Raw genomic sequence first — 49,892 nt, forward strand, 5'->3', positions numbered from 1 at the left:
TTCGTGGCGCTTGTCCGGATTGCAAGGACCGAAGCATTCTCGCCCCGGGTCGGATTGGCCTAGCATTCATGGCCTTGCACGGCAAGTTACTTGCCTGACAGAGATCTGACACAGTCATGGTTACGGATTTCTTTCCGAATTCCGTGGGAAGTGCGCAGGCAAAGGATTGTCGAGGCGCGGCCCGGCACTTAGTCACTCGGCCATGTCGCGGGTCGTTCGCCTGATTGTTTTCCTGTCCGTGCCGCTCTCGCTGGCGCTGGCGGCTTATGTGATCCACCGCGAACTGGAGCGCCCCGTCGGCGCCCGGCACCATGTAATCCGCTTCGACATGCCCGCCATCGATACCCCGGTCGACCTGCCCAGGGTCGAAGGGCCGCCCGATGCCAGCCGTCCGCTGGTGGTGATCGATGCCGGACATGGCGGCTTCGATCCGGGCGCGGGGCAGGGGGCGCTGAAGGAAAAGAGCGTTGCCCTGCAGATCGCGCTGGCCGTGCGGGACCGTCTTCTGGAAGGCGGCGGCGTGCGCGTGGCGCTTACGCGAGACAACGACCGTTTCATCGCCCTCGCCGACCGCCCCGATATCGCCCGGCGCCTGGGTGCTGACCTGTTCGTTTCGATTCATGCCGACAGCGCCGAGAACGACACCGCGCGCGGGGCGAGCGTCTACGTCCTGTCTGAAAAGGGCTCCGACGAGGCAGCCCGCCGCTTTGCCGCGACCGACAGTACCTCGATCAAGGTGAACGGCGTGCCGTTATCCGGGATCGATTCCGATGTCGGCAAGATCCTCCTCGACCTGTCGCAGCGCGATACCCAGGCCAGTTCGAGCGAAATTGCCGGGCTCCTTCTGCGCGAATTGCAGGAGGCTCATATCGGCCTGCATCGCGACCATGTCGAAACCGCTGCGCTGGCCGTGCTCAAGGCGCCCGACATTCCCTCGATCCTGCTCGAAACCGGATACATCAACAATGTGGACGATGCGCAGTTCCTCGGCTCGAAACAGGGGCAGCGCACGATCGCCGGCGCCACGTCACGGGCGATCCGTGCCTTTTTCGCCAGGAAAGCGGCGCTCTAGGCGCGTGATATCTGGCATATCGCCGAAGGCTCATGCTAGAGGGCTGGCGCAATGACCGACGAGACGAACGAGCAGGGCAGCCAGCAGCCGCCTGAAGACTTCACTTTCCGGATCCGCAGGGAAGCGTCGGGAGGGCTCTCCGTAGTCCGCCAGCTCTGGCGCACCAGCAACTGGGTGCGCCGCTTCGCCTATTTGTGCGTCGTCGGCCTGATCGGTCTGATCGGTTTCTGGATTTTCCTGACGCGCGACCTGCCGGACGCGAACAAGCTGCTCGAGTACCAGCCGCCGCTGCCGACCATGGTGCGCGGCCTCGATGGCGAGATCGTCTACAGTTACGCGCGCGAACGGCGCGTGCAGCTGCGCTTCGTCGATTTTCCGCGTCCGTTGGTGAACGCCTTCCTCTCGGCGGAGGACCGCACGTTCTGGACCCATGGCGGCGTCGATTTCGGCGGCTTTGCGGGCGCGGTGGTCGACTACATCGCCAAGTACGGCAGCGGTGAGCGCGCCAAGGGTGGCTCGACTATCACCCAGCAGGTCGCCAAGAACATTCTGATTGGCGACGAGTACTCGGTCACCCGCAAGCTGAAGGAAATGGTGCTGGCCCGCCGCATCGAAGGCGTGCTGACCAAGCAGCAGATCCTCGAGCTCTATCTCAACGAGATCCCGCTGGGCCGTCGTTCGTTCGGCGTGCAGGCCGCCTCTCGCGCTTATTTCGACAAGGACGTCGATGAGCTGACGCTCAGCCAGTCGGCTTTCCTTGCGATCCTGCCGCGCGCGCCGGAAGTCTACGGCCGCAAGAAGCATGCCGAGCGCGCGCTTGAGCGGCGCAACTGGGTGCTGGACCAGATGGTCCGCAATGGCTGGGCAAGCAAGGAAGACGCAGAGAAGGCCAAGGCCGAGCCGCTTGGCCTGGTTACTCAGCGCGGAACCAATTACGACCCGGGCAATGGCTACTTCATCGAGGAAGTTCGCCGCCGCCTGATCGACCGCTATGGCGAGAAGGCCGAGGACGGCCCCAACAGCGTCTACGCCGGCGGCCTGTGGGTGCGCACCTCGCTCGACACCCAGCTGCAGGATTCGGTGCGCGCCGCGCTGCGCAAGGGTCTGCTGAGCTATCACGGCAACCGCGGCTGGACCGGCCCGATCGCCCACATCAAGGACATGGACAGCTGGCAGACCCAGCTCATCGTGTCGAACAAGACGATCGACTACAAGAACTGGAAAGTCGGCGTCATTCTCGGCCTGGACGACGGCAATGGCCAGATCGGTTTTTCCGATGGCAACACCTTCGCCCTGACCAATATTCCTGACAAGGCCAAAGTCGGCGATTTCGTCGCGGCTGAACCCGTATCTTCAGGCACTTACGCCGTACGTACCATCCCCGAGGTTTCGGGCGGCATGGTCATGGAGCAGCCCTGGTCCGGGCGCGTTCTTGCCATGCAGGGCGGCTTCGATTCCGGGCTGGGTTCGTTCAACCGCGCCACCCAGGCCGAGCGCCAGCCGGGCTCGACGATCAAGCCCTTCGTCTATGCGACCGCGCTGCAATACGGGATGACCCCGGCAACCCAGGTGCTCGACGGTACGTTCTGCGTCTTCCAGGGCGCGGGGCTGGGCGACAAGTGCTTCCGCAACTTCGGCAACGAGGGCGGTTCGGGCAGCCACACGATGCGTTGGGGCCTTGAGCAGTCGCGCAACCTCATGACCGTGCGCATCGCCAACGATACCGGCATGCCGCGCGTCATCCGCACTTTCCACAATGTCGGGATCGGCGACTACAAGCCGTATCTTTCCTTCGCGCTTGGCGCGGGCGAGACGACGGTGGCGCGCATGGCCAATGCCTATTCGGCGCTTGCCAACAATGGCGTGCAGTTCCCCTCGACAGTCATCGACTACGTGCAGGACCGCAATGGCAAGGTGATCTGGAATGCAGACAAGCGCCGCTGCGATACGTGCAACATGGCTGAATGGGACGGCAAGCCGATGCCGCGCATCAAGCGCAAGGGCAAGCAGGTGCTCGACGCGGACACTGCATACCAGGTGATCCACATGCTCGAGGGCGTCGTCATCCGTGGCACCGCCGTGCGCCTGCGCGACCTCAACCTGCCGCTCTTCGGCAAGACCGGCACCACCAACGGCCCGACCGACGTGTGGTTCATGGGCGGCAATCAGGACTACGTGGGCGGCGTCTATGTCGGTTACGACAATCCCCGTTCGCTGGGCGGTTATGCGCAGGGTGGCCGGATTGCCGCGCCGATCTTCAAGGACGTTGTGCTCGACACGCGCTCGCGCTGGAGCGACCAGCCCTTTGTCGCGCCCGCTGGCATCCGCATGGTTCGCATCGACCGTGTGACCGGCAAGAAGGTCATGGGCGTAGAGCCGACCAACGAGCCCAAGGCCTCGGTGATCTGGGAAGCCTTCAAGCCCGACACCGAACCGCGGCAGTACACTGCCGAGGACGAATTCACCCGCCGCCGCGATGCGCTGGTATCGGAAATCCGCGAGGCCCGTCAGGCCCGTTCCGATGCTGCCGCAGCCACCAGCGAGGCTCGCGACTTCGCCGAAGAGCAGGGCGGGGTGTACTAGGCTGCGGGAATGGCGGCGCGCCCGTTCGGCGCGCTGCCGCCCGGGCGTGGATCAGCCAGGTTTCGCAACGAGTTTGCTGCGCAGGGCCTTGAGCTGTTCGTTGAGCTGTTGAAGCTGTTCGGGCGGGGTGCCTGTGGCTTCCATCACTTCCAAAGGGACGCAGCGCGCCTCTTGGAGGATCGTCATGCCCTGATCGGTCAGCGACACGCGCACGACGCGCTCGTCGCGCGTGTCGCGGCGCCGGGTGACTGTTCCCGCCGCTTCCAGGCGCTTGATCAGCGGTGTGACCGTGCTTGATTCCAGGAACAGGCTCTCGCCCAATTCGCTGACAGTCTGCTCGCCGCGCAGGGCGAGGGCGATCAGTGCAAGATACTGCAGATACGTCAGACCGTAGCGATCGAGCAGGGGCTTGTAGAGGCGGTTGAACGCCAGGCCTGTCGAGTACACCGAAAAGCAGAGAAAATCCGCAAAGGGATCGGCGGCGGTCGGCTGTGGCAGGCGCGGTTCCTTGGACATGGAGCCAATATAATTTGCGCGCGATTTAATCGCAATCCTTGACGAATCGCGTCGTCCATCTCATTTAAATCGCATACGAGTTAATCGTGCGATATATAATCAGAGAAAGGAACCCAGCAATGTCCATCAATGCTCTTTACAAGACCAGTGCAACGGCCACCGGCGGGCGCGACGCCAAGGCCGAAACCGACGACGGCAGCTTCTCGGTGAAGTTGGGAACGCCCAGGGAATTGGGCGGCAACGGCGACGGCAACAATCCCGAACAGCTCTTCGCATCCGGCTTTGCCGCGTGCTTTCTCAGCGCGATGAAGTTTGTCGCCTCGCAGGACAAGGACCTTCCGGCCGTTCCCGCCGACGCCAGCGTCAATGCCACGGTCGGCATCGGACCGCGCAGCGACAAGGGCTTTGGCCTGACCGTCGCGCTTGAAGTAAGCATGCCGGGCGTGGATCGCAGCGCCGTCGAAGCGCTCGTTGCGGAAGCGGACGCGGTATGCCCCTACAGCCATGCTACGCGCGGCAATATCGAGGTGACCCTCGCCGTCGCCTGATGGCACCAGCGCAAGTGAAAGGGCCGGGCGGCGAAGGTCGCTCGGCCTTTTTCAATCATGGCGGATTGCGCCGGGAAGGGGCGACCGGTCCCTTTGGAGGTCGGCCAATATTCCTGCCCTTCGGTTGACTATTCCCTTTGCGGCCACGACCTTGTGCCCGACTTGATCCACCGGCAGGGGAATTCGATGCCGTCACCAGCCTTTCATGCGCCCGATACCGTCGAGGGCGCTGTTGCACTCCTGTCCGGCGATCCCACCGCGCGGCCGCTCAGCGGCGGAACCGATCTGATCGTGCAGATGCGCTCGGGCCGGATCGCTCCAAGCGCGGTCGTCGACCTCAAGCGGATTGCGAGCCTCTCCGGCGTGCGGCGCGAAGGCGATGCTTTCGTGATCGGCGCGGCAACGCCGTGCACTGCGCTCAAGAATGATGCCGATCTGTGCGCCGCCTGGCCGGGCGTCGTCGAGGCGGCGAACCTGATCGGCTCGGTGCAGGTCCGCAACCGCGCGACCATGGCCGGCAACTTGTGCAATGCATCACCCGCTGCAGACAGCGTCCCGGCTCTCGTCGCAGCCGGAGCTAGCTGCGTGGTCGCCGGGCCTGCGGGCATGCGCGAGGTTGCTGTGCAGGACATTCCCGTCTCTCCGGGCAGGACTTCACTGGCATCCGGCGAGTTCGTCGTCGAGTTCCGCCTCCCGGTTCGCGGTACGCGCGCGGCCGATGCCTACCTGCGCTCCATCCCGCGCACGGAGATGGACATTGCCGTCGTCGGTGTCGGCGCGAACATAGAACTCGATGCCGATGGGACCTGCACGGCGGCCAGCATAGCGCTCGGCGCGGTCGCGCCGACCGTCGTCCTGGTCGAGGCTGCCGGCGCGGCGCTGGTGGGAACCAGGCTCGAAGATGACGCGCTCGCATCCATGGTGGAGGCCGTGACGGCGGCCTGCGCCCCGATCGACGACAAGCGCGGGACCGTGGCCTATCGCAAGGCGATGGCCGGTGTTCTCGCCAAACGCACCGTGCAGATTGCTGCCCAGCGCGCAGGAGCGAAGGCATGAACAGAATTCACGTCAATTCCACGGTCAACGGCGATGCCACGCAATTCCTCTGCGATCCCGGCGCTTCGCTGCTCGATGTCCTTCGCGATACGCTCCACCTGACGGGTTCCAAGGAAGGCTGCGGCTCGGGCGACTGCGGGGCCTGCACGGTTGAGCTCGACGGCGAAATGGTCTGCTCCTGCCTTGTCCTCGCAGCCGAGGCGGAAGGACGCACCGTCGCCACGATCGAGGGCGTGGCCGAAGGTTCGGTGCTGCATCCCGTCCAGCAGAAATTCCTCGAGCATGCCGCGCTCCAGTGTGGTTTCTGCACGCCCGGGTTCATCGTTGCCGCCAAGTCGCTGCTCGATCGTAATCCGAATCCGACCGAGACCGAAGTGCGCTACTGGCTTGCGGGCAACCTGTGCCGCTGCACCGGCTACGACAAGATCGTCCGTGCGGTCATGGATGCTGCGGCAGAACTGCGCCAGGAAAGGACGCCTGCATGAACGCGCCCGACAAGATCCAGACATTCCGCCATGTCGGCACGCGCCCGGTTCGCCCGGACGGGGTCGACAAGGTTACCGGCAAGGCCCTTTACGGAACAGACTTCAAGGCGCCGGGCATGCTCTGGGGCGCGATCCTGCGCAGCCCGCATCCCCATGCCCGCATCGTGTCGATCGATACGCGCGCCGCCGAGAAGTTGAGCGGCGTCAAGGCCGTGGCAACGGGCAAGGACCTGCCGACGCTGGAATCGCTTGTCATGCACGTGGGCGAGGGTGCGTCCGACATCGTCGATATCTCGCACAACTGCCTCGCCTTCGACAAAGTCCTCTACGAAGGCCATGCGGTCGCGGCGGTGGCGGCGATCACACCGGAAATCGCGCGTGAGGCAGCGGCGCTGATCGCGGTTGACTACGAGGTCCTGCCGCATGTCCTCGGGCTGGATGAAGCGCTGGCCGACGATGCGCCGCTCATCCGGGAACCTGCCGAGGGGCGCTCGGAGGAGAAGCCCTCGAACGTTGCCATGGAGGTGACAATGGGCAAGGGCGACGTGGAGGCCGCGCTTGCCGGTGCTGCGGCCGTCGTCAAGGGGCACTACACAATGGAGCCGGTGCACCAGGGCTATATCGAGCCCCATGCCTGCGTCGCTTCGTGGAACGCAGATGGCCAGGCCCAGATCTGGTGTTCGAGCCAGGGGCACTTCATGATCCGCTCGCTCACGGCATCGGTGCTGGCAATGGCGCAGTCGGACATTCGCGTGATGCCGCTGGAAATCGGCGGCGGGTTCGGGGGCAAGACTACTGTTTACCTGGAGCCGGTGGCGATGATTCTCTCGCGCAAGTCGGGCCGGCCGGTGCGCCTGGGGATGAGCCGCGAAGATGTCTTCCGGGCCACGGGGCCCGCGCCAGGTGCCGTCATCGATGTGCGCCTCGGGGCGGAAGCGGACGGGACGCTTGTCGCTGCCGAGGTGATCTTCAAGTATCATTCGGGTGCCTTTGCCGCGAACGATGCCGGGGCTGGCGTCGCCAGCGCCGTTGGCCACTACCGTATCGCCAATACACGGCTTTCCGGCATCCAGGTGCTGTGCAACCGGCCTGCTGCAAAGGCCTACCGCTCGCCGGGGGCGCCGCAGGTCAATTTCGCAGTCGAAAGCGCGATCGACGAACTCGCGATCAAGCTCGGCATGGACCCTCTCGAACTGCGTCTCAGGAATGCGGCCCGGCCGGGCGACCTGCAGACTTCGGGCCTGCCCTGGGGCGAGATCGGCTGGGTGCAGTGCCTGGAGGCCGCCAAGGCCCATCCACACTGGTCCGCGCCGCTCGGCCCCAACCAGGGGCGCGGCATCGCCGGCGGTTACTGGGGCAATTTCGGTGGTCCTTCCACCGTCAATCTCAGTGTCGCCGAGGACGGCACGTTCACTGTTGCAACCGGCAGCCCGGACATCGGCGGCAGCCGCGCCTCGATGGCGATCATGGCAGCAGAAGTACTGGAGGTTCCGTACGAGCAGGTCCGCTGCATCGTGGCCGACACGGCGTCGATCGGGGTGTCTTTCGTCACGGTAGGCAGCCGTACCACTTTTGCGACAGGCATGGCCACGGTCGAAGCAGCCAGGGACGTGAAGCGCCTCATGTGCGAGCGCGCCGCGCGAACCTGGCAGGTTGCCGACGAGAATGTCGAATGGCGCGAGGGCCATGCTGTGTGCATCGCCGGCGAAAAGCAGGGCGAGAAGATGAGCGCGGCGCAGATCGCCGGCAGTTCACTGCACTCGGGCGGACCGATTGCCGTAACTTCGGCGTTGAGCGCCAAGGGCTGGCTGCCGGGCTTCGGATTCCATATCTGTGACGTTGAGGTCGATCCGGAAACCGGCCATGTCGCAGTCGTGCGCTACACCGCCGTGCAGGATGTCGGACGCGCGATCCATGCCGACTATGTCGAAGGCCAGATCCAGGGCGGCGTTGCCCAGGGCATCGGCTGGGCACTGAACGAGACTTACATCTACAACAAGGATGGCAAGCTCGAAAATCCGGGCTTCCTCGATTATCGCATGCCGGTCGCATCGGACATGCCGATGATCGACACGGTCATGGTCGAAGTGCCCAATCCCGAGCACCCCTACGGGGTAAAAGGTGTGGGCGAAGTGCCGATCGTGCCGCCGCTCGCCGCCGTTGCCAACGCGGTGCACGCCGCCACCGGCAAGCGGATGCGTTCGCTGCCGATGTCGCCGGACAAGGTCCATGCCGCGCTTCATGGCGACAGGTGAGCGCAGGTGAGTGCCTCGCCCTTGCGCATCGTGATCATGCCGCCCTTCGACAAGGAGTTCTTCGGTGCCGAGCGGCTGTCGATCGATGCGGGAAATCTCTTCGAGCTTGTCGAGAAGCTCGACGCGCAAGCGGCCGGCTTCGCGAGGATCGCCGGGGCGCGCGTGCATCTCGCGGTCGATGGCGTGCTCGAAACCGACTGGACCCGTCCACTCGCCGATGCCAGCGAAGTGATCGTGTTGCCGCGCGTCGGGGGAGGGTAGGATCATGGGCGTGACCTTGCAGTTCACCCGGATGGAGCCCTTCGGCGTCGAGATCCTGAGCGACTTGTCCCGGCCTTTCGGTCCGTCCGAGGCGTTTCACTTCCGGGACCTTTTCGGCAATCACGGCGTGGTCCTGGCACGCGGGGCTGCACTTTCGCAGGAGCGCCGTGACGAACTGCTTTCCCTGCTTGGCGACAAGGCTCGCCTGTCTCCCGCCGGGCCCGCGCAGTTCACGAACGCAGACGGAGTCGTCCTTGAACTGGTATCGCAGGCGGTCGATTTCCTCGTCTGGGACGAGGCGACGCTGACGGGTTCGTGACTTCCGCTCGCTGCCGGTTCAGAATGCGCGCGAGGTCAGGACGCAGCGCATTTCCATCTCCTTGCCGGCATCGTCGACCTGGCGCAGGAATCCGGTCGAGACGCGGCGGAACTTCAGTCCCTTGAGCTTGCCGCCGGTCATCACCACCCGGTCTCCGGTATAAAGATAGCTGCCGCGCACACCGCTCGCCTTGTAATTGGAAGCATTGACCACCCGGAAGGCATAGTCGGGCAGTTCCTTGCCCCTGGGGCCGCTGGCATCGCCGGGCAGTTCGCAGGTGTAGTTGCCAAGCGTGAGCGTGCCCACCGGGCCGCCTGGCACCGGGGGCGGAGGGGTCTCGGCGCTCGCACATGCAGCAAGGGTGCAGGCGGCCACCAGGCCGGCGACGATTCCGGGTGCGTGTTTCATGGCAACCGGCTAGCATCGGCGCGAAGCAATTGCCACAAGGACCGAGCTTCGCTAAGGGCGCATCCTTTCCCGGCCACGCGTGGGCCGGAACCAGGCTCTTTCCCATCGAAGGCATCAACCCATGAAGATCAGCGGCGTCGACATTCGTCCCGGCAACATTCTCGAATACGAAAACGGCATCTGGAAAGTTGCGAAGACGCAGCACACCCAGCCGGGCAAGGGCGGTGCCTTCATGCAGGTCGAGATGAAGAACCTCATCGATGGCCGCAAGACCAACGTGCGCTTCCGCAGCGCCGACACGGTCGAGAAGGTTCGCCTCGACACCAAGGACTTCCAGTTCCTCTACGCCGAAGGCGACCAGTTGGTGTTCATGGACATCGAGAGCTACGAGCAGATCCAGCTCCCCGCCGACCTGCTCGGCGATGCCGCCGCGTTCCTGCAGGACGGCATGCAGGTTCTTCTCGAGCTTTGGGAAGAGCGCCCGATCTCCGTGCAGCTTCCCGAGCAGGTCGAGGCCATCATCGTCGAGGCCGACGCCGTGGTGAAGGGCCAGACCGCTTCGTCGAGCTACAAGCCGGCGGTTCTCGACAATGGCGTGCGCGTCATGGTTCCGCCGCACATCGAAAGCGGCACCCGCATCGTCGTCGACGTCTACGAGAAGGCCTACGTCCGCAAGGCGGACTGATTCCTTCCCGGCAAGTACAAGGTAGTTAGAAACATGGCCGCAATTTCCGGTCTCATCCGCGTCATGGAAAAGGCGGCCCGCAAGGCGGGCGCCCGCCTGCGCCGTGACTTCGGCGAAATCGAGCACCTGCAGGTGAGCCGCAAGGGGCCTTCGGACTTCGTGTCCAAGGCCGACCAGGCTGCCGAGCGCACCATCTGGGACGAGCTCAAGGCCGCGCGCCCGGACTGGGGTTTCCTGTTCGAGGAAGCCGGCGAGATCGAGGGCGACCCGACCAAGCCGCGCTTCATCGTCGACCCGCTCGACGGTACCACGAACTTCCTGCACGGCATGCCGCACTTCGCGGTTTCGATCGCGGTGCAGGAACCGCGCCTCGACGGCCGGGGCTGGGGCGAAGTGACCGCCGGTATCGTCTACCAGCCGATCACCGATGAGAGCTTCTGGGCGGAAAAGTCGCGCGGCGCCTGGCTGCACGACCGCCGCTTGCGGGTATCCTCGCGTCGTCACCTCGACGAGAGCCTGATCGCCACGGGCATTCCCTTCGCCAACAAGGGCGATGCCGGAGAGTGGACCAAGATCTACCACGGCCTTGCCCCGCAGGTTGCGGGCATCCGCCGCTTCGGTTCGGCCGCGCTCGACCTCGCGTGGGTAGCCGCGGGCCGCTACGAGGGGTTCTGGGAATCCGATCTCAGCCCGTGGGATACGGCGGCCGGCTGCCTGCTCGTACGCGAGGCGGGCGGCTTCGTTTCCGACTACAAGGGCCGTTCGCTGCCGATCTGCGACAGTGAGGTCCTGGCCGGCAACGATGCGCTGCATACGCGCCTGCACAAGATCCTGGTGACCTCGCTCAAGGCCTGATCCGTCCCGGACATCGATCAAGGGGCAAGCAGCGGGCAGGCCGTGCAAGTAACGGCCGCCATGCTGCTTGCCCTTTTTCGCAATTAGTTAAGGCGCAAGGCACCTGCGTACTTGAATGCTGCAAGACCTGCGGCTAAGCGTCGCCGGCTCATCCCGTGCCCCTGTGGCGGAATGGTAGACGCGAACGACTCAAAATCGTTTGTCGCAAGACGTGCCCGTTCGAGTCGGGCCAGGGGCACCACCGCGGAATTCCGCGCGGCGACCACGCAACTGCGGCCGGATGGCTTTTCCAACCAAGACCCTTGCGACTTTGGTAGGCAAGCCATAGCCTTGTCTTCATGAGGAAATCGCTGCTTACGGCCGCAACGCTCGGCCCCCTCGTTTCCGTCGCCCTGGCTACTTGCGTCACGCCGGCCGCCGCGGAGCCTGTTTCCGATTCGATCGCGCGGGACATGCCGGGCCTCATGGCGATCTACCGCGATCTCCATGCCCATCCCGAACTCAGCTACCAGGAAGTGCGCAGCGCCAAGGTCATGGCCGATGCGGCGCGCAAGGCCGGTTTCGAGGTGACGGAGAAAGTCGGCAAGACGGGTATCGTCGCCGTCCTGAAGAACGGCGAGGGGCCGACGGTCCTGATTCGCGCCGACATGGACGGCCTTCCGGTGACCGAGCAGACCGGATTGCCTTTCGCCTCGAAGGAGCGCGGTGTCTCAACCGCAGGGGTGGAGAGCGGCATCATGCATGCCTGTGGCCACGATACGCACATGACCGCCTGGATAGAGACCGCGCGGCTCATGGCAGCGCGCAAGGGCGAGTGGTCGGGCACGCTGGTCATGATCGGGCAACCGGCCGAGGAAGTCGGCACCGGCGCCACGTCCATGCTGGAAGACGGTCTCTACACGCGCTTTGCGAAGCCCGACTACACACTGGCGTTCCACGATACGCCCGAACTGCCTTCGGGCGTGGTCGGCGCAGCCAAGGGCTGGGCTCTCGCCAATGTCGATTCGGTCGACATCCTGGTAAAGGGCGTGGGCGGTCACGGTGCCTATCCGCATACCACCAGGGATCCCATCGTGCTGGCCAGTGCCATCGTGATGAAGCTTCAGACATTGGCGAGCCGGGAAAGCGACCCGCTCGACCCGGTGGTTGTCACGGTCGGTTCGTTCCATGCCGGCACCAAGCACAACATCATTTCCGACCAGGCCAAGCTGGAACTCACCGTGCGCAGTTTCTCGGACGAGACCCGCCAGAAGCTGCTTTCCGGCATCAAGCGCATCGTCCAGGGCGAAGCGATTGCTTCCGGCATCCCCGAAGACCTGATGCCGGTGGTTTCGGTAAAGCAGAACTACACCCGATCCACCTACAATTCGCCCGAGTTCACCGAGCAGGCGATCTCCTACCTGCAGGACAAGATGGGCAAGGACCGGGCGCTGCTCACCCCGCCTGTGATGGGCGGGGAAGACTTCGGTGAGTTCCGCCGGGCCGATGAAGACCATATCAAGTCGGTCATCTTCTGGGTCGGCGGTTCATCGCCGGAAAAGATCGCTGCCGCTAAGTCCGGCGGAGCGCCGCTTCCCTCGCTGCACAGCCCGTTCTGGGCGCCGGAGGCGGACAAGGTGGTGGGTGCAGGTTCGCAGGCCCTGACACTCACGGCCTTGCGGTTGATGGCCAGGTAGGGCGCGCCGGGCACGGGGACCGCGCCGGTTAACCAAGGTTTCGCGGCCGCGGCCCGATGTTTCCGGGCACAGGAGCAGGCGCTGGCAAGTCAGGGCGAGGGGCCTCGAGGAAGGGCCACTGTAATCTTCGCCGACACTGCGCGGCGTTAAATCGAGAAATTGCAAGAAACTCGGCGCCGCCGACGTGCATTCGATTGTCGGCCACTGTCAGTTTTACCGACATTTTACGCCTTTGCCTTAGTCAAGGCTCTCGAAGCCCCCCGTTCGGCCTTTGAGAGTGGTTCGATGCGACGATGATTCGTCTTTTTAAACATTACATCCCGCATTCCGTCGTGCTGCTCTGGCTCGTCGATGTCGCGCTGCTTGTCAGCGCGAATGAAATTTCGTGGCGTGTGCGCGCAGGACAGATCGGTATGGACGCCGGAGACTTCGGCGATCGCCTGCTGCCGCACGGCGCATTCGCTGCAGTCCTCGTGCTTTCGATGATCTCGGTGGGAGTCTACGGCACCGATGCCCTGCGCTCGATGCGCTTTGCTGCCGCGCGCCTGCTGGTGGCGATCTCGCTGGGCGTGATCGCGCTATCCTTCGTCGATTTCCTGGCGGCCGGACAGCATTTCTGGCGTTCGACATTGGCCTATTCGATGGGCATTGCGATCCTGCTGCTGATTCTCAACCGCCTGCTTCTGAGCGGTATCCTCGGTACTTCGGCCTTTCGACGCCGCGTTCTCGTCCTAGGGGCAGGGGCCCGCGCCCAGCGCCTGCGCCAACTGGGCGAGCGCCCGGAGAGCGGCTTTGTCATCGTCGGCTACATTGCCATGAGCGAGGCGCATCCCGTCGTCGAGGAAGCCATCGCCCGCGGCGCCATCCACAATCTCACCCGCTACGTCGAGAACCTGGGGGTGAGCGAAGTCGTGCTGGCGCTGGAGGAACGGCGCAATGCCCTGCCGCTCAAGGACCTGCTGCGGATCAAGACTGCGGGCGTTCACGTCAACGAGTTCTCCAGTTTCCTCGAGCGCGAGACCGGGCGCGTCGATCTCGATACGGTCAATCCGAGCTGGCTGATCTTTTCGGACGGCTTCTCTTCGGGCCGGATGATCTCCAGTGCGGCCAAGCGCCTGTTCGACATCGGCGCCAGCGCCCTGCTGCTGACGCTGACGGCGCCGGTGATCGTGCTCTTCGCGATAATCGTGAAGATCGACAGCAAGGGACCGGCCTTTTACCGCCAGTCGCGCGTCGGCCTGTTCGGCCAGTCGTTCAACGTCATCAAGCTGCGCTCTATGCGCACGGATGCCGAGGCGGCGGGCGCCCAGTGGGCCTCCAAGGACGATCCGCGCGTCACCCGCGTGGGCAAGTTCATCCGCCTGACCCGCATCGACGAACTGCCGCAGGCCTGGACCGTCCTCAAGGGCGAGATGAGCTTCGTCGGCCCGCGCCCCGAACGCCCCGAATTCGTCGCCGATCTCGAGGAGCAGCTCCCCTTCTATGCCGAGCGTCACATGGTGAAGCCCGGCATCACCGGTTGGGCTCAGATCAATTATCCCTACGGCGCCTCGATCGAGGATTCGCGCAACAAGCTGGAATACGATCTCTACTACGCGAAGAACTACACGCCGTTCCTCGACCTGCTGATCATACTCCAGACCTTGCGCGTCGTCCTCTGGCATGAGGGAGCGCGCTGATGACGGGCAGCGACAAGTTCTGGCCGCTTCTGGGCATCGGGCTCGACCTTTCGGGCGCCATCGCGGTGGCGAGCCTTGCGATCTGGCTGTGGCCGAGGCGTGAGCGCTTCGGCAATGTCGGCGGCCCGGTCGTCGTCGCCCTGTTCCTGACGGCGGCGTGGTGCCTCGCAATCGCCTCGGCGATGACCGGACGCCTTGTCCTCCTGCCTTCGCTGGCTGAAAGTGCCCGTAACCTGGGCTGGCTTTTCGTCATCTACCGTTTCTTCGCCAGTGACGGGCGTCACGCCAGTCTTGCGCCGATCCGTCCGGTGATCCTGGCGCTGGCCTTCGTCGAACTTCTGCACCTTGGTGTGGATGCGGCGCTGACGCGGGCCTCGTTCGAGGGTGCTTTCCTTCGCGTCGCGTTCGAATCCAATGTCCTGTTCCGCCTTCTGGTGACGGTCGGCGGACTGGTGCTCGTGCACAATCTCTACGCCGGTGCTTCGCGGGAGACCCGGCCGGGACTGCGCTGGCCGGCATCCGGCCTCGCCTTTCTCTGGGCCTTCGACCTCAACCTCTACACGATCGCCTACCTCGGCGGGGATTGGCCGCTTGAGATTGCGGCCTTCCGCGGAGTGGCCGCGCTGGCGATTGCCGGGGCCTTTTTGCTGGCCATCGCGCGCAACCGCGACGAACTGCGCCTCAAGCCTTCGCGTGCGGTCACTTTCCAGACTTTCTCATTGCTCGTCATCGGCGTCTATCTCGTGGCGATGGTGTCGGTGGCGCAGTGGCTGTCCTATGCCGGAGGCGATTTTGCACGCCTGATCGAACTGACCTTCCTGACACTGGCGAGTGCCTTTGCGCTGGTCGTCCTGCCGTCGCGCCGCGTGCGCGGCTGGTTCAAGGTTACCCTGACCAAGCATTTCTTCCAGCACCGCTACGATTATCGCGAGGAATGGCTGCGCTTTACCCGCACCATCGGCAGCAGCGGTCTTGAAGCCAAGCCGCTGGGTGAGCGCGTCGTCCAGTCGATTGCCGATGTAACCGACAGTCCTGCCGGTCTCCTGCTTGCGCCGGGCGAGCAAGGCGAATTGACGCTGGCCTCGCGATGGAACTGGGCGGAGATCGAAGTGCCCGCAGAGGCAATGCCGTTGCGCGCGCTCGAGGTCTTCGAACGCACGGGCTACATCACCGATCTCGACGACATTCGTGCCGGTGACGATTCCACCAGTCCGGGCATCATCGTGCCGCAGTGGTTGCTCGAGGATCGCCGTGCCTGGGCGCTGGTGCCGCTGGTCCACTACGAGCGCCTCGTCGGCATGGTCGTGCTGGCGCGGCCGCAGATCGTGCGCAAGTTCGACTGGGAAGACTTCGACCTCCTGCGTGTTATCGGCCAGCAGGTTGCCAGTTATCTTGCCGAGAATTCGAGCCAGGAAGCGCTCGCTGAATCCAGCCGATTCGAGGACTTCCACCGCCGCATCGCCTTCGTGATGCACGACATCAAGAACCTTGCCAGCCAGTTCAGCCTTCTGGCGCGCAATGCCGAGCTTCATGCCCACAAGAAGGAATTCCGCGACGACATGCTCGTCACCCTGCGCAATTCCTCCGAGAAGCTGAACGCCCTGATTGCCCGCCTTTCGCGCTACGGTAACGGTGCGGTGGAGAAGCTGGAACAGGTTCCGGTACTCGACGTGATCGATGCCGTCGCCCAGCGCTTCAAGGACAATCCGCAGGTGGTCGTCGCGGAAAGGCACGACCTGATCGTGAACGGCAATCGTCATTCTCTCGAGCAGGTTCTCGTCCACCTCATCCAGAACGGTCTCGATGCCAGTGGCCCCGACAGCCCGGTTTTCCTCGCGGTAAGTGCGGACGGCCTCAATGCCCGCTTCGAAGTGCTCGATGCCGGTTGCGGCATGAGCGCGGAGTTCGTCCGCAACCGGCTGTTCAAGCCCTTCGTATCGACCAAGAACGGCGGCTTCGGCATTGGCGCCTTCGAAGCCCGCGAACTGGTGCGCGCGATGCGCGGCCGTCTCGAAGTGGAATCGCGCGAAGGCCTCGGCTCGCGCTTCGTGGTGCGTGTGCCGCTCGCCGCAGCCCAGGACATCTATGACAACATCGCCAACAAGGACCAAAGGGTAGCCTGATGACCGACGCTCGTAGCAAGGTGCTTCCCAAGCTCCTGATCGTGGAGGACGATGCAGGCCTCCAGGCCCAGCTGAAATGGGCCTATGAGGACTTCGACGTGCTGATCGCCGGAGACCGCCAGTCGGCGCTGGCGCTGCTGCGCTCGGAAATGCCCGATGTCGTCACGCTCGACCTCGGCCTGCCGCCGGACCCTGACGGGGTGAGTGAGGGTTTTGCCGTCCTCGATGAGATCATGGCGCTCAAGCCCGATACCAAGGTGATTGTCGCCAGCGGCCACAATGCCCGCGAATCCGCGCTGCAGGCGATCGCGCGCGGAGCCTATGACTTCTACCAGAAGCCGGTGGACATCGATGCGCTGGGCCTGATCGTGCGCCGCGCCCTGCAGCTTCACCGGCTGGAGGAGGAAAACCGCCGTCTCGCGGCGAAAGTCGAGAAGGACGAGAAAGTATTGGGCCGGATGATCACCGGCGCACCGGAAATGATCCGCGTCGCCCGCACGATCGAGCGCGTGGCCAATACCAATGTCTCGGTCATGCTGCTGGGGGCGAGCGGCACCGGCAAGGAACTGCTCGCGCGCGGGCTGCACGATGCCAGCGACCGCGCCAAGGGTGAGTTCGTGGCGATCAACTGTGCGGCGATTCCCGAAAACCTGCTCGAGAGCGAGCTGTTCGGGCACGAGAAGGGGGCCTTCACCGGGGCGGTCAAGACCACGCCGGGCAAGATCGAGCAGGCCGGCGGGGGCACGCTGTTTCTTGACGAGGTCGGCGACATTCCGCTCCAGCTGCAGGTCAAGCTGCTGCGCTTCCTGCAGGAGCGCGTGGTCGAGCGGGTCGGCTCGCGCGAGTCGATCCCGGTCGACACCCGCATCGTCTGCGCTACGCACCAGGACCTGGAGACGATGATCACCGACGGGCGTTTCCGCGAGGATCTCTATTACCGACTTGCGGAGATCGTCGTGAAGATCCCGAGCCTGGCAGAGCGGCCCGGCGATGCGACGCTGCTTGGGAAGGCCTTCCTCAATCGCTATGCCAAGGAGATGAACCCGCGCGTACGCGGCTTTGCCTCCGACGCGCTGGCCGCGATCGATTCATGGAGCTGGCCGGGCAATGTGCGCGAGCTGGAAAACCGCGTGAAGCGAGCTGTCATCATGGCCGATGAGAAACTCGTTTCGGCAGCCGATCTCGACCTCAACGAACCGGACGAGGAAGTGATCAACGCGCTTAACCTCAAGTCCGCGCGCGAGCAGGCCGATCGCAAGGTGATCCGTCATGCGCTTGCCCGCAGCGAAGGGAATATTTCCAGCACCGCCAAGATGCTCGGGATCAGCCGCCCGACGCTCTATGACCTGCTCAAGCAGTACGATCTCCAGGCCTGAACCGTTCCTCGCGGCGAAGCGGCGCGGGACAGGAGGCTGGCAGCGGGCGGTGCTTGCGCTGCTGCTGCCGCTCCTGCTCGCCTTGCCGCTTGTCCTAATGGCGACGCCGGGATGGGGGGAGGACAGTCCGGCTGCTGCGCTGATCGAGGAGGCGCGTGGCGCTCTTGCCCGCGGCGACGGGATCGACGGCGAGGCGAAGCTGCGCGCTGCGCTGGATCGCGGCGCGAGTCGCACGGACGTCGCGGCCTACATGGGCGAGGCCTACCTTGCGCAGGGGAACCGGCAGAAGGCACGCGAATGGCTCGCCCCGGGCACGTTCACGCCGCAAAGCGCTGCCGAGGGATGGCGCGCGCTCGCCCGGCTGGAATGGGGGGACGGCGATTACGCGGCTGCAGGCAAGGCCTTCGAAAGAGCCCTTGCCATCTTGCCCGACGATGCCGGGCTGTGGGTCGAGATCGGTCGCCTGCGATATGCCAGCGGTCAACACCGGCTGGCCATAAGTGCGGCAGAACATGCCCTGCAGCTCGATCCCGCGAATGTCCGGGCGCTTGAGTTTCGCGGCCAGCTTGCCCGGGACCGTCATGGCCTGCTTGCAGCGCTTCCTTGGTTCGAGAAGGCGCTCCAGCAGGCGCCGGACGACGTGCCGGTGCTGCTCGAAAATGCAGCTACGCTGGGAGATCTTGGACGGGCGAGCGATAGCCTCGTCCTGACCCGGCAGGTGCTCAAGCTCAGCCCGGGGCACCCGCGCGCGTATTACCTTCAGGCAGTCCTGGCAGCGCGTGCCGGAAAATACGAGCTGGCGCGCAGTCTGCTTGCGCATACCGGTAATCAGCTGGACCGGCAGCCGGGCGTATTGTTGCTGCGCGGGGTGAGCGAGCTTGGCGTGGGCAATCCGGCGGCGGCCTCGGAACTTTTCGAACAGGTCTTGCGAATGCGGCCCGACGATCGGCAGGCACAGGAACTGCTCGCCCGGTCGATCTACCTGAGCGGCGAATACCGCTACGTGACCTTGCGCTTTCGTGACCAGATCGGCCGCGCCGATGCCTCGCCTTACCTTCTGACCGTGGTCGCGCGCGCTTACGAGGCTCTGGGGGATCGCCAGCGCGCCGGAGAACTGCTGGACCTTGCGGCAAGGCCGCAGACAGCGGCGCTGCGTGTGCTTCCAGGGGGCAATGGAATTGGCGCGATGCTGGCCCGCGGGGAAGCGCCGGCGGCCGAAGCGCAGGCCGAAGCGGCGCAGCGCCGCGATCCGGGCTTTTTCGACAACCTCTCGCTTGCCGGCGACGTCCAGCTTGCGCTTGGCAGGCCGCAGGCAGCACAGGCGCGCTATAGTGCAGCGGCGCAGATTCGCATGTTCCCCAATCTCTTCGCCCGGCGCTTCGAGGCCTATGTGATGGCGCACGACATGCGCGGCGCGCAGCAGCTTGTGGAAGGTTACCTGCGGGAAAGTCCAACCAACCGCGAAGCCCTGCGCGCCGCCGCGCGATTGGCCGTGTCGCAGGGCGATACCGGAAGGGCGCTCGCCATCCTCAAGTGGCTGCGAGACAATGGCGGCGCGCGCGACGTCCAGCTGTTGTGCGATCTTGCTTTGATCGAGGCGGACACCGGGGATGTCGAGGCTGCCCAGGCCGATGCCCGCACGGCCTATCGCCTGCAGCGCTCCAGCCCCGTCGCTACGCAGGCACTTGCCTATAGCTATGCGTTGAGCGGGCGCAATGCAGGGACGGCAACGGCCCTGCTCGACAAGGCGCAAGCAATGCTCGGCAACACGCCGCTCATAGCCGCCGCGCGGCGCAAGCTGTCGACGCCGGACGAGGGTTAGGGGAGAGCTGGCCGGTAAGGAATCCGCGTCAGGCGGGCTTCTTGGGCTGGTAGGTCTGCTCGATGCCGGGGAACGTGCGGGCGCGCACTTCCTGCGCGTATTGCTCGGCAGCGCCCGAGATCAGGCCCGCGATGTCGGCATAACGCTTCACGAAGCGGGGGACGCGTTCGAACATGCCGCACATGTCCTCGGTGACGAGGACCTGCCCGTCGCACTCGGCCGAACCGCCGATGCCGATGCTGGGACAGCTGATCGCCTTGGTAGCCTCGATGGCAATGGGTTCGACCACGCCTTCGATGACGATGGCGAACGCGCCCGCATCGTCGAGCGCCTTGGCGTCGTTCACGATCTTCGCAGCTTCCGCGTCGCTGCGTCCGCGGGCGTTGTAGCCGCCCAGCACGTTCACCGCCTGCGGGGTCAGCCCGATGTGGCCCATCACCGGGATGCCGCGATTGGACAGGAATTCGACTGTCTCGGCCATGGCTTCGCCGCCTTCGAGCTTCACGCCCGCACAGCCGGTTTCCTTGAGCAGGCGCGATGCGCTTTCGAAGGCCTGCTGGGGCGACTGTTCGTAAGTGCCGAAAGGCATGTCGACGATCACGGCGGCATGATAGCTGCCGCGCACGACCGCGGCACCGTGGGCGGCCATCATGTCGAGTGTCACCGGCACGCTGGAGGGCAATCCGTAAATGACCTGGCCGAGGCTGTCGCCGACCAACAACAGGTCGCAGTGAGCGTCAAGCAATTGCGCCTGGCGCGCGGTATAGGCGGTCAACATCACGATCGGCTCTTCGGTCACGCCGTCTTTCTTGCGGCGGCGGATCGCCGGGATCGTCAGCCGTTTCATCGGCGCGGGGGTTGGCGTGGCGCGACTGGTCGCGGTGTCGATCTGGAAGGTCGTGGACATGCAAGGGCTTCTAGCCTCCGGACGCGAGTCTGGCAAAGAGACTTGCATGAGCGAAGTACCGGTCAGCGTGGACCCGTGACTTGACTGTAACGTGACAAATCAACAGGTCCAAGACGCTTCGCTCTTGCCAAGCGATAGCATGTCGCTAGCTTCGCGCCATCCATGGAAAATCCGGGGGTTCACCGCAATGTTCGGTCGCGTAAAGCCGTTAGACGCCATTCTGGCGACGGCTGAGAAAAAATCATTACATCGTTCGCTGGGTGCCATCCAGCTTACACTTCTGGGTGTCGGCGCCATCATCGGCACCGGTATCTTCGTGCTTACGTCGGAGGCCGCGCAGAAAGCGGGGCCCGGGATGATGTGGGCTTTCGTCATCGCTGCCGTCGTGTGCGGCGTGGCGGCGCTCTGCTATTCCGAGATCGCCTCTATGGTGCCGGTTTCGGGCTCGGCTTATACGTATACTTATGCGGTGATGGGCGAACTGCTGGCCTGGATGGTGGGCTGGGCGCTCATTCTCGAATATGCCGTCGCCGCCAGCGCTGTCTCGGTCGGCTGGTCGGGCTATTTCGTGGGCCTGCTGCACAGTTGGGGAATCGAGCTGCCCAATGCGCTGATCGTCGGTCCCTATGCCGGCGGCATCGTCAACCTGCCGGCGCTTGTCATTGCGCTGCTGGTGACGCTGCTGCTGATGATCGGCACGACCGAAAGCGCGCGGGTCAATGCGATCCTCGTCGGCATCAAGGTGACGGCGCTGACGGTTTTCATCGTCCTGACGATCCCGGTGATGAAGGGCGCCAATTTCGAACCGTTCATGCCCAACGGCTGGTTCGGCAACGGCCATGGCGCAGGTCTGGGCGCGGTCGGTGCGGCCGCCTCGATCTTCTTCGCCTATGTCGGCTTCGACGCGGTTTCGACTGCGGCCGAGGAGACCAAGGACCCGCAACGCAACGTGCCGATCGGCCTGATCGGCAGCCTGGGCATCTGTACGGTGTTCTACCTGCTGGTGGCCGCGGGTGCGATCGGTGCACTGGGCGCGCAGCCGGTCAACGGTCCCAATGGCGAGATCCTTGCACCCGGCACGCCCGAGCTGGCCTCGCAGTGCCAGGCGATTGCCGCCAGCACGATCGAGCCGCTGGTCTGCTCGCGCGAGGCGCTGGCGCATGTTCTGCGCTCGATCGGCTGGGAACGCATCGGTGACCTTATCGGCGTGGCCGCCTTCCTGGCGCTGCCTTCGGTCATCCTGATCATGCTCTTCGGCCAGACCCGCATCTTCTTCGTCATGGCCCGCGACGGCCTGCTGCCCGAGAAGCTCGCGTCGATCCATCCGCGCTGGAAGACCCCGCACATCGTGACGATGATCACCGGCGTTGCGGTGGCCTTCTTCGCGGCCTTCCTGCCGGTCGGTCAGCTGGCCGACATTTCGAACTCGGGCACGCTCTTCGCGTTCTTCATGGTCGCTCTGGCGGTGATGATCCTGCGCAAGACCCAGCCTGACCGGCATCGTCCGTTCCGCACCCCGCTGGTGTGGGTGGTCGCGCCGATCGCGGTGCTGGGCTGCCTTGGCCTGTTCTTCAACCTGCCGTTCGAGGCGAAGATGGTGCTGCCGGTCTGGGGTGGCATCGGTCTCGTGGTCTATTTCTCCTACGGCTATCGCAAGAGCCACGTGGGCCTCGGCAGGATCGAGGTGCACGAGGAAGATCCCGACGCGCCGCCGCAGCCGGTTCCGCCGCTTTAATGCGTCTGATCGCGGATTGAGGGAAAGGGGGGGCTTTGGCTCCCCTTTTCTTTTCGCGCGAGGAGGCGAATGCTTTCCATCCTCGCGCTTGCCGCTCGCTGTGCCGGGAAGTTATCCCGGGTTGTGCCGGGCTTTTGCCCCGGTTTTGCCCCGATCATCCCCCGGCTTGTCCCCAGTGCTGTCCACACCCGCACCATTGCCAGCTCCGGCAAATGAGAACATAATAAGAACATTATTTGCTCCCGGTGCGATTCGATGGTCGAAATCAGTTCCATTCCCACTGCCGCCAGCCTCACTGCAAGGCAGGTCGATGCATGGTGTCCCGGCCTGGTCTCCGGGGATGTCCCCCATGGCGAGGTGTTCGCCGCGGGCAATGAAGGCGCCGGTGCCGCCCTGGCCCTGGCCCTTGCGCTCGACCGCATGGCCGCCCGGTCCGCCGATGGGGCGTCTGCCCAGGCGCAGGAGGATCGCATGTGGCTCTGGGTGCAGGACCGCGAGGCGCTCCGGCGCAGTGGCCGGCCCTATCTTCCCGGCCTGCCGCGCGCCTTGCGCCATCGTCTCGTCCATGTCGCCGCCCGCAGCGCAGAAGATGCGCTCTTCGCGCTGGAGGAAGGGCTGCGCTGCCGCGACTTCGCTTTCGTTCTCGGCGAAGTGACCGGCAATCCCCGCGCGCTCGACTTTACCGCCTCGCGCCGTCTCAGCCTTGCTGCCGAGCGTCATGGCGTGCCGCTCTGGCTGGTCCGTCTCGATGCAAGTGCCGACCTGTCCTCCGCCCGCATGCGCTGGCGCGCGCAGTCCTGCGCCTCGCCGTCACCGCGCTGGAACCCGCAGGCGCCCGGCGTGCCGAGCTGGCAGGCCGAACTGTTCCGCGCCCGTCGCCATCCCCCGGGAACCTGGGTGCTGCGGGATGACGGCCGGTTGGTGGCCGAACGGGCAGGGGGCATCGCGACCATCGCTCCATCCCGCTTTTCGTCCCACCATGCCCAGCCGGTCCAAGCTCGCGGGTAATGCCGCCCCGCCCCGCCGGATCCTCGCCATCTGGCTGAGGCAGCTTGCGCTCGACCGCTGGCGGCTGGCCGAGGGGCTGGCGGCGGGCGAGGGCGCCGATGCACAGCCGCTGGCGTTGATCGCGGAGACCGCGCATGGGCCGCGCCTTGCCGCGGTGAATGATGCGGGATTGAACGGCGGGGCCCAGCCGGGCGCGATGCTGGCCGATGCCCGCACGCTCTGCCCGCAACTCGCCGTCGCGCCTTCGGACCCGGCGGGCGATCTCGCCTTTCTTGAAAACCTGGCCGCCTGGGCCATGCGCTGGGGGCCGTGGAGCGCGCTCGATCCGCCTGACGGGCTCCTCATCGACGTTACCGGCGTCGCCCACCTGTTCGGCGGCGAGGCGGCACTGCTGGCCGATGCCCGGGCCGCTTTCGCCCGGCGCCGGCTGTCGGTGCGCCTGGCTCTCGCGCCGACCGCCGGGGCGGCCTGGGCGCTGGCGCATCATGGTCCGGACGGGGCGATCCTGCATCCCGACGACGATCCCGCCGCGCGCCTGTCCGGCTTGCCGGTCGCGGCGCTGCGGCTTGACGACGACGTGCTCACGGTGCTGCGCCGTCTTGGCCTCAAGCGCCTTGGCGACCTGGGCGGGGTGGCGCGCGATGCACTTTCGCGCCGGTTCCGCAATCGCCGCTCGGCTGCCGCCAATCCGCTGCTGCGCATGGATCAGTTGCTGGGCCGTGTGCCCGAACCGCTGCTGCCGGTCACCGTCGTCCATGCGCCGCTGGTGCAGCGCCGGTTGATGGAGCCGATCCGCCACCGCGACCTGCTCGACCGTGTCGTTGCCGACCTGGCGCAGGACATGGCCCGCCAGCTCGAGGGGGAAGCGCTGGGCGCGCGCCGGCTTGAGCTGGGGCTGTGGAAAGTCGACGGCGAAGTCCTGGTGCGCCGTCTCGAACTGGCCGCGCCAAGCCGCGAGGCCGAACACATCGCCGGTCTCTACGGGCGCAAGCTGGAAGGGCTCGACGCAGGCTTCGGCATCGAACTGGTCCGCATGCGCGCGCCCTGGTGCGAGCCGCTGGCCTTGTCCCAGCAGGATTTCGAGGCGGCGGCAGAAGCCCATGGCACCAGCCTTGCCGCCTGTATCGACCGGCTCTCGGTGCGGCTCGGCGAGGAGGCCGTGCGCCGCCCGGTGCCGCGCGCCAGTCACTTGCCCGAACGGGCACAGCGCTGGCAGGGGCCGCTGGAGCGCGAAACCTCTTCGCAGGGAGCTTTCGATTTCTACTTCAGGCCATTGAAAATGCTGGATCGGCCCGAACAGATCGCGGTGATTTACGAGACCCCGGACGGCTTGCCCAAGCGGTTCCGCTGGCGGGGGCAGGTCCACGAGATCGCTCGCGCCGAAGGTCCTGAACGCATTGCGCCCGAATGGTGGCGTGAACGCGGGACGGCACGCCTGCGCGACTATTACCGCATCGAGGACGGACAGGGACGACGCTACTGGATCTACCGCAGCGGCGTGGTCGGCGACGGGCGCGGCGGCACGCCGGCATGGTTCCTCCAGGGCATCTGCGCCTAGGACCGCCGCCATGCCCGAAGCCCCGCTGACGCCAGAGCGCCATCGCATCGAGATCGACCCGGGCAGCGTCGTGCCGCCCCGGCGTGCGCCTTTCGTCGAGCTGGGGGTGGCAAGCTGCTTTTCGTTCCTGCGCGGGGCTTCTGATGCGGCGGATCTGGTCAGCGAGGCCTACAGGCTGGGCTACGATGCGCTCGGGATTGCCGACGTCAATTCGATGGCGGGCGTCGTGCGCCTGCACACCGAGGCGCATACGCTCAGGCTGCGGCCCGTCATCGGTTGCCGTATCGAGACGGTCGAAGGGCTGGTGTTCCTTGCCTACCCCGCCGACCGCGCCGGTTATGGACGTCTCTGCCAGCTGATTTCCGCAGGGCGCATGGGCACGCTCTCGGGCCAGTGGCAGGAGAAGGGCGTGTGCGAGATCTCGCTGGAGATGCTCGCCGCCCATGCGCAGGGCGTGCATCTCGTGCTGGTGCCGCCGCGCGATCTGGACATGCAGCTCACGATCGCGGTGGAAAGCAATGTGGTCGTTTTTCCCCGTCCCGCAGAGGAGGAAGAGGAGGATCGGGAGAAGTGCGGTTTCGGCCCGGACCGGGATGGCGGGCGGCAGATGGCCGGCCCGCTTTGCGTCCTCCTGCCGCATCTGGTCGCGCGCCTGCCGGGCCTGCGGCACCTGGCGGCCTGCCGCTTTCACAAAGGGGACGACATTGCCCGGATCGAGGCGCTTGACGTCATGGCGCAGGCCCATGGCCTGTCTATCCTTGCCACCAACGACGTGCTCTATCACATGCCCGAGCGGCGGCCGTTGCAGGACGTCATGACCGCCATTCGCCACAGGACGACCGTGGCCCGGGCGGGATGGGCGCTCGAAGCCAATGCCGAACGCCACCTGAAATCGCCCGAAGAGATGGTGCGCCTGTTCGATCGCTGGCCGCATGCCGTCACGGCGGCGCGCGAACTGGCCGATGCCTGCACTTTCAGCCTCGAGGAACTGCAGTACGAATATCCCGAGGAGATCTGCCCCGGCGGCCTCGATCCGCAGGCGCATCTCGACAGGCTGACATGGGAGGGCGCGGTGCGGCGCTATCCCTCGGGCGTGCCCGAAGGCGTGCGCGAGACCCTGGCGCGCGAACTGGCGCTGATCGGCAAGCTCAACCTCGCAAGGTACTTCCTGACCATCAAGGATATCGTTGATTTCGCAAGAAATCAGAATCCGCCGATCTTGTGCCAGGGGCGCGGTTCGGCGGCCAATTCGGCAGTGTGCTATTGCCTGGAGATTACCGCTGTCGATCCGGCCAGGCATGCCCTCCTGTTCGACCGCTTCATTTCCGAGGAGCGCAAGGAGCCGCCCGATATCGACGTCGATTTCGAGCACGAGCGGCGCGAGGAAGTGATCCAGTACATCTACCGCCGCTATGGCCGCCACCGGGCAGGGCTGTGCGCGACGGTGATCCACTACCGCCCGCGCATGGCGATCCGCGAGGTGGGCAAGGCCATGGGCCTGTCCGAGGACGTGACCAGCGCGCTCGCCCGCACCGTGTGGGGCGGCTACGGCAAGGAGATCGGCGAGAAGCATGTCCGCGAGACGGGCATGGACCTGACCGATCCGCACCTCAGACGCGTTCTGAAGTTGACCGAGCAGATGATCGGCATGCCCCGGCATCTCTCGCAGCACGTCGGCGGTTTCATCCTCACGCAGGGACCGCTGACCGAAACCGTGCCGATCGGCAATGGCGCCATGCCCGAGCGCAGTTTCATCGAATGGGACAAGGACGACATCGAGGCATTGGGCATCCTCAAGGTAGACGTCTTGGCTCTGGGGATGCTGACCTGTATCAGGAAGTGCCTCGATCTTCTTGAAAAGCATCATGAAAGACCGCTGACCCTGGCCACTGTCCCGCGCGAGGATCCGGAGACTTACGCGATGCTGCGCCGCGGGGATTCGCTCGGCGTGTTCCAGGTCGAAAGCCGGGCGCAGATGAACATGCTGCCGCGCCTCAAGCCGCGCGAGTTCTACGATCTGGTCATCCAGGTGGCGATCGTGCGGCCCGGACCGATCCAGGGCGACATGGTCCACCCCTACCTCAAGCGCCGCCGCGGCGAGGAGGCCGTGGCGATCCCGGCGCCGGGGCCCGAGCACGGTCCGCCCGACGAGTTGTCCTCGATCCTCGCGCGTACGCTGGGCGTGCCGATCTTCCAGGAGCAGGCGATGAAGATCGCGCTCGATGCCGCGCAGTTTACCAGCGCCGAGGCGAACCGGCTGAGGAAGGCGATGGCGACGTTCCGGTCGCGCGGGATGGTTTCGGAACTGCAGGACATGATGGTCGGCCGGATGATCGCGCGCGGCTACGATCCCGATTTCTCCGAGCGTTGCTTCAACCAGATCAAGGGCTTCGGCGAATATGGCTTCCCCGAAAGTCACGCGGCGAGCTTCGCCCACCTCGTCTACGTGTCGAGCTGGCTCAAGTGCCACTTCCCGGGGGCCTTCGCCTGCGCCTTGCTGAATTCGCAGCCGATGGGCTTCTATGCCCCGGCACAGATCGTGCGGGATGCGCGCGAGCACGGCGTCAGGGTGCTGCCCGCCGACGTCAATCATTCGGACTGGGACTGCACGCTGGAAGTGGTGGGGGCCGATGCCCACCCCGCTGGAGAGAGGGGGGCGAGGCCTGGTGAGCAGCAGGCGAATTTGGCCGCAGCGGGGTGGGCCGACGATCGGGGCCGGTTGGACCGGCACATCGCGCTTCGCCTTGGTTTGCGCCAGATCGACGGCTTTCCCGAACACGCCGCTGCCCGCCTTGTCGCGGCACGGGAGGAGCAGGGGGCTTTCGCCGATGTCGGGGCCTTGCGGGAGCGGGCGGGGCTATCCCCGGCGCTGGTCGAACGGCTTGCCTCGGCCGATGCCTTCGGCTCGCTGGCGCTGTCGCGGCGTCAGGCCCTGTGGGATGCGCGCAGCCTGATCGCCGCGCCCGACCTGCCGCTTTTCGCCGCCGCCGCCGCGCGCGACGAGGGGGCCGAGAAAGCCGCCACGCGCCTGCCGCAGATGCCGCTGAGCGAGGAAGTGGTGGCCGACTACCAGACCCAGCGCCTGTCGCTCAAGGCCCATCCCGTGGCATTCCTGCGCGCCTCGCTGGCCGAACGCGGCTTCGTGCGGGCGGCGGACCTGCGGGCGCGCAAGTATCGCGCGATGGTGCAGGTCGCGGGCGTCGTGCTCATCCGCCAGCGGCCGGGCAGTGCCAAGGGGGTGTGCTTCATCACGCTGGAGGACGAGACCGGCGTCGCCAATGTCGTCGTCTGGCCGGATCTCATGGAGCGCCAGCGCAAGGTCATCATGGGCTCGCGGCTGATGGAAGTGCGCGGGCGCGTCGAATACGACGACGAGGTGATCCACGTGATCGCCGCGCACCTTGCCGATGCGACGCACGACCTCCACCGCCTTTCCGAAGACCTGCTGCCCGCCACCATCGCCCGCGCCGATCACGTGAACAATCCGCTGCCCGGCCGCGCGCAGCAACTGGGGGTGAAGGAGCAGGATGCGCCGTTCGAGCCGGCAGAACCGTGGCAGCCGCCGGGGCCCGGGAACCGCGACTGCGGCTATCCCCGGGGGCATCCCCGCGATGTACGCCTGATCCCGAAGTCACGCGACTTCCACTGAGGGAAAACGGCGGCGAAGCGGGATCTTAACCATTCGCTGTCAGACTGCCGCTGCAGTCGAACATCAATCAGGTAGTCACCATGACATTCCTCAAGGGCCTTATTCCCGGTTTTCTGCTGACCTGGGTCGTGTCTTTGATCATCGGCTCGAACGGGTCGCAGGGCGGCATGCTGTCGATCCAGCACACCTACATCGAGGGCCACAGCTTCTACTGGTCCTGGCCGCTGTTCATCGCGGCTACGGCGTTGTCCTGGGCACTGTTCGCGATGATGGACTGAGGCGCAAGCGGGGCGCCGAAATCGATCCGGCCGCCCCGTCGCCGTCCGCATCACTGGGATGGGGACGCGAAATGCGATTTCAGGTGCCTAGCGATCGTCCTGGCGGGGAGCATCGGGCCCCAGAACCCGCTTCGCGGCCTGCTCGAAGGACGCGCTGTCGACGCCTGCGCGAGGCTCGTAGAACGGCGAGAGCTTGAGCAGCTTGCGTTTGATCCGACCGCGCATGAGCGCGATGACGTACTTCGAGAACCCCGCGCGGCGCCTGCGTTCTTTCAGAAATTCGGCGAAGGACGTGCGCTGGTAACGCAGGACTTGTTCGCTGGCTGCGGTGTCGACCCAGTTTTCATAATACCAGCTCTGGTCGGATTCCGGGTCCGGCGCGCGAAATGCCTCGCGCGGCAGAGGCGCAAGGCCGAAGCTCTCGTTCAACCGGTTCAGCATCTCGCCTCCGATGCCGGACCATCCCTCACCTCCGCCGATGTCGAAAGTGCCACCGGCGGCTTCGGGGACGCTGGCCGCCTTCGCGATCGCGAGTGCGGCGTCCCTGACGTCGACGGCGTGTTCGCGCCGGTTGTAAGGGAGCAGGAAGGTGAAACGCAGGACGTCGGGGTTGAAGCCACCCCGCTCGATGGGAAAGACCGCGCAGAGTCGGACGATAACATGTTCGAGACCGGAGGCGCGGACGATCCCCTCAGCCTCGACTTTCTGCCTGGCGTAATCGTCCTGCGGGTTGAGCGGGGTCGCCCCGTCCCAGGGCGCCGGATTGCGATGTGGATTGCTGGGGCCGTGAACCGAATAGCTGGAGACCAGCACGAAGCGCGCGCGGGGAACTTCGCTCTTGCACGCCTCGATCAGTGCGCGGGTTCCACCGACGTTGACTGCCTCGGCGAGGTCAGGAAGGCGAAAGGTGGCCGGGGGAATGATCGCAGCGGCATGGACGACCACGTCGGGCCGAACCTTGCCGATGAGCGCGCGAACGTCTTCTTCGCGGGTCAGATCGCCCCAGACCGTATCGAACGCATGCGTCTTGCGCAGAACCTGCTCCTTCTGGCGGGATGCATCGGAGGGAATATCGAAGCAGGTGACCCTGAAGCCCTGGCCGATCAATTCGCCGATAAGCCAGCCTCCAACCTCGCCGAAGGCTCCGGTAAGCACGGCAGATGGCCTGTTTCCACTCGCGTCGTTGGTTGTCATTGATACTTCCCGTCCGAAAACGCTCTACCCAAGAGCAGGATGTTGTTTAAATCGTACGTTACCATTCGATTATCTTGTTGCCAATGTCCATGGCGGCTATCAGAAGCAGGCACGGTCGGCATGCCGCGAGGGCAGCCGTGACATTGTTCCAGAAGCGAGCGGCGCCCACAGTTGCGCCGCTGCTTGCACGAGGAGAGAGATATGAATCGGATAAAGGGAAGCGTGTCGCGCCGCACGCTCATGCAGGGCGCGGTCGCGGCGGCGCTGATGTCCCGGCCCGTCTTCGGCATGGGACTTTCCCAGGTTTCGGGCAAACTGCCGCGGTCGATCGAGCGCCTTGTCGGTCAGATGACGCCGGAGGAGAAGGCGGGGCAGCTGAACTTCGTAACGTCCGCCATCGCCGGCCCGGCGGCTCTGCGCATCAACCCCGAATTCAGCAACCGAAGCTCCGAGCAGCAACTGGAAATGATTCGGTCGGGGCAGCTGACCGGCATCTTCAACGCTGCCGGTACCGAATGGCTGGGCCGCGCGCAGCGCGCCGCGCTCGAAAGCAGGCTCAAGATCCCGGCGATGTTTGCAGCGGACGTGATTCACGGCTTCCGCACGGTCTTCCCGGTGCCGCTTGGCGAGAGCGCAAGCTTCGAGCCGGATCTGGCCGAACGGACCGCGCGTCGCACGGCAATCGAGGCGGCCGCGACCGGCATCGACTGGACTTTCGCGCCGATGATCGACGTCTCGCGCGATGCGCGCTGGGGCCGGACCGTCGAAGGCGTCGGTGAAGACGTCCTGCTCGCCAAGCGGATGGCCTCTGCGCGCGTGCGCGGATTCCAGGGCGAAGGCGTGAACCGTCCGGACACGATGCTGGCCTGCCCCAAGCACTTCGCCGGCTATGGCGCCGCCGAAGGAGGGCTGGACTACAACACGGTCGATGTTTCGCAGCGTACCTTGCGCGAAGTGCACCTGCCGCCTTTCCAGGCAGCGTTCGAAGCCGGCGCGGTTTCGACGATGGCCGCGTTCAACGAACTGTCGGGCATTCCCGCCACGGCCAATCGCTGGCTGCTGAGCGATGTTCTGCGCGGTGAATGGGATTTCGATGGCGTTGTCGTGTCCGATTACACCGCGATTGCAGAACTGATCGCGCATGGCTTCGCCGCCGATGAGCGAGAAGCGGCCAAGCGCGCCTTCATGGCCGGGGTCGATATCGACATGCAGAGCGGCCTCTACCTTTCACATTTGCCGGAACTGGTACGTTCGGGCGAAGTGCCCATGGCACGGCTCGACCAGGCGGTGCGCCGTGTCCTGTTACTGAAGCATCGACTCGGCCTGTTCGACGATCCGTTCGTGCGGATCAATTCGCCGGCGGCATCGCGCCCGGTTCCTCCGCTGGACCGGGCCCTTGCGCGCGAGGCGGCGCAGCGCTCGATCGTGATGCTGAAGAACGAGGGAGACGTCCTTCCGTTGGGCAAGGACAGGCGCATTGCCCTGATTGGGCCTTTCGCGGAAGGTCATCGCGATCTTGTGGGGCCGTGGACCTTGTTCGGCACCGACGCCGATGCGGTCGACCTCGCGACGGCCGTCCGCGCTGCCGTGGGCGAGGGCGCGCAGGTCACCGTTACTGCCGGCTCCAAGGCGGAAGACGCGATTGACGGCGGTATCGAGGCGGCGGTTGCCGCCGCGCGCGCGGCCGATGTGGTGGTCCTCGCTATCGGCGAACCAGCCATGTTCTCGGGCGAGGCTGCATCGCGCGCCGAGCCCAAGATACCTGCGGCACAGCAGGCGCTCGCGGAAGCCGTCGCGGCAACCGGCAAGCCGGTCGTGGTTGTCCTGAAGAACGGTCGTGCCCTGGCGCTGGAAGGCGCCGTGGTCGATGCTTCGGCAATCCTGGTGACCTGGTTCCTGGGAACAGAAAGCGGCACGGCCATTGCGGACATTCTCTTCGGCGAAACCGGGCCAAGTGCGCGCCTGCCGGTCAGCTTCCCGCGCAATGCGGGTCAGGCCCCTTACTATTACGACCACAAGTCGACGGGGCGGCCCGACCCGGTCGGCAGGCTGAGCGGATTCAAGGCGCATTACCAGGGCATACCGAACAGCGCTCTGTTCCCGTTCGGTCATGGCCTCACGTACGGGAAGATCGCGTATTCGAACCTGTCGGTCGGGAACGCGAAGCTGGAAAGCGGCGGTAGCCTGACCGTCAGCGCCACAGTGACCAACAGCGGTACGCGCGACGCGGAGGAAGTGGTGCAGCTCTACGTCCACGACCGTGCTGCAAGCGTGACGCGCCCGGTGCGCGAGCTGAAGGACTTCCGCAAGGTGCGGCTTGCGCCGGGACAGAGCGAGACCGTTCAGTTCACGCTGACGCGGGCCGACCTGACGTTTGTCGGCGATGGCATGGAATGGACGGTCGAACCCGGTACCTTCGACGTCTGGATAGCGCCTTCCGCGGAAAGTGCGGACGCGCCGCACGCCACGTTCGAGCTGGTCTGATCGGCGTCTGCGAGCGGTGGTTCGGTCCACCGCTCGCAGAGCACCGAGGATATCACGGCTTGAGCGAACGGGCCTTCAGCTTGGCCGCGCCGTTCAGCACCGGGGTGATTGCAGACATGCCTACTTCGACCGCATAGCGACCCGACGCGACTTTCCACCTGTGTCCCTCGGAATCGAAGCTGGCGAGCAGCCGGGGATCGGCCGTCACCGTCACGCGGCGCGTTTCGCCGGGGGCAAGCGTCACCCGCTCCCAGCCGATGAGCCGCTTGGTCCCGGTCCCCCGGGCATAGACCTGCGGGACGTCCGCACCTTCGCGGTCGCCGACATTGCGCACGTCGAATGACACGGTCAGGGTGTCGCCGCCCGAGACTTCGAGATTGTGGTACTCGAAGCGGGTGTAGCTCAGGCCATGGCCGAAGGCGAACAGGGGCGCGGCCTCGGTGCGGTCGAACCAGCGATATCCAACGTCCGCGCCTTCCGGATAAGTGACGTCGAAGGGTGCGGTGCTGGCGAGGATGCCGTAAACGGCCTTCTCGTCGGAACTGGGCGGCGGCGCGTCCGAGCCGGGGAGAACGGGATTGGGAAGCTGCTCCGCGCTGGCGGGGAAGGTGATCGGCAGGTGTCCCGATGGGTTGACGGTACCGGTCAGCACCGCCGCAATCGCCTCGCCGCCGCGCTGGCCGGGATACCACGCTTCGAGGACGGCGGGCACCTTGTCCAGCCAGGGCATCGTCACCGGATTGCCGGTTTCCAGAACCACGACGGTTCGCTGATTTGCGCCTGCCACGGATTCGATCAGCGCGTTTTTCTCGGCACCGAGGGAAAGGTCCGTCGCGTCGACCGATTCGCTATCCCAGCGTTCCCCGAAGACGATGACGAGGTCGGCCTGCCGGGCCGCATCGACCGTGGCCGGCAGGTCGCTTCCGTCGACAAAGTCGATCTTTGCATCCGGCAGCGCCGCACGCAAAGCCTCGAGAGGCGAGGAGGGCACGTAGATGATGGTGTTGGTGAGGGAGACATGGCCATTGCGCTCCGGGCCTTTCAACTCGAGAGCGGGGCCGCCGACCGGACGCACCTGGCTCGATCCGCCACCGGAAATGACCCCGACGTCGGCATGGCCGCCGACGACGAGGATGCGGTGCGCGCTGCTTGCAACGGGCAACAGGTCGCCGTCGTTCTTCAAGAGAACGATCCCCGCCTCTGCGACCTTCTGCGCGAGCTGCGCGTGGGTGTCATAGTCGATGGGGGATCCCTTCGGATCGACCGGATCGTCGACCAGGCCGCGCGCGAACATGGTGCGCAAAACGCGATGGGCGGCCTTGTCCGCGGCCGATTCGGGAACACGGCCCTCGGCGATGGCCTGGTCGAGCATCGTGCTGAAGTAGGGCTTGCCGTCGATCTGTTCGCCCGATTGCTGATCGAGACCCTTCATGATCGCCTCGGTGCTGTGCACGGCGCCCCAGTCCGACATTACCCAGCCCTTGAAGCCCCAGTCGTCGCGCAGGACGTGGTTGAGCAGGAAGTCGTTCTCGCACGCGAATTCGCCGTTGATGCGATTGTAGGAGCACATCACCGAGCCGGGATTGCCGATCTCGAGAGCGAACTGGAATGCCAGCAGATCGCTCTCGCGCATCGCCGATTCGCCGATGTTGGCCGACAGGACGTTTCTGCCGGTTTCCTGGTTGTTCACGGCGAAGTGCTTCATCGTCGATACGATGCCCGCGCTTTGCACGCCTTCGATCATGTGGCCGCCGAGCACGCCGGTCAGTAGCGGATCCTCACCGAAGTATTCGAAGTTGCGCCCGTTTCGTGGATCGCGCGTGAGATTGACGCCGCCTGCGAGCATCACGTTGAAGCCCTTGCCGCGCGCTTCGCTGCCGATCAGCGCGCCGGCCTGCTGCGCCAACGCGCTGTCCCAAGTGGATGCGATGGCAAGGCCGGCCGGGAGCGCCGTTGCCGTGTCACCAGGGCGCTGATTCATCAGGTTGGCCACACCCAGGCTGGCGTCGGTCTCGCGCAGGGAGGGAATGCCCAGGCGGGGTACACCTGCAATGTAGCCTGCGCCGATGACCATGTCCTCGGGGCGCTTGGCCTTGGGTACCAGCATCGGCATGGGGCCATGGAGAAGCCCCCTGCGCTCTTCCACCGTCATTTCGCGCAGGGCTTCGGCGGCACGCGCATCCGCAGTCCGCTCGAGCTGGTCGGTGTCATGCTGAGCAGCAGACGTCCGCGCCGAAGCAGTTGGCACGACAGGTAGCATGGCAGTGGTGCAGCAACCGATAATCGCAGCCCGAATTCCGTTCACGATAACATCTCCCGTTCGATATGCTGGGGCAATGCCTCAGCCAAACTTGCGCGTACCAACTAAAAAACAGAACGGTCAAGTGCGATAATCTCTGGCGCTTTGCCGGAATCGGCACTATGTAGCCTGATAAGCGCGGCCGATCGTGGCCGTTCGCGAAGCCATTCTAGCCCCAGGAGAGGTATCCATGCGTAGTTTCTTGATCGCAGCTCTGGTCGTGGCAGCGCTGCCTGCTTGTTCGTATCCGCAGTCGGCGCTCGCCGGCGATAGCGCGCAGGCAGTTGAAAAGCACTATTCCACTTCCGAGACCGAGATCGGCGTTCTGCTCGACAATCCGGAGGCCAAGGCAGTGCTGGACAAGCATATGCCCGGCTTCACTGCGAACCCTCAGGTGTCGATGGCGCGCGGCCTCACTCTCGCCGGGATCCAGCAGTATTCGCCCGATACCGTGACCGACGAAGTTCTGGCCGAAATCGACGCGGACCTGGCCAAGATCCCGGTCAAGTAATTCATTTATCCGGGATTTCAGTCCCGGGATGGATTTGCTTGCGCCACCCGCCGCCACTTGAGGGCGGCGGGTGGCCACTGCCCCTGGAGGGGCATTTTTTTTGCCCGGCTTCCGCGCCCGGGTCCTGTCCTGTCGATGGCTTGCGCGGTGAATTCCGGGCAGTCGCCGCCACAGCCCCGGATGTCCGTTCGGGGCGAATTCGCCCAGGGTAATCGGTGCGGGCAGCGATATCGAAGATTGTTATTGATACCTCTCTCGCGAGCGAATCGCGGGTGCACGGGGTCTTCCGTTCGTCTGAAAAGGGGTGGATCCGGTCTCCCGGAGCGCCTCGGTTCGCGCCAGAGCGGGTCTTTCAGCGAAGCTAAGGTGCTGATCGACCATTAATTGAACGCATTTGTGCGAAAATTAAATTGACGTAGGCGTTCAATTGTATTTTAGGGCGCGCTCGAGCGGCCGGTTCCACAGGGGAAGCCGCGCTTTGGTGAGGGGTGTATGATCCGTATCAAGTCATCTTTGGTCTTTGGTGTCAGCGTTGCAGCGATTTTGACTGGCGTGCAGGCGCACGCCCAGTCTGCGCTCGTCGATGGAGCGGTGGAGGGCGCGGCCCGGGAATCGCAGTCCGACGGTGCAGGTTTTGATTCCGGCGAAGGCGCAGTGCCCCAGGAAATCGTGGTCACTTCGAGGCGCCGAAGCGAGCGCCTTCAGGACGTCCCGCAGGCTGTGACGGCTGTGAGCGGTGACGAGATCAAGAAGCTCGCGATCACCGAATTTCAAGACGTAGCCGCAATCGTTCCGGGGCTTTCGCTGGGCAACAGCAGCGTTCTCAACGGCGGCGAGCCGGCGCCTTCCTTGCGCGGTATTTCCTTCGACAAGGGCGCCAGCGGATCGCCTACCGTCGATATCTACGTCAACGAAGTGCCGACCGATTCGCGTCTGGCCTATTCGGCGATGTACGACGTCGCGAGCATCGAAGTTCTGCGTGGTCCGCAAGGCACCTTGCGCGGACGTACAGCGCCTTCCGGTGCGTTGACCGTCAGTACGCGCCGTCCCGATCCTGTCGAGTGGGGCGGCTATGTGAGCATGCTCGGAAGCGACAAGGGCTCGATCAACGGTCAGGCCGCGCTCAATGTTCCGATTGCGACCGACGTGCTGGCTGTGCGTCTTGCTGGTCTGATGGACGAAAGCGACGGCAATTTCGTCGAGAGCGTGAACGGGGGCATGCATCCCTATCGCCGCGATCTGAGTGGACGGGCTTCGATCGGCTTCACGCCGTCCAGCAATCTCGACGCGATGGTCACCTACCAGTATCTCGATCAGCGCGCGCGCCAGTACGACGCTGTGGAAGGCGATGGCGCGGTCGGCGGCGTGGTCTCCACGGCGCCTGCCAACTACAACGGTCCGGCGCTGAGTGCGAGCGACCGCAGTGCCGTCGACGAAGTGCCGGGCGATCGTCGGCTCAAGGGGCACCAGGTCACCGCCCAGATCAACTGGTCGGTCCTGGGGCACCGGGTCAGCTATGTCGGTGGTTACGCGCACGTCGATACGCCCAGCGTCAACGCGACGGACAAGGTCAACTTCATTCCGGGCCGCACCCTGGAGCAGCCGCTGCGCACGGTCTCCCAGTCTATCACGCAGGAACTGCGCATCTCTTCGGACAGCGGGCCCAGCTTCCTCGATTATACGGTCGGCTATTTCTTCTCGCGTGCCACGGCCAAGACGCGCGGGCAGCAGATCGGCGCTTACCTGCCGGGTGCCTTCGGTGCCCCGGGGGCGACCCCCGATCCGCAGGCACTGAACGAGAAGTTCACCTTGCCCGTGCTGATCAATTTCGACAGCAAGGGCGTCGAACACGCGGTGTTCGGTAACGTGACCCTGCACCTTACGCCCAGTACGGAACTGTCGGCAGGTGGTCGCTATATCATCTCGTCGGTCGACAACACGTCTCAGGTGTTCCTCGGAAGCGGTTACATTTCGACGCCGATCGGATTCCCCTGCTCTCTGGCGGGACTTGGAAGCACCTACGGCGGCGGGGCCTGCGACGTCGCGATCAGCGCCAATCCGGTCCCGATCACCGATACGGCGACCAAGAACACGCGTCACCCGTTCGTCTTCAACGTGTCCCTGTCTCATCGCTTTTCCGAGCAAGTGCTCGCATACGGATCGGTGGCGAGTTCGTGGCGCCGCGGCGGCAACAATACCTATTCCAATGCGGGCAACGATCCCACGCTTGCAGAGCTCAGCTTCCTGCCCCCGGAAAAGTCGACGTCCTACGAAGTCGGCCTGAAGACGAACCTTCTGGACCGAAGGCTGCGCCTGAACATCGCCGGATATTACCAGAAGTTCGACGGGCTCCTGTTCCAGCAGGGTAATATTCCCTATCTGAACGACAACGGCGTTGCGCAGAGCGTCGACACCATCGTCGTGAACTCGAGCGCGCGCGCCGTGGTGAAGGGCTTCGATATCGACGCAGCCTTCCAGGCGACGCCTTACTGGAACATCGGCGCCGCCTTCAGCTATGCGAACGGTCGTGTCGACGACGACAGGGTCCCTTGCCGAGATTCCAATTTCGACGGTGTGGCCGATACCGGAACGCCTACGGTCGGGGATTTCGTGCAGGCCGGTACGGCGCTTGCCACCTGCAAGTCCAACCGTTCCGTTTCACGCGAACCGATCTGGACGCTCACGGCGCAGTCCGAACTGCAGCAGCCGATCGGGCAGGTCGATGGCTACCTTCGCGGGTTGCTCACGTACTATGCCCGCAACCCGCGCCGCGACGAGGGCTCGGTCGTTCCCGCCTACGGACTTCTGAATCTCTATGCCGGCGTCCGTTCGCCGGACGGCGCTTGGGACGTGTCGCTGTTTGCGCGCAACGTAACCGGAACCGGCGTTCGCACGAGCCGTTCGACCGACGTCTACAACGTCGCCGGCGACCTTGCCTCGGTGTTCGGATCGCCGGGTTACCGTCTGGTATCTTATACACCGCCACGCGAAGTGGGCCTGCAGGTCCGCTTCAGCTTCGGCAGTCGATAAAGCAATGGCGATATCCCGCGGTTCCTCCTCCTCCTGCCGCGGGCTCGCTTTGCAGGCGCCGTCCGGCTTTCATGCCGGGCGGCGTTTGCCGTTTCGATCGGACGTGTTCGTTACCCGATGGACGCACGTGCCCGGTCGGGCCCTGGACATGTCCGAAACTACAGGCTTTGGCGGTTGCGCTGATATGCGAGGCGTGATTAATGGCCCGCTCCATCAATCAGGGTTCCGCGACGGAATGGCATTGCAGAAACAGACGAAAACCAAAGAGAGCAAAGGCTTCGTTTCAAAGCGCGGACGGCCCAGTTCCGCTCAGGTGGCCGCAATCGACGATGTCATCTTGACGACGGCGCGCACCATGTTTCTCGACAAGGGGTTTTCGGAAACGGCGATGGAAGCCGTTGCGGCCTCTGCCGGCGTGTCCAAGGGGACTCTCTACGCGCGCTATCCTGACAAGCAGGCCCTGTTCAAGGCTGTCGCCGAAGAGAGAATTGCCGCTTGGCGTGCACTCACGCCCGGTGAGCCGATCTCCGAGGGTGTTCCGCTTCCGACCCGCTTCTTCCGCCGCGGCGTTGCCGTCCTGAGGATGCTGCGGACGCCCGAGATCAGCGCCTTCATGCGCCTGCTGGACTCCGAATTCGACCGTCTGCCCGAACTGAGCAGGGCCTTCAACGTCGACGGTTTCAAGTATCTCCTTCACATGCTGGCTGACGATGTGCGCAGTACCGCGAAAGAGGCTTCGGCACCTTGCGTGGACCCGGAAGGCGTGGCCGATGCGTTTCTCAGCGCGGTTTTCGGTTGGTACTATCTGCATCGCTCGGACGAGCACATGACCGACGACAGTTGCGCCGCGTTCGTTTCGCGTCTCACGTCGCTTATGGTCGGCGGTCGCTCCGCCTGGTAAGTGCCCGTGCGCCGTGACAGGTGCGTCGCAGCAGTTGACAATCGAACGCAAACGTACGAATAACGACCTCCAAGTGGAGTCGGGAGACTATCGTGCGTGTTTTCAATGGGGTCGTTCTGGCGAGCGCCCTGGCTCTCACATCGTCCTGTGCGCCCAGCGTGCGACTGCCGGCCCCGAACCTTGCGCTGCCTGCCCAGTTCGAAGGCGATGCTTCAGGGGGTGATGCATCCGGCCAGCCCGCTGCTATCGACAACTGGTGGGCAGGCTTCGAGGACGATCAGCTTACCCAGCTCATTACGCAGGCACTTTCGTCGAGTACAGACGCCCGGATGGCGCTCGCCCGCCTCAAGGAAGCGCGGGCCGTCAGACTTGGCGCGATACGGGCAACGCTGCCCAGCGGCAACCTGCAGGGCGGAGCGACGCGCAGTTACAACAAGCAGCTTTCGTCGGGCGGCGCGACCATTTCGACCGGCTCCGATACGCCGGGATACGACCTGGGCTCCCTCTTCAACCCGAGCGGGGCGATGGATAGCTACAACCTGTCGTTCAATGCCAGTTGGGAACTCGACGTCTTCGGTCGGATCGGGGCTACTCGCGATCAGGCGCGGTCTGCATTTTCGGCGGCGGTGTTCGATTACGAAGGAACTCGCGTCAGTCTTGCCGCCGACATGGCGACCAATCTGTTCGCCGCGCGTGGATATGCTGCCCAGCTGGCCAATGCGCAGGAAAGCCTGAGGATTGCGAAAGAACTTGCAGACGTGGCGCGGCTCGGCGTGGAACGCGGCATAACTGCAGGGATCGACGCGGCACGACTGGAAACGGAGGAGGCCAACGCGGAGGCCGAAGTCGCCCAGTTCGCGAACGCGCTGGACACCAGCAAGCGTGCGATCCTGGTGCTCGCGGGCAGGCCGACCGATCCTCTGGATTCGCTTTCGATTTCGACAGATCTGACGTCCCCCAGCGCACTGCCCGAGAGCATTCCGGGCATTCTTCTGGCGCGCCGGCCCGACGTGCGCTCTGCTGAGGCCCAGCTTGCGGCCGCGGTTGCGCAGGTCCGCGTCGACAGGCTCGCCCTGTTTCCGCGCTTCGATCTCCAGCCCGGGGTCAGCCTGAGCAAGAGCGCTTCCGCGGTGGCGGGCACCAGCCTGGTGTGGAGTATCGGTAGCGCACTGGCCCTGCCGATCCTCGACCGGCCGCGTCTCCTGGCGCAGCTCAGGATCAGCGCGGCCCAGGGGGAACAGGCCGTGATTTCCTACGAACGCGCGGTCCAGACTGCCTATCAGGAGGCGGAACGCGCACTCGCTCAGGTCGCGACCGACCGCAAGCGCCTGGCTGCACTCGGCCGGGCGGAAGAACGCTCGCGCTTCGCCTTTGACGCCGCGAGCAAGGGGTATCGCCTCGGACTGACAGACCTGACGGCCTTGCTGCAGGCGGAACGATCCTGGCGCGCCGCGCGCGTGGCAGAAACCAAGCTGCGCGCCGAAGCGCTTCAGAACGTCGTGGCCGCCTATCGATCGCTCGGTGGCGGGTGGGCGCCTGTGAGCGACCCCGATGCCTACGGCATGATCCTTACCTCGTCACGCTGAGCAGGAATTCGCATGACATATCGCATTGCCTCACTTGCCATCATTTCCTGCCTTGCCGTTGCCGGGTGCCATAGCGCACCGGAGCCGACGCCGACCGAAGCCGCGCAGAGCGTATCGGTCGGCAAGGTCGCTGCGCGATCTCTCAGCGGGGGACTCACTGCTTCGGGACAACTCGTGGCGCGGGAATTGGCGGCCGTCTCGCCCGAGATTGCCGGCTATCGTGTCGACCGTGTTCTGGTCGAGGAGGGCGCTGCGGTGCGCAAGGGGCAGCCGCTCGCCATCCTCGACGACGGTCTTCTGGCACCTCAGATAGCGCAAGCGCAGGCCACGCTCGACCAGCAGCGGGTTGCGGCCGATCGGGCGCGGGCAGAAGCCGAACGGGTCCGCGGGCTCGACGATACCGGGGTGCTGTCCAACGAGGCGATTGCGGAGCGGCGCATTGCCGTGCGAACGGCCGAAGCGCAGGTGAATGTCGCGCGTGCACAGCTGCGCGACCTGCAGGTGCGCAAGCAGCGACTGGTCATCCGGGCCCCCGTAAGCGGCACGGTCATTGAGCGCAGCGTCAGGCCGGGCGATACCTCGCAGGTCGGCAGCGTCATGTTTACGATCCTGCGCGACAATCTGGTGGAACTCGACGCGGAATTGCCCGAGGCCAAGGCAGGGTCGGTCAAGGCAGGAGACAGGGCTGCGGTCTTGTTGGCATCGGGTCGGCGCGTCGAAGGCAAGGTGCGCCTGATCGGAGCCAGCGTGGATTCCGAGACGGGCCTTGTCGGCATGCGCATTGCATTGCCGGTCTCGTCGGACATCCGCCCGGGAGGCTTTGCCAAGGCGATCTTCCAATCCTCCGACCGGCCCGTGCCGGCAGTGCCCGAGACGGCGATCCGCATGAGTGCGGCCGGAGCGCAGGTCCAGACCCTGGACAAGCAAAATCGCGTCAAGTCCGTCCCGGTACGCACAGGTATCCGATCCTCAGGTTATGTGGAGCTTGTTGCGGGACCACCGATGGGAACTCGGGTCCTGCTTTCGGGCGGCGCGTTCGTGCTGGAAGGCGACAAGGTCAATCCCTCGACCGAGGCGGCACGATGAGCCTCAGAATTTCCGCATGGTCGGTGCGCAATCCGATCCCGGTCGTGGTTCTGTTCATTGCCCTGACCCTGGCGGGGGCGGTGGCCTACCTGCAGCTTCCGGTGAAGCAGTTTCCGAACGTGTCTTCGCCGGTCGTCTCGGTCACCGTCACGCAGGATGGCGCTGCACCGCAGGCGATGGAAAACCAGGTGACGCGTCTCATCGAGAACGCAGTCGCCGGGATCGCGGGCGTCAAGCATATCAGTTCCACCGTAGTGATGGGCTCTTCGACGACGACAATCGAGTTCACGCTGCACACCGATATGCAAAAGGCGATCGACGAGGTGCGCACGGCTGTCGAGCGTTCGCGCACGCAACTGCCGTCCGGGATCGATCCGCCGACCGTGCAGCGGCTCGACATCGACAGTGCGCCGATAGTTACTTACGCTGTCGAGGCACCGGGCATGTCGGCATCCGAGCTGTCCTGGTTCGTCGATGACAGGGTCGCTCGCGCGCTGCAGGCAAGACCTGGCGTTGCCCGCGTATCGCGGGTGGGTGGCGTCGACCGCGAAATCAACGTGATCCTCGATCCCGATCGCATGACCGCGCGCGGCATCACCGCCGCCCAGATCAATCAGGCTCTGTCCCAATTCGTTGCCGATGAAACGGGCGGACGTGCCGATGTCGGTGCGCGCGAGCAGACCATCCGCGTCGTCGGCTCCGCGGCCTCGGTCGATGCGCTGCGTAAGGTCATGATTCCGGTGCAGGGCGGCTATCTGCGGCTCACCGACATCGCCGATATCGGCGACGGATCGTCGGAAGTGAGGAGTTTCGCGCGTCTCGACGGGCGGTCCGTTATCGGCTTCCAGGTCAACAAGACCAAGGATGCCAGCGACGTATCGACGGAGGACAACATTCGCGAAGCCGTTGCTACGCTTGCGGAACATTATCCGGACGTCCGGTTCACCAAGATCGTCTCGACCGTCGATACGACCCGGCACAGCTTTTCCTCCACGAAGCACGTTCTCATCGAAGGGATGGTGCTGGCCGCCCTCATTGTGTTCTTCTTCCTGCGGGACTGGCGCGCGACGTCGATCGCAGTGGTCGCCATGCCGCTTTCGCTCATTCCCACGTTCATCGTGATGTCGGCGATGGGCTTCAGTCTCAATACGATCACGCTGCTCGGGCTGACGCTTGTGATCGGCATTCTCGTCGACGATGCGATTGTCGAGATCGAGAATATCCAGAAGCGGATCGAGGCGGGGCTCAGTCCGTATCGCGCGTCCATCATCGGCGCCGATGCGATTGGCCTGGCCGTGGTGGCAACCACTGCCACGATCGTGGTGGTCTTCTTCCCGGTCTCCCTGATACCCGGTTCCGCCGGGCAGTTCTTTCGCGAGTTCGGCTTGACGGTTTCGATCGCGGTGCTGTTCTCGCTGATCGTGGCGCGGCTGCTTACCCCGCTTCTGGCGGCCTATTTCCTCAAACCGCACGTGGGCGAGGAAAAGCATCCGGGGACATTCGAGGGCCGCTACAGCCGCCTGCTCGACTGGATGCTCGATCATCGCTGGCGCGCCACGCTGCTCGGTGCGGGCGTCTTTGTCGCCTCCCTGTTTCTGGCTGGCACGCTCTCGACCGGATTCAGGCCGGCCAGCGAATCAGGATATCTTTATCTTCAGGTGCAGGGGCCGCCGGGCGCCACGCGCGACGACATGAATGCGGCGGTAGAGCGGGCGAGCAGGTTGCTGCGTCGGCAGGCCGACGTGGATCATGTCTTCGCCCAGGTCGGGTCGGCGAGCGAATCCGGCCTGGCAGGCGGCGCGGGCGGCGATCTGCGCGAAGGCACGATTACCGTCATCCTGAAGCAGGATCGTGAATTGAGCACGGAAGGCTTCCGGCAGTCGATCCGTCCGCTGCTCAGGAGCATTCCCGATGTGCGGCTCTCCAACCAGGGGGACTTCGGCATGGCTGCGGTCGAAATCGTCCTGTCGGGCGAGGACGGCGATCTTCTGGAAGCCACGCGCGACAAGCTGCTGCGCGAGATGCGCCATGTATCCTCTATCGTAGATCCGCGTGCAGTCCCGCCGCCGCCGGGCCCGGAGCTTGTGGTTACGCCAAAGCCCCTGGAAGCGTCGCGGCTCAACGTGGACAGCCGGACGATCGCACAGACGCTGCGCGTGGCGACGATCGGCGACATCGACGCCAATGTCGCGAAATTCACCGACGGCAGCCGTCGTATCCCCATTCGCGTGCGTTTGCCGGAGGCGGCGCGCGCCGACCTGGCCACCCTGTCTGCACTGCGCGTCCCCACGCTTAACGGGGGGACAACTCCGTTGTCGACCGTCGCCGATCTGCGTTTCGAGGCAGGCCCCGGGAAGATCATCCGCTACGATCGCGAACGGCGCGTTTCGGTCCAGGCCGATCTTGCGGCGGGCGCAACGATTGGCGATGCCCTGCGCGAGGTTCATGCGCTTCCCGTGATGCAGTCGCTTCCCGATGGCGTTCAGGAAGCGCGCGTGGGCGACGCCGAAGCCATGGCCGAACTGTTCGGCGGCATCGTCATCGCCATCGTCGCCGGTATCGGGCTGACCTTCGCCGTGCTCGTGCTGTTGTTCCGGAGCTTCTTCAAGCCGGCCGTCATCCTTGCAGCGCTTCCGCTTTCGCTGTTCGGGGCCTTCGCAGCCCTGCATATCTTCGGAATGGCGCTGGATCTCCCGGCTTTGATCGGCTTGCTGATGCTCCTCGGGCTATGCGCGAAGAATTCGATCCTGCTGGTCGATTTCGCGATCGAGGAGGAGCGGGCGGGCAAACCGGTGAAGGACGCGCTCCGCAATGCCTGCCAGCAGCGGGCCCGGCCGATCGTGATGACGACCCTGGCCATGGCCGCGGGGATGCTGCCTACGGCCATGGGGATAGGCGAAGGCGCCGAATTCCGGCAGCCGATGGCATTGGCGGTGATCGGCGGCCTGATCACTTCCACGGCGTTGTCCCTGATCCTGGTTCCGGTCGTCTACGAAATCGTCGACGGTTGGGAACTTTGGCTCAAGCCGCGACTGGCAAGGCTGGTCACGCCGCGCCAGCCCGGTGACGAACTGCCGATCGATCCTGAAGAGGAGACGCTGCTGATTACATAGGTCGCCCGAAGGCACGGTTACCCGGGCGCTCGAAGACGTTGATTCGCCCGGGAATCACGGGCCGATGGCGGCAGGTCGAAGGCGTTGACTGAACTGAAGATGTCGACTGGACTAATGTACAAGCGAGAGAGGAGAACCGTCATGTTGCGAAGGACGCTAACGATCCTGCTGGCAATCGCCGCCCCGGCTGCATTGCCGCCGGCCGCGTCGGCCAGCTCTACCGAAGTGCCGCTGGAAAGCGGGCGCATTCGCGGAAGCGAAGTCGACGGCGTCCTGAGCTGGAAAGGGATCCCCTTCGCCCGTCCGCCCATCGGGGCCCTGCGATGGCGCGCGCCGCAGCCGGCGAAGCCTTGGTCGGGCGTGCGTGAGACGGCGCAGTACAGCAACGACTGCATGCAGGTTCCCTTTCCCAGCGATGCCGCGCCGCTGGGTACGCAGCCGGCCGAAGATTGCCTCTATGCCAATGTCTGGCGTCCAGCGAACGACCGGCAGCGCCTGCCGGTCATGGTGTGGATCTATGGCGGGGGGTTCGTTAACGGCGGGGCTTCGCCGCCGACGTACGCCGGCGCCAACCTGGCGCGCGAAGGCATTGTCTTCGTCAGCTTCAATTATCGCGTCGGCCGCTTCGGCACTTTCGCCTTTCCCCAGTTGACGAAGGACGATCCGGACGATGGCAGGCTGGGCAACTACGGCACCATGGATCAGATCGCCGCGCTCCAATGGGTCAGGCGCAATATAGCCGCCTTCGGCGGTGATGCGGACAACGTGACGATCGTGGGCGAAAGCGCCGGCGGGATGTCGGTCCATCAGCTTGCAACGTCGCCGCTGTCGCAGGGCCTGTTCCAGCGCGCGGTCGTGATGTCGGGCGGGAACGGCCGCTCGGAAGGCGGCAAGTCGCTCTCCGAAGTCGAGGAGATCGGCAAGAACTTCGCGCGTCGCCACGGCATAGATCCGGATGCGCCCGATGCCTTGGCCCGGCTGCGCGCGCTCTCGGCCGATGAGGTTACCGACGGGCTCAATCTGATGCACCGAGGCGAGGGGCCCGATACGAATGCCGCGCCCTTTGTCGATGGCACCGTGCTGGTCGATACGGGCAAGGCTTACGCTGCGGGGCGCTTTGCCAAGGTGCCGATGATGATCGGCGCTACAAGCGCGGATATCGGCGGCAAGAGCGGATACATGATCGCCGGTGCACGCGATGCGGCCGGCGTGATTTCCGATCAGGGCGTTCCGGTCTGGAGCTATCGTTTCTCCTACGTCTCGGATTCGATCGGCAAGCCCGGGGCGCAGCATGCATCCGAGATCCCGTATTTCCTGGACAATACCGCGATCAAGTACGGCGCCGCGACAAGTGCGAAGGACGAGGCCGTGGGAGAGACGGTGAGCAGCTACCTGCTCAACTTCGTCAAGACCGGCAATCCCAATGGATCCGGCCTCCCGGAATGGCCGAAATACAGCCGCGCCGAAGACAGGATCATGGACTTTTCCGCGTCGGGACAAGCGGTCGCCCAGCGCGATCCCTGGGGACAGGAGATCGAGCAAACTCTGCGCAAGATGGCCGATGCCCGCAACTCTGGAAGCATAACGAGCCTGACGACGCCTATCGGCGAGATGCTGGATGATGCCCAGGCCAAGGCGGTGCTTGCGAAGCACTTTCCCGAACTCGTGAACAACCCGCAGCTTGGGATGGCGCGGGGGATGACCCTGGAAGCGCTCAAGGGCTACATGCCGCAGCTTCTTACGCAGGCCAGGCTGGACGCGCTCGACGCCGACCTGGGGCAGCTTTCGCCAGTAAAATAGTTGCGCTGTTGGATGGCACCGGTCCGGGCTCCGACCTGGGCCGGTAGCCGCCAGCGGGGAGTAGCCGCCAGAGAGGAAAGGCATGGCTCCTTGGCGGCAGATATCCTTGCTGCAGGGCAAGGAGGGCCAAGGCCGGTCAAGCGGCGCGTTCGCCGCGCTCGATTGTGTGCGATGAGGCTTGCCGCGATTGCATTCACCGCGATGGCGTCGCCCTCGCGACGGGGGCAGCTGGTCCGGTCGTGAACGGTCCTGACGCGGGCTTGCGTGGAATGGCGCCTAAGCTGAAAGCGGCAGGTTCTGTAACGGACGAGGCTTGCCTGGGGATGCCGTTTGAGGCGTGTTGGTGACCCCTACGGGACTCGAACCCGTGTTTCAGCCGTGAAAGGGCCGCGTCCTAGACCGCTAGACGAAGGGGCCATGTAAGCCATTCGCATGGCCTGCCTGGCATCTCTTACGGCTGGTGACCCCTACGGGACTCGAACCCGTGTTTCAGCCGTGAGAGGGTGCCAAAATCGGCATATTTTTCGTATTTCACCAGTCCGCTTGTTTCCATAAACATCCATATTTATCATTCACTTGCATTCCAGTTCGTCCGCATCTATCCTCAAAATCACGCATGGGCTTATTTGACGTATATTTGACGGTTTTGCGGAATCTAGAATGTCTCGAACGATCAACGATGCACCACTGACCACTCGCGAAGCTCGCCGACGTTTGGACGTTGGTCTTCACTGGCGCAGCCTGGATGCTGACATCCATCTGGGTTACCGCAAGGCAAAGCGCGGCGGCGTCTGGCTCGTCCGGTGGCGAAATGGCCAAGGATATCGTCAGTCTTCCCTTGGGGCCGCCGATGACACCATCAACGTGGGCACACTCGATTATCGAGCGGCGGTCAAAGTGGCCATTGCGCAGGTCGCAGAAGCACGAACGGAAGCTAGGGCCGCAGCAGAGGGTCCACCGCTGACGGTTCGTTCGGCCGTCGAAGCTTACATCGAGGTACGTGACGCTCGCGAGAGACGCCGGACTGGTCGGGAAGTTCGGTCGGATGCAGCCCGTCGTCTAGAAAAGCTGGTCATCGGACGACCGGCACGCGGCAAGCGGGCGGCAGTAGCAGCTGCCTCCTTGGCGGACGTTCCTCTTCACAAGCTGACCGAAGATGACCTGCAATGTTGGCGGGCGAGTCTGCCGAATGACTTTAAGCCAGCAGGAGTTCAGCGGGTGGTCAATGATCTCAAGGCTGCGCTGAACAGCTGTGCAGAGCGGCACTACTCGCGTCTGCCACCGGGGCTCTCGAGCACCGTCAAGCGAGGCCTGCGAACGATCGTCCACGAAGCCGATGACGATGATGATCTCGTAGTCGCGAGGGAAAACCAGATTCTTTCTGACGATCAAGTGGCTAGCCTAATGGCTGCAACACTTGAAGTCGATCGGGCTCAAGGCTGGGAAGGTGATCTGTACCGACTCATTCTGGCCATGGCGGCCAGCGGTGCCCGCTTTTCGCAGGTCACACGACTAAGAGTGATGGACGTTCAAACCGTTTCGGGTCGCTTGATGATGCCGCCGAGCCGAAAAGGTCGGGGAGGGAAGGTGAATCTGATCTCGGTGCCAGTCGGACGTGACGTTCTTGAAGTCTTGATGCCGATTGTCACGGGGAGGAGCAAGGGTGCGCCCCTGTTCGAGCGCTGGCGCTATCGTCAACAACCCGGGACTATCCGGTGGGAGCGGTCTTCACGAGGCCCATGGCAGACACCAAGTGAGATCGTGCGTCCCTGGGGAGATATTCGAATTAGAGCTGGTCTCCCTGATGTGATCCCCTACGCCCTTCGACATTCCTCGATAGTGAGAGGCATCCGCGCCAATCTCCCGACCCGACTAGTCGCTGCAATTCATGATACGAGTATCGCAATGATCGAGCGCCATTATGCTCGCTATATTGCGGATGGTCTGGATACCTTGGCAGCTCAGGCGATCATCCCGCTTGCCGCTGGAGGTGACTCGTCCCTATCGGAAGCAGCATGAGGCAACTCGTTACGTGGTAGTATCTGAAATGCCAATCCAATCGGCCTGTAAGTGGTCGATACCCGCGACAACGCCCTCAACGGTCACTGTAGATCCGATGAAGTCCTCACGGACATCATCGCCTTCGACAATCCAGACTTCGTCTGTCGTGGTCAGGAACATCCCGCGTCTACCGCGGGTTAAAATTCCCGAGACGCGTATTCGACCCGCGCTCACAACACCCCCCGATCAAAAACGCCAATGGCGCAGCACTTCGCGCACATAGGCCGGCGTCTCGCCATTGCGAGGAATACCGCCTGCGCGCTCGACGGCACCTGGACCTGCGTTGTAGGCAGCGAGGGCCAGATGAACTACCCCGAACTTGTCCAGCATCTGGCGTAGGTATCGGGCTGCACCCAAGATGTTCGCCTTGGGATCGAAGCGATTTGAAACGCCAAGGTCCCGCGCTGTCCCTGGCATCAATTGCCCCAAACCTGCGGCCCCGGCCTTGCTGATGGCCATCGGATTATATCGTGATTCCGTCCATACAAGAGCGTCGAGAAGGCCGCTTGGTAGCGAGTATTGCGCCTCAGCAGCGTAAACATGAGGAAGGTAGCTTGCCCGACGGAATCCCGATGGCGCGCTGCCTTGGGGCTTTGGATATCGATAGGGCAGATAGGTTCGACCCGCATCGGTAGCCGGCGGCTCGGACGAGGCTGTTGGAGGCTTTCTCCAAATGCCATGTTCGACGAGAAGGAAGCCATCAGTCCCTTCTGCAACGCGGAAGCCGTCGGTCGTCAACTCCGAGGCAACGCTCATCTGAGGGGGGGCCATCTCCTGCGCGTGAGCGGGGAGGACGCACCCAAATCCTGTCGTTGCCCCTGCAACTACTGCCCATTTCAGTCTCATTCCCGAATCCTTTGGTGGTCGAATCGGGAAAGAACATATATAGAACATCTGATGTAGGAAAATGAAACGTCAGCGACGCAGAGCGGAGGCTGCGCGGGTGGAGGCACGTTACGATGGAGATGCCCCC

The 49,892-nt window shown here is 64.5% G+C and carries 36 protein-coding genes and 2 tRNA genes; 30 read left to right on the forward strand and 8 right to left on the reverse strand.

Annotation, left to right across the window (positions count from 1 at the left end):
• Nucleotides 1-202: 202 nt before the first annotated feature.
• A complete protein-coding gene (locus JI59_RS18585; protein ID WP_007011105.1) occupies nt 203-1,072 on the forward strand; it encodes an N-acetylmuramoyl-L-alanine amidase family protein in 870 nt (289 codons plus the stop codon).
• Between the two features lie 51 nt (nt 1,073-1,123).
• Nucleotides 1,124-3,655: a penicillin-binding protein 1A gene (locus tag JI59_RS18590; RefSeq protein ID WP_038576606.1), complete on the forward strand. Its 2,532-nt coding sequence runs from the start codon at nt 1,124-1,126 to the stop codon at nt 3,653-3,655.
• A 51-nt stretch (nt 3,656-3,706) separates the two neighbouring features.
• Here the strand turns inward: JI59_RS18590 and JI59_RS18595 are convergent, their stop codons facing one another.
• Complete coding sequence (locus JI59_RS18595) at nt 3,707-4,171, reverse strand: MarR family winged helix-turn-helix transcriptional regulator (RefSeq protein ID WP_007011102.1); 465 nt, start codon at nt 4,169-4,171, stop codon at nt 3,707-3,709.
• A gap of 119 nt (nt 4,172-4,290) precedes the next feature.
• On the opposite strand from JI59_RS18595, the gene JI59_RS18600 reads away from it, so the two are divergent.
• The 6 genes from JI59_RS18600 to JI59_RS18625 all read left to right on the forward strand — a co-directional run bounded on the left by JI59_RS18600 (nt 4,291) and on the right by JI59_RS18625 (nt 9,095).
• Entirely contained in the window at nt 4,291-4,719 is a 429-nt protein-coding gene (locus JI59_RS18600; protein WP_007011101.1) for an organic hydroperoxide resistance protein, read from the forward strand.
• A gap of 186 nt (nt 4,720-4,905) precedes the next feature.
• Complete coding sequence (locus JI59_RS18605) at nt 4,906-5,775, forward strand: FAD binding domain-containing protein (RefSeq protein WP_038577913.1); 870 nt, start codon at nt 4,906-4,908, stop codon at nt 5,773-5,775.
• Nucleotides 5,772-6,260 (forward strand): (2Fe-2S)-binding protein, encoded by a 489-nt coding sequence (locus tag JI59_RS18610; RefSeq protein WP_007011098.1) that lies wholly within the window; start codon nt 5,772-5,774, stop codon nt 6,258-6,260. Before JI59_RS18605 ends, JI59_RS18610 begins: the two co-directional genes overlap by 4 nt.
• Nucleotides 6,257-8,515 carry a xanthine dehydrogenase family protein molybdopterin-binding subunit gene (locus JI59_RS18615; RefSeq protein WP_007011097.1) on the forward strand — a complete coding sequence of 753 codons (2,259 nt, stop codon included), beginning with the start codon at nt 6,257-6,259 and terminating at the stop codon, nt 8,513-8,515. The genes JI59_RS18610 and JI59_RS18615 overlap by 4 nt, the downstream gene beginning before the upstream one ends.
• Nucleotides 8,516-8,521: 6 nt before the next feature.
• Nucleotides 8,522-8,776 (forward strand): MoaD/ThiS family protein, encoded by a 255-nt coding sequence (locus JI59_RS18620; RefSeq protein ID WP_007011096.1) that lies wholly within the window; start codon nt 8,522-8,524, stop codon nt 8,774-8,776.
• Nucleotides 8,777-8,780: 4 nt separating this feature from the next.
• Nucleotides 8,781-9,095, forward strand: coding sequence for a hypothetical protein (locus JI59_RS18625; protein ID WP_007011095.1), 315 nt, complete (start codon nt 8,781-8,783; stop codon nt 9,093-9,095).
• Nucleotides 9,096-9,113: 18 nt separating this feature from the next.
• Here the strand turns inward: JI59_RS18625 and JI59_RS18630 are convergent, their stop codons facing one another.
• On the reverse strand, nt 9,114-9,503 hold the full coding sequence (locus JI59_RS18630) for a hypothetical protein (RefSeq protein ID WP_038576610.1): 390 nt from the start codon (nt 9,501-9,503) through the stop codon (nt 9,114-9,116).
• A gap of 121 nt (nt 9,504-9,624) precedes the next feature.
• On the opposite strand from JI59_RS18630, the gene efp reads away from it, so the two are divergent.
• The 8 genes from efp (at nt 9,625) to JI59_RS18670 (ending at nt 19,719) form a co-directional block, all read left to right on the forward strand.
• The gene (gene efp, locus JI59_RS18635; RefSeq protein WP_007011093.1) at nt 9,625-10,188 is read left to right on the forward strand and encodes an elongation factor P; all 564 of its coding nucleotides are present in this window, start codon (nt 9,625-9,627) and stop codon (nt 10,186-10,188) included.
• A 33-nt stretch (nt 10,189-10,221) separates the two neighbouring features.
• A complete protein-coding gene (locus JI59_RS18640; protein WP_007011092.1) occupies nt 10,222-11,043 on the forward strand; it encodes an inositol monophosphatase family protein in 822 nt (273 codons plus the stop codon).
• Nucleotides 11,044-11,200: 157 nt separating this feature from the next.
• Nucleotides 11,201-11,284 (forward strand) — tRNA-Leu (locus tag JI59_RS18645).
• Between the two features lie 97 nt (nt 11,285-11,381).
• The gene (locus JI59_RS18650) at nt 11,382-12,719 is read left to right on the forward strand and encodes an amidohydrolase (protein WP_007011091.1); all 1,338 of its coding nucleotides are present in this window, start codon (nt 11,382-11,384) and stop codon (nt 12,717-12,719) included.
• Between the two features lie 293 nt (nt 12,720-13,012).
• Nucleotides 13,013-14,398: a TIGR03013 family XrtA/PEP-CTERM system glycosyltransferase gene (locus JI59_RS18655; RefSeq protein WP_007011090.1), complete on the forward strand. Its 1,386-nt coding sequence runs from the start codon at nt 13,013-13,015 to the stop codon at nt 14,396-14,398.
• Nucleotides 14,398-16,521 (forward strand): XrtA/PEP-CTERM system histidine kinase PrsK, encoded by a 2,124-nt coding sequence (gene prsK, locus JI59_RS18660; RefSeq protein WP_007011089.1) that lies wholly within the window; start codon nt 14,398-14,400, stop codon nt 16,519-16,521. Before JI59_RS18655 ends, prsK begins: the two co-directional genes overlap by 1 nt.
• Complete coding sequence (gene prsR, locus JI59_RS18665; protein WP_038576613.1) at nt 16,521-17,897, forward strand: PEP-CTERM-box response regulator transcription factor; 1,377 nt, start codon at nt 16,521-16,523, stop codon at nt 17,895-17,897. Before prsK ends, prsR begins: the two co-directional genes overlap by 1 nt.
• Nucleotides 17,863-19,719: a tetratricopeptide repeat protein gene (locus tag JI59_RS18670; RefSeq protein WP_239000574.1), complete on the forward strand. Its 1,857-nt coding sequence runs from the start codon at nt 17,863-17,865 to the stop codon at nt 19,717-19,719. Before prsR ends, JI59_RS18670 begins: the two co-directional genes overlap by 35 nt.
• 28 nt (nt 19,720-19,747) lie before the next feature.
• Here JI59_RS18670 and panB read toward each other — a convergent pair whose 3' ends face one another.
• On the reverse strand, nt 19,748-20,626 hold the full coding sequence (gene panB, locus JI59_RS18675) for a 3-methyl-2-oxobutanoate hydroxymethyltransferase (RefSeq protein WP_007011086.1): 879 nt from the start codon (nt 20,624-20,626) through the stop codon (nt 19,748-19,750).
• Between the two features lie 187 nt (nt 20,627-20,813).
• Between panB and JI59_RS18680 the strand changes: the two genes are divergently transcribed.
• From JI59_RS18680 to JI59_RS18700, 5 genes are all read left to right on the forward strand, one after another.
• Nucleotides 20,814-22,361, forward strand: coding sequence for an amino acid permease (locus JI59_RS18680; protein WP_007011085.1), 1,548 nt, complete (start codon nt 20,814-20,816; stop codon nt 22,359-22,361).
• A 255-nt stretch (nt 22,362-22,616) separates the two neighbouring features.
• Entirely contained in the window at nt 22,617-23,369 is a 753-nt protein-coding gene (locus JI59_RS18685; protein ID WP_007011084.1) for a hypothetical protein, read from the forward strand.
• The gene (locus JI59_RS18690; protein WP_007011083.1) at nt 23,341-24,927 is read left to right on the forward strand and encodes a DUF6504 family protein; all 1,587 of its coding nucleotides are present in this window, start codon (nt 23,341-23,343) and stop codon (nt 24,925-24,927) included. Before JI59_RS18685 ends, JI59_RS18690 begins: the two co-directional genes overlap by 29 nt.
• A 10-nt stretch (nt 24,928-24,937) precedes the next feature.
• Complete coding sequence (locus tag JI59_RS18695) at nt 24,938-28,576, forward strand: error-prone DNA polymerase (protein WP_007011082.1); 3,639 nt, start codon at nt 24,938-24,940, stop codon at nt 28,574-28,576.
• An 80-nt stretch (nt 28,577-28,656) separates the two neighbouring features.
• Nucleotides 28,657-28,854, forward strand: a complete 198-nt coding sequence (locus tag JI59_RS18700) for a hypothetical protein (RefSeq protein WP_007011081.1) — start codon at nt 28,657-28,659, stop codon at nt 28,852-28,854.
• An 87-nt stretch (nt 28,855-28,941) separates the two neighbouring features.
• Here the strand turns inward: JI59_RS18700 and JI59_RS18705 are convergent, their stop codons facing one another.
• The gene (locus tag JI59_RS18705) at nt 28,942-30,048 is read right to left on the reverse strand and encodes an NAD-dependent epimerase/dehydratase family protein (RefSeq protein WP_038576616.1); all 1,107 of its coding nucleotides are present in this window, start codon (nt 30,046-30,048) and stop codon (nt 28,942-28,944) included.
• 201 nt (nt 30,049-30,249) lie between these two features.
• Between JI59_RS18705 and JI59_RS18710 the strand changes: the two genes are divergently transcribed.
• Nucleotides 30,250-32,532 (forward strand): glycoside hydrolase family 3 N-terminal domain-containing protein, encoded by a 2,283-nt coding sequence (locus tag JI59_RS18710; protein WP_038576619.1) that lies wholly within the window; start codon nt 30,250-30,252, stop codon nt 32,530-32,532.
• 52 nt (nt 32,533-32,584) lie between these two features.
• On the opposite strand, the gene JI59_RS18715 is transcribed toward JI59_RS18710, so the two are convergent.
• A complete protein-coding gene (locus tag JI59_RS18715) occupies nt 32,585-34,837 on the reverse strand; it encodes a glycoside hydrolase family 3 C-terminal domain-containing protein (RefSeq protein WP_007011078.1) in 2,253 nt (750 codons plus the stop codon).
• A 184-nt stretch (nt 34,838-35,021) separates the two neighbouring features.
• Here JI59_RS18715 and JI59_RS18720 point away from each other — a divergent pair, with 184 nt between their 5' ends.
• The 7 genes from JI59_RS18720 to JI59_RS18750 all read left to right on the forward strand — a co-directional run bounded on the left by JI59_RS18720 (nt 35,022) and on the right by JI59_RS18750 (nt 46,858).
• Nucleotides 35,022-35,342, forward strand: coding sequence for a hypothetical protein (locus JI59_RS18720; RefSeq protein WP_038576622.1), 321 nt, complete (start codon nt 35,022-35,024; stop codon nt 35,340-35,342).
• Between the two features lie 552 nt (nt 35,343-35,894).
• Nucleotides 35,895-38,372: a TonB-dependent receptor gene (locus JI59_RS18725; protein ID WP_203226070.1), complete on the forward strand. Its 2,478-nt coding sequence runs from the start codon at nt 35,895-35,897 to the stop codon at nt 38,370-38,372.
• A 313-nt stretch (nt 38,373-38,685) separates the two neighbouring features.
• Complete coding sequence (locus JI59_RS25750) at nt 38,686-39,273, forward strand: TetR/AcrR family transcriptional regulator (protein ID WP_203226071.1); 588 nt, start codon at nt 38,686-38,688, stop codon at nt 39,271-39,273.
• Between the two features lie 92 nt (nt 39,274-39,365).
• On the forward strand, nt 39,366-40,859 hold the full coding sequence (locus JI59_RS18735) for an efflux transporter outer membrane subunit (RefSeq protein WP_160289743.1): 1,494 nt from the start codon (nt 39,366-39,368) through the stop codon (nt 40,857-40,859).
• 12 nt (nt 40,860-40,871) lie between these two features.
• Nucleotides 40,872-41,945 carry an efflux RND transporter periplasmic adaptor subunit gene (locus JI59_RS18740; RefSeq protein WP_007011073.1) on the forward strand — a complete coding sequence of 358 codons (1,074 nt, stop codon included), beginning with the start codon at nt 40,872-40,874 and terminating at the stop codon, nt 41,943-41,945.
• Complete coding sequence (locus tag JI59_RS18745) at nt 41,942-45,058, forward strand: efflux RND transporter permease subunit (protein WP_007011072.1); 3,117 nt, start codon at nt 41,942-41,944, stop codon at nt 45,056-45,058. The genes JI59_RS18740 and JI59_RS18745 overlap by 4 nt, the downstream gene beginning before the upstream one ends.
• A gap of 141 nt (nt 45,059-45,199) precedes the next feature.
• Nucleotides 45,200-46,858 (forward strand): carboxylesterase/lipase family protein, encoded by a 1,659-nt coding sequence (locus tag JI59_RS18750; protein WP_138921223.1) that lies wholly within the window; start codon nt 45,200-45,202, stop codon nt 46,856-46,858.
• Nucleotides 46,859-47,199: 341 nt separating this feature from the next.
• On the opposite strand, the gene JI59_RS18755 is transcribed toward JI59_RS18750, so the two are convergent.
• Nucleotides 47,200-47,275, reverse strand: a tRNA-Glu gene (locus JI59_RS18755).
• A 243-nt stretch (nt 47,276-47,518) separates the two neighbouring features.
• Between JI59_RS18755 and JI59_RS18760 the strand changes: the two genes are divergently transcribed.
• On the forward strand, nt 47,519-48,877 hold the full coding sequence (locus JI59_RS18760; RefSeq protein ID WP_007011070.1) for a site-specific integrase: 1,359 nt from the start codon (nt 47,519-47,521) through the stop codon (nt 48,875-48,877).
• A 9-nt stretch (nt 48,878-48,886) separates the two neighbouring features.
• Here JI59_RS18760 and JI59_RS27720 read toward each other — a convergent pair whose 3' ends face one another.
• Both JI59_RS27720 and JI59_RS18765 read right to left on the reverse strand, forming a co-directional pair.
• Nucleotides 48,887-49,093 (reverse strand): DUF5818 domain-containing protein, encoded by a 207-nt coding sequence (locus JI59_RS27720; protein ID WP_274378209.1) that lies wholly within the window; start codon nt 49,091-49,093, stop codon nt 48,887-48,889.
• A gap of 12 nt (nt 49,094-49,105) precedes the next feature.
• Entirely contained in the window at nt 49,106-49,765 is a 660-nt protein-coding gene (locus tag JI59_RS18765) for a lytic transglycosylase domain-containing protein (RefSeq protein ID WP_038576626.1), read from the reverse strand.
• Between the last annotated feature and the right edge of the window lie 127 nt (nt 49,766-49,892).

The organism is Novosphingobium pentaromativorans US6-1 (assembly GCF_000767465.1).
GTDB lineage: Bacteria > Pseudomonadota > Alphaproteobacteria > Sphingomonadales > Sphingomonadaceae > Novosphingobium > Novosphingobium pentaromativorans.

What these genes read in the sequence shown, in the direction of transcription:
- JI59_RS18695 (WP_007011082.1), top strand. Translation starts at nt 24,938, where the DNA reads ATGCCCGAAGCCCCGCTGACGCCAGAGCGCCATCGCATCGAGATCGAC.
- JI59_RS18630 (WP_038576610.1), bottom strand. Translation starts at nt 9,503, where the DNA reads ATGAAACACGCACCCGGAATCGTCGCCGGCCTGGTGGCCGCCTGCACC.
- JI59_RS18685 (WP_007011084.1), top strand. Translation starts at nt 22,617, where the DNA reads ATGGTCGAAATCAGTTCCATTCCCACTGCCGCCAGCCTCACTGCAAGG.
- JI59_RS18670 (WP_239000574.1), top strand. Translation starts at nt 17,863, where the DNA reads ATGACCTGCTCAAGCAGTACGATCTCCAGGCCTGAACCGTTCCTCGCG.
- panB (WP_007011086.1), bottom strand. Translation starts at nt 20,626, where the DNA reads ATGTCCACGACCTTCCAGATCGACACCGCGACCAGTCGCGCCACGCCA.
- JI59_RS18655 (WP_007011090.1), top strand. Translation starts at nt 13,013, where the DNA reads ATGATTCGTCTTTTTAAACATTACATCCCGCATTCCGTCGTGCTGCTC.
- JI59_RS18600 (WP_007011101.1), top strand. Translation starts at nt 4,291, where the DNA reads ATGTCCATCAATGCTCTTTACAAGACCAGTGCAACGGCCACCGGCGGG.
- JI59_RS18680 (WP_007011085.1), top strand. Translation starts at nt 20,814, where the DNA reads ATGTTCGGTCGCGTAAAGCCGTTAGACGCCATTCTGGCGACGGCTGAG.
- JI59_RS18750 (WP_138921223.1), top strand. Translation starts at nt 45,200, where the DNA reads ATGTTGCGAAGGACGCTAACGATCCTGCTGGCAATCGCCGCCCCGGCT.
- JI59_RS18625 (WP_007011095.1), top strand. Translation starts at nt 8,781, where the DNA reads ATGGGCGTGACCTTGCAGTTCACCCGGATGGAGCCCTTCGGCGTCGAG.
- JI59_RS18605 (WP_038577913.1), top strand. Translation starts at nt 4,906, where the DNA reads ATGCCGTCACCAGCCTTTCATGCGCCCGATACCGTCGAGGGCGCTGTT.
- JI59_RS18650 (WP_007011091.1), top strand. Translation starts at nt 11,382, where the DNA reads ATGAGGAAATCGCTGCTTACGGCCGCAACGCTCGGCCCCCTCGTTTCC.
- JI59_RS18640 (WP_007011092.1), top strand. Translation starts at nt 10,222, where the DNA reads ATGGCCGCAATTTCCGGTCTCATCCGCGTCATGGAAAAGGCGGCCCGC.
- prsR (WP_038576613.1), top strand. Translation starts at nt 16,521, where the DNA reads ATGACCGACGCTCGTAGCAAGGTGCTTCCCAAGCTCCTGATCGTGGAG.
- JI59_RS18705 (WP_038576616.1), bottom strand. Translation starts at nt 30,048, where the DNA reads ATGACAACCAACGACGCGAGTGGAAACAGGCCATCTGCCGTGCTTACC.
- JI59_RS18720 (WP_038576622.1), top strand. Translation starts at nt 35,022, where the DNA reads ATGCGTAGTTTCTTGATCGCAGCTCTGGTCGTGGCAGCGCTGCCTGCT.
- JI59_RS18765 (WP_038576626.1), bottom strand. Translation starts at nt 49,765, where the DNA reads ATGAGACTGAAATGGGCAGTAGTTGCAGGGGCAACGACAGGATTTGGG.
- JI59_RS18745 (WP_007011072.1), top strand. Translation starts at nt 41,942, where the DNA reads ATGAGCCTCAGAATTTCCGCATGGTCGGTGCGCAATCCGATCCCGGTC.
- JI59_RS18760 (WP_007011070.1), top strand. Translation starts at nt 47,519, where the DNA reads ATGTCTCGAACGATCAACGATGCACCACTGACCACTCGCGAAGCTCGC.
- efp (WP_007011093.1), top strand. Translation starts at nt 9,625, where the DNA reads ATGAAGATCAGCGGCGTCGACATTCGTCCCGGCAACATTCTCGAATAC.
- JI59_RS18610 (WP_007011098.1), top strand. Translation starts at nt 5,772, where the DNA reads ATGAACAGAATTCACGTCAATTCCACGGTCAACGGCGATGCCACGCAA.
- JI59_RS18700 (WP_007011081.1), top strand. Translation starts at nt 28,657, where the DNA reads ATGACATTCCTCAAGGGCCTTATTCCCGGTTTTCTGCTGACCTGGGTC.
- JI59_RS18740 (WP_007011073.1), top strand. Translation starts at nt 40,872, where the DNA reads ATGACATATCGCATTGCCTCACTTGCCATCATTTCCTGCCTTGCCGTT.
- JI59_RS18710 (WP_038576619.1), top strand. Translation starts at nt 30,250, where the DNA reads ATGAATCGGATAAAGGGAAGCGTGTCGCGCCGCACGCTCATGCAGGGC.
- prsK (WP_007011089.1), top strand. Translation starts at nt 14,398, where the DNA reads ATGACGGGCAGCGACAAGTTCTGGCCGCTTCTGGGCATCGGGCTCGAC.
- JI59_RS18590 (WP_038576606.1), top strand. Translation starts at nt 1,124, where the DNA reads ATGACCGACGAGACGAACGAGCAGGGCAGCCAGCAGCCGCCTGAAGAC.
- JI59_RS18585 (WP_007011105.1), top strand. Translation starts at nt 203, where the DNA reads ATGTCGCGGGTCGTTCGCCTGATTGTTTTCCTGTCCGTGCCGCTCTCG.
- JI59_RS18595 (WP_007011102.1), bottom strand. Translation starts at nt 4,171, where the DNA reads ATGTCCAAGGAACCGCGCCTGCCACAGCCGACCGCCGCCGATCCCTTT.
- JI59_RS18690 (WP_007011083.1), top strand. Translation starts at nt 23,341, where the DNA reads ATGCCCAGCCGGTCCAAGCTCGCGGGTAATGCCGCCCCGCCCCGCCGG.
- JI59_RS18615 (WP_007011097.1), top strand. Translation starts at nt 6,257, where the DNA reads ATGAACGCGCCCGACAAGATCCAGACATTCCGCCATGTCGGCACGCGC.